52 protein-coding genes, 1 rRNA gene and 1 riboswitch are annotated in these 56,199 nt (G+C 44.2%); of the genes, 46 read left to right on the forward strand and 7 right to left on the reverse strand.

What is annotated here, in order from left to right:
* The 16 genes from rrf to purD form a co-directional block, all read left to right on the forward strand.
* A 5S ribosomal RNA gene (gene rrf, locus J2S25_RS20125) occupies positions 1-74 on the forward strand; the annotation flags it as partial.
* Between the two features lie 573 nt (positions 75-647).
* On the forward strand, positions 648-2,354 hold the full coding sequence (locus tag J2S25_RS15370; RefSeq protein WP_044391421.1) for a methyl-accepting chemotaxis protein: 1,707 nt from the start codon (positions 648-650) through the stop codon (positions 2,352-2,354).
* 196 nt (positions 2,355-2,550) lie between these two features.
* Entirely contained in the window at positions 2,551-3,093 is a 543-nt protein-coding gene (locus J2S25_RS15375) for a DUF2179 domain-containing protein (protein WP_044391422.1), read from the forward strand.
* On the forward strand, positions 3,090-3,296 hold the full coding sequence (locus J2S25_RS15380) for an NETI motif-containing protein (RefSeq protein WP_044391423.1): 207 nt from the start codon (positions 3,090-3,092) through the stop codon (positions 3,294-3,296). The genes J2S25_RS15375 and J2S25_RS15380 overlap by 4 nt, the downstream gene beginning before the upstream one ends.
* Before the next feature lie 94 nt (positions 3,297-3,390).
* Positions 3,391-3,492, forward strand: a riboswitch (purine riboswitch).
* Positions 3,493-3,630: 138 nt separating this feature from the next.
* Entirely contained in the window at positions 3,631-4,113 is a 483-nt protein-coding gene (gene purE / locus J2S25_RS15385) for a 5-(carboxyamino)imidazole ribonucleotide mutase (RefSeq protein ID WP_044391424.1), read from the forward strand.
* Entirely contained in the window at positions 4,100-5,260 is a 1,161-nt protein-coding gene (gene purK, locus J2S25_RS15390; protein ID WP_307192303.1) for a 5-(carboxyamino)imidazole ribonucleotide synthase, read from the forward strand. Before purE ends, purK begins: the two co-directional genes overlap by 14 nt.
* Positions 5,257-6,549: an adenylosuccinate lyase gene (purB, locus tag J2S25_RS15395; protein WP_307192304.1), complete on the forward strand. Its 1,293-nt coding sequence runs from the start codon at positions 5,257-5,259 to the stop codon at positions 6,547-6,549. Before purK ends, purB begins: the two co-directional genes overlap by 4 nt.
* Before the next feature lie 59 nt (positions 6,550-6,608).
* Positions 6,609-7,328: a phosphoribosylaminoimidazolesuccinocarboxamide synthase gene (gene purC, locus J2S25_RS15400; protein ID WP_044391427.1), complete on the forward strand. Its 720-nt coding sequence runs from the start codon at positions 6,609-6,611 to the stop codon at positions 7,326-7,328.
* Positions 7,321-7,575 carry a phosphoribosylformylglycinamidine synthase subunit PurS gene (gene purS, locus J2S25_RS15405; RefSeq protein WP_307192305.1) on the forward strand — a complete coding sequence of 85 codons (255 nt, stop codon included), beginning with the start codon at positions 7,321-7,323 and terminating at the stop codon, positions 7,573-7,575. The genes purC and purS overlap by 8 nt, the downstream gene beginning before the upstream one ends.
* Entirely contained in the window at positions 7,572-8,258 is a 687-nt protein-coding gene (gene purQ, locus J2S25_RS15410) for a phosphoribosylformylglycinamidine synthase subunit PurQ (protein ID WP_044391429.1), read from the forward strand. The genes purS and purQ overlap by 4 nt, the downstream gene beginning before the upstream one ends.
* Entirely contained in the window at positions 8,242-10,458 is a 2,217-nt protein-coding gene (gene purL / locus J2S25_RS15415; protein WP_307192306.1) for a phosphoribosylformylglycinamidine synthase subunit PurL, read from the forward strand. The genes purQ and purL overlap by 17 nt, the downstream gene beginning before the upstream one ends.
* Positions 10,443-11,855: an amidophosphoribosyltransferase gene (gene purF / locus J2S25_RS15420; protein WP_307192307.1), complete on the forward strand. Its 1,413-nt coding sequence runs from the start codon at positions 10,443-10,445 to the stop codon at positions 11,853-11,855. Before purL ends, purF begins: the two co-directional genes overlap by 16 nt.
* Positions 11,856-11,985: 130 nt before the next feature.
* On the forward strand, positions 11,986-13,029 hold the full coding sequence (gene purM, locus J2S25_RS15425; protein ID WP_307192308.1) for a phosphoribosylformylglycinamidine cyclo-ligase: 1,044 nt from the start codon (positions 11,986-11,988) through the stop codon (positions 13,027-13,029).
* Positions 13,026-13,610 (forward strand): phosphoribosylglycinamide formyltransferase, encoded by a 585-nt coding sequence (purN, locus tag J2S25_RS15430; protein WP_307192309.1) that lies wholly within the window; start codon positions 13,026-13,028, stop codon positions 13,608-13,610. Before purM ends, purN begins: the two co-directional genes overlap by 4 nt.
* The gene (gene purH / locus J2S25_RS15435) at positions 13,607-15,145 is read left to right on the forward strand and encodes a bifunctional phosphoribosylaminoimidazolecarboxamide formyltransferase/IMP cyclohydrolase (protein WP_307192310.1); all 1,539 of its coding nucleotides are present in this window, start codon (positions 13,607-13,609) and stop codon (positions 15,143-15,145) included. Before purN ends, purH begins: the two co-directional genes overlap by 4 nt.
* 58 nt (positions 15,146-15,203) lie before the next feature.
* The gene (purD, locus tag J2S25_RS15440; RefSeq protein WP_307192311.1) at positions 15,204-16,466 is read left to right on the forward strand and encodes a phosphoribosylamine--glycine ligase; all 1,263 of its coding nucleotides are present in this window, start codon (positions 15,204-15,206) and stop codon (positions 16,464-16,466) included.
* On the opposite strand, the gene J2S25_RS20025 is transcribed toward purD, so the two are convergent.
* Both J2S25_RS20025 and J2S25_RS15445 read right to left on the reverse strand, forming a co-directional pair.
* Positions 16,444-16,557, reverse strand: coding sequence for an EYxxD motif small membrane protein (locus J2S25_RS20025; RefSeq protein ID WP_336623594.1), 114 nt, complete (start codon positions 16,555-16,557; stop codon positions 16,444-16,446). The genes purD and J2S25_RS20025 overlap by 23 nt on opposite strands.
* A 49-nt stretch (positions 16,558-16,606) precedes the next feature.
* Complete coding sequence (locus J2S25_RS15445) at positions 16,607-16,879, reverse strand: YgaP family membrane protein (RefSeq protein WP_307192312.1); 273 nt, start codon at positions 16,877-16,879, stop codon at positions 16,607-16,609.
* A gap of 121 nt (positions 16,880-17,000) precedes the next feature.
* Between J2S25_RS15445 and J2S25_RS15450 the strand changes: the two genes are divergently transcribed.
* The 9 genes from J2S25_RS15450 to aceA all read left to right on the forward strand — a co-directional run bounded on the left by J2S25_RS15450 (position 17,001) and on the right by aceA (position 30,490).
* A complete protein-coding gene (locus J2S25_RS15450) occupies positions 17,001-18,740 on the forward strand; it encodes an adenine deaminase C-terminal domain-containing protein (RefSeq protein WP_307192313.1) in 1,740 nt (579 codons plus the stop codon).
* 62 nt (positions 18,741-18,802) lie between these two features.
* A complete protein-coding gene (locus J2S25_RS15455; protein ID WP_307192314.1) occupies positions 18,803-19,834 on the forward strand; it encodes a DUF3048 domain-containing protein in 1,032 nt (343 codons plus the stop codon).
* Positions 19,835-19,862: 28 nt separating this feature from the next.
* Positions 19,863-20,177 (forward strand): YerC/YecD family TrpR-related protein, encoded by a 315-nt coding sequence (locus J2S25_RS15460; RefSeq protein ID WP_307192315.1) that lies wholly within the window; start codon positions 19,863-19,865, stop codon positions 20,175-20,177.
* A gap of 101 nt (positions 20,178-20,278) precedes the next feature.
* Positions 20,279-20,965, forward strand: coding sequence for a heptaprenylglyceryl phosphate synthase (pcrB, locus tag J2S25_RS15465; protein ID WP_307192316.1), 687 nt, complete (start codon positions 20,279-20,281; stop codon positions 20,963-20,965).
* A 66-nt stretch (positions 20,966-21,031) separates the two neighbouring features.
* Positions 21,032-23,299, forward strand: coding sequence for a DNA helicase PcrA (gene pcrA / locus J2S25_RS15470; RefSeq protein WP_307192317.1), 2,268 nt, complete (start codon positions 21,032-21,034; stop codon positions 23,297-23,299).
* A 51-nt stretch (positions 23,300-23,350) separates the two neighbouring features.
* The gene (gene ligA, locus J2S25_RS15475) at positions 23,351-25,357 is read left to right on the forward strand and encodes an NAD-dependent DNA ligase LigA (RefSeq protein ID WP_307192318.1); all 2,007 of its coding nucleotides are present in this window, start codon (positions 23,351-23,353) and stop codon (positions 25,355-25,357) included.
* A gap of 14 nt (positions 25,358-25,371) precedes the next feature.
* Positions 25,372-26,583 carry a CamS family sex pheromone protein gene (locus tag J2S25_RS15480; protein WP_307192319.1) on the forward strand — a complete coding sequence of 404 codons (1,212 nt, stop codon included), beginning with the start codon at positions 25,372-25,374 and terminating at the stop codon, positions 26,581-26,583.
* Positions 26,584-26,742: 159 nt separating this feature from the next.
* A complete protein-coding gene (pruA, locus tag J2S25_RS15485) occupies positions 26,743-28,290 on the forward strand; it encodes an L-glutamate gamma-semialdehyde dehydrogenase (protein WP_307192320.1) in 1,548 nt (515 codons plus the stop codon).
* Between the two features lie 916 nt (positions 28,291-29,206).
* Complete coding sequence (gene aceA, locus J2S25_RS15490) at positions 29,207-30,490, forward strand: isocitrate lyase (RefSeq protein WP_307192321.1); 1,284 nt, start codon at positions 29,207-29,209, stop codon at positions 30,488-30,490.
* 65 nt (positions 30,491-30,555) lie between these two features.
* On the opposite strand, the gene J2S25_RS15495 is transcribed toward aceA, so the two are convergent.
* Positions 30,556-30,741: a hypothetical protein gene (locus J2S25_RS15495; protein ID WP_307192322.1), complete on the reverse strand. Its 186-nt coding sequence runs from the start codon at positions 30,739-30,741 to the stop codon at positions 30,556-30,558.
* A gap of 872 nt (positions 30,742-31,613) precedes the next feature.
* Here J2S25_RS15495 and J2S25_RS15500 point away from each other — a divergent pair.
* The 4 genes from J2S25_RS15500 (at position 31,614) to gatB (ending at position 35,433) form a co-directional block, all read left to right on the forward strand.
* Positions 31,614-32,057 (forward strand): YueI family protein, encoded by a 444-nt coding sequence (locus tag J2S25_RS15500; RefSeq protein WP_431305961.1) that lies wholly within the window; start codon positions 31,614-31,616, stop codon positions 32,055-32,057.
* A gap of 175 nt (positions 32,058-32,232) precedes the next feature.
* On the forward strand, positions 32,233-32,523 hold the full coding sequence (gene gatC / locus J2S25_RS15505; protein ID WP_307192323.1) for an Asp-tRNA(Asn)/Glu-tRNA(Gln) amidotransferase subunit GatC: 291 nt from the start codon (positions 32,233-32,235) through the stop codon (positions 32,521-32,523).
* A gap of 11 nt (positions 32,524-32,534) precedes the next feature.
* Positions 32,535-33,992 (forward strand): Asp-tRNA(Asn)/Glu-tRNA(Gln) amidotransferase subunit GatA, encoded by a 1,458-nt coding sequence (gene gatA, locus J2S25_RS15510; RefSeq protein ID WP_307192324.1) that lies wholly within the window; start codon positions 32,535-32,537, stop codon positions 33,990-33,992.
* 13 nt (positions 33,993-34,005) lie between these two features.
* Complete coding sequence (gene gatB / locus J2S25_RS15515; RefSeq protein WP_307192325.1) at positions 34,006-35,433, forward strand: Asp-tRNA(Asn)/Glu-tRNA(Gln) amidotransferase subunit GatB; 1,428 nt, start codon at positions 34,006-34,008, stop codon at positions 35,431-35,433.
* Between the two features lie 327 nt (positions 35,434-35,760).
* On the opposite strand, the gene putP is transcribed toward gatB, so the two are convergent.
* Entirely contained in the window at positions 35,761-37,239 is a 1,479-nt protein-coding gene (putP, locus tag J2S25_RS15520) for a sodium/proline symporter PutP (RefSeq protein WP_307192344.1), read from the reverse strand.
* Between the two features lie 155 nt (positions 37,240-37,394).
* A complete protein-coding gene (gene plsY, locus J2S25_RS15525) occupies positions 37,395-38,006 on the reverse strand; it encodes a glycerol-3-phosphate 1-O-acyltransferase PlsY (RefSeq protein ID WP_307192326.1) in 612 nt (203 codons plus the stop codon).
* A 249-nt stretch (positions 38,007-38,255) separates the two neighbouring features.
* On the opposite strand from plsY, the gene J2S25_RS15530 reads away from it, so the two are divergent.
* The 6 genes from J2S25_RS15530 to J2S25_RS15555 all read left to right on the forward strand — a co-directional run bounded on the left by J2S25_RS15530 (position 38,256) and on the right by J2S25_RS15555 (position 46,397).
* Positions 38,256-39,197, forward strand: coding sequence for a diacylglycerol kinase (locus tag J2S25_RS15530; protein WP_044391466.1), 942 nt, complete (start codon positions 38,256-38,258; stop codon positions 39,195-39,197).
* 160 nt (positions 39,198-39,357) lie between these two features.
* Positions 39,358-40,803 carry a nicotinate phosphoribosyltransferase gene (locus tag J2S25_RS15535; RefSeq protein WP_439117504.1) on the forward strand — a complete coding sequence of 482 codons (1,446 nt, stop codon included), beginning with the start codon at positions 39,358-39,360 and terminating at the stop codon, positions 40,801-40,803.
* Positions 40,804-40,935: 132 nt separating this feature from the next.
* Positions 40,936-43,068: a DNA helicase RecQ gene (gene recQ, locus J2S25_RS15540; protein ID WP_307192328.1), complete on the forward strand. Its 2,133-nt coding sequence runs from the start codon at positions 40,936-40,938 to the stop codon at positions 43,066-43,068.
* Positions 43,069-43,213: 145 nt separating this feature from the next.
* Positions 43,214-44,587, forward strand: coding sequence for a 23S rRNA (uracil(1939)-C(5))-methyltransferase RlmD (gene rlmD / locus J2S25_RS15545; RefSeq protein ID WP_307192345.1), 1,374 nt, complete (start codon positions 43,214-43,216; stop codon positions 44,585-44,587).
* A gap of 592 nt (positions 44,588-45,179) precedes the next feature.
* Positions 45,180-45,824 carry a hypothetical protein gene (locus J2S25_RS15550; protein WP_307192329.1) on the forward strand — a complete coding sequence of 215 codons (645 nt, stop codon included), beginning with the start codon at positions 45,180-45,182 and terminating at the stop codon, positions 45,822-45,824.
* A 396-nt stretch (positions 45,825-46,220) separates the two neighbouring features.
* Positions 46,221-46,397, forward strand: a complete 177-nt coding sequence (locus J2S25_RS15555) for a hypothetical protein (protein ID WP_307192330.1) — start codon at positions 46,221-46,223, stop codon at positions 46,395-46,397.
* Between the two features lie 150 nt (positions 46,398-46,547).
* On the opposite strand, the gene J2S25_RS15560 is transcribed toward J2S25_RS15555, so the two are convergent.
* Complete coding sequence (locus tag J2S25_RS15560; RefSeq protein ID WP_307192331.1) at positions 46,548-47,156, reverse strand: helix-turn-helix domain-containing protein; 609 nt, start codon at positions 47,154-47,156, stop codon at positions 46,548-46,550.
* Positions 47,157-47,412: 256 nt separating this feature from the next.
* Between J2S25_RS15560 and J2S25_RS15565 the strand changes: the two genes are divergently transcribed.
* The 8 genes from J2S25_RS15565 (at position 47,413) to J2S25_RS15600 (ending at position 53,388) form a co-directional block, all read left to right on the forward strand.
* The gene (locus J2S25_RS15565; protein ID WP_307192332.1) at positions 47,413-48,360 is read left to right on the forward strand and encodes a sensor domain-containing diguanylate cyclase; all 948 of its coding nucleotides are present in this window, start codon (positions 47,413-47,415) and stop codon (positions 48,358-48,360) included.
* Positions 48,361-48,409: 49 nt separating this feature from the next.
* Positions 48,410-49,321 (forward strand): hypothetical protein, encoded by a 912-nt coding sequence (locus J2S25_RS15570; protein WP_307192333.1) that lies wholly within the window; start codon positions 48,410-48,412, stop codon positions 49,319-49,321.
* A 129-nt stretch (positions 49,322-49,450) separates the two neighbouring features.
* The gene (locus J2S25_RS15575; protein ID WP_307192334.1) at positions 49,451-49,630 is read left to right on the forward strand and encodes a DUF4083 domain-containing protein; all 180 of its coding nucleotides are present in this window, start codon (positions 49,451-49,453) and stop codon (positions 49,628-49,630) included.
* A gap of 81 nt (positions 49,631-49,711) precedes the next feature.
* Complete coding sequence (locus J2S25_RS15580) at positions 49,712-50,134, forward strand: hypothetical protein (protein WP_307192335.1); 423 nt, start codon at positions 49,712-49,714, stop codon at positions 50,132-50,134.
* A gap of 524 nt (positions 50,135-50,658) precedes the next feature.
* On the forward strand, positions 50,659-51,219 hold the full coding sequence (locus J2S25_RS15585) for a hypothetical protein (protein ID WP_307192336.1): 561 nt from the start codon (positions 50,659-50,661) through the stop codon (positions 51,217-51,219).
* A gap of 45 nt (positions 51,220-51,264) precedes the next feature.
* Complete coding sequence (locus J2S25_RS15590) at positions 51,265-51,804, forward strand: hypothetical protein (RefSeq protein ID WP_307192337.1); 540 nt, start codon at positions 51,265-51,267, stop codon at positions 51,802-51,804.
* Positions 51,805-52,053: 249 nt separating this feature from the next.
* Positions 52,054-52,503 (forward strand): hypothetical protein, encoded by a 450-nt coding sequence (locus J2S25_RS15595; RefSeq protein ID WP_307192338.1) that lies wholly within the window; start codon positions 52,054-52,056, stop codon positions 52,501-52,503.
* A gap of 138 nt (positions 52,504-52,641) precedes the next feature.
* On the forward strand, positions 52,642-53,388 hold the full coding sequence (locus tag J2S25_RS15600; protein WP_307192339.1) for a Cthe_2314 family HEPN domain-containing protein: 747 nt from the start codon (positions 52,642-52,644) through the stop codon (positions 53,386-53,388).
* Positions 53,389-53,548: 160 nt separating this feature from the next.
* Here J2S25_RS15600 and J2S25_RS15605 read toward each other — a convergent pair whose 3' ends face one another.
* The gene (locus J2S25_RS15605) at positions 53,549-53,791 is read right to left on the reverse strand and encodes a hypothetical protein (protein ID WP_307192340.1); all 243 of its coding nucleotides are present in this window, start codon (positions 53,789-53,791) and stop codon (positions 53,549-53,551) included.
* Between the two features lie 163 nt (positions 53,792-53,954).
* Here J2S25_RS15605 and J2S25_RS15610 point away from each other — a divergent pair, with 163 nt between their 5' ends.
* The 3 genes from J2S25_RS15610 (at position 53,955) to J2S25_RS15620 (ending at position 56,114) form a co-directional block, all read left to right on the forward strand.
* The gene (locus J2S25_RS15610; RefSeq protein WP_307192341.1) at positions 53,955-54,419 is read left to right on the forward strand and encodes a hypothetical protein; all 465 of its coding nucleotides are present in this window, start codon (positions 53,955-53,957) and stop codon (positions 54,417-54,419) included.
* A 421-nt stretch (positions 54,420-54,840) separates the two neighbouring features.
* Complete coding sequence (locus J2S25_RS15615; protein WP_307192342.1) at positions 54,841-55,380, forward strand: hypothetical protein; 540 nt, start codon at positions 54,841-54,843, stop codon at positions 55,378-55,380.
* 2 nt (positions 55,381-55,382) lie between these two features.
* Positions 55,383-56,114 carry a hypothetical protein gene (locus tag J2S25_RS15620; RefSeq protein WP_307192343.1) on the forward strand — a complete coding sequence of 244 codons (732 nt, stop codon included), beginning with the start codon at positions 55,383-55,385 and terminating at the stop codon, positions 56,112-56,114.
* Positions 56,115-56,199: the final 85 nt, after the last annotated feature.

Consider the following 56,199-nt stretch of genomic DNA (forward strand, 5'->3'; position numbering starts at 1 on the left):
AACACGGAAGTTAAGCTTCTCAGCGCCGATGGTAGTTGGGGGTTTCCCCCTGTGAGAGTAGGACGCCGCCGGGCAAACGAAAGAACAGCTAATATAGCTGTTCTTTTTTTGTTACTGGAAAAAAACAATAAAGCCAAAGAACAACCAAAATTATATAAATAAGGGAGGTTACTACTGGAATCAAGGCATCTTTCCGCTTGATAGATACCCTTACGGAGATGGAACTGCTTGCATAAGGGTATCATTCCGCTCGAAAGATGCCCTTATAGAGATGGAACTGCTCGCAAAAGGGTATCATTCCGCTTGAAAGATGCCCTTATAGAGGTGGAAGTGCTCGCAAAAAGGTATCATTCTGCTCGATAGATGCCCTTATAGAGGTGAAACTGCTCAAATAAGGGTATCATTCCGCTCGAAAGATGCCCTTATGGAGGTGGAAAAATTACGGGGAGTTTAGATAACGACCAAGGAGCTTGCCCTTTTCATATATAAAGCTCTAATTTTTCCTTGCGGTTCGCAAATTTGTCCATTTTAAGAAATTTCATGTCGAATAATTCATATATACAGGAAACCTCCGATATATCCTAGGTACAAATTGTTTCTATCATCACAATAATATAGAGACAGTTTCATCAAGGGGGGAAAGTATTTTGCGAAAAAACGGGACGGGTCTAAAATTGAAATTAGGGACGAAAATCAATTTAATTGTACTTGGCACGGTTCTATTGATTTCTGCGATCATTGGTGTCATCGTGACCAGAGAAGTGACGGCAGGGATTAAAACTTTTGCAGTGGAAAAAGCAAAAGGGGACTTGGCTTTAAGCAAGCGATATATTGCTAATGAATATCCAGGTGAGTGGGAAATCAAAGACGGTAGGCTATATAAGGGGGATCAGGTTTTTAATGACCATTTTGAGCTAGTAGACAAAATTGGTGAGGATACAGGGGATACAGTCACTATTTTTCAGGAAAACACTCGGATTGCCACAAATGTAATGCTAGAGGGTAAGCGTGCTGTTGGGACAACAGTTTCCGCAGAGGTTGCTGACGTAGTGCTAAAACAAGGAAAGCCATATTATGGAGAGGCAAATGTGGCAGGTCACACGTACCAAACAGCTTATGAGCCTATAATTGATCAGAACGGCAAGGCAATCGGAATTCTGTACGTTGGTGCTCCAGACGGCATCATCGGACAAATTTTGTCTTCTTTTATGACCAAATTTTTGATTCAGGTCGTTATCGTTTTACTCCTCGCATTTATAGGAATCTACTGGTTTACACGTAGTTTAAAAAGAAGATTGGATGCTATTGCAGCAGCGATGATCAAGTCAGGAGCCGGAGATTTTACAGCTGTGGTTGAAGATAACAGCGGAGATGAGCTTGGTGATCTTGCGAAAAGCTATCATAGCATGAAAAAAAGCTTGAGTACAATGCTGCAGGATGTACTTGAAACTTCAGAGCAGGTTGCAGCTTCATCTGAACAGCTAACAGCAGGCGCTGAACAGACAAGCAGAGCGACAGAGCAAATAACGGAGGCTATCCAACAAGTCGCTAGCGGTTCGGATGCTCAAGCACAAGGGATAGAGGAAAGTGCAGGAGCCCTGGCGGAACTGGCAAGAGGAGTGGCGGAAATTGCAGAGACTTCTTCCTTAATTGCTGAGTCAAGTTCACAAGCAAGTGTTCATGCAAAGCAGGGGGAAACATTTGTCGAAGAGACAGCAAGTCAAATGAATCGGATCCACACTTCCGTTGAACAAACAGGAGAAGTTTTTCGTTTGTTGAATAAAAGGTCCAGGGAAATTGATACTATCTCGCAGGCGATTAGCGAGATTGCAGACCAAACCAATTTACTAGCATTAAATGCGGCCATTGAGGCAGCAAGGGCAGGTGAACATGGCAAAGGTTTTGCCGTGGTTGCCTCAGAGGTCAGGAAGCTCGCGGAACAATCGCAAAAATCTTCTTCTCAGATTTCAGATTTGATTAATCAGATACAAATTGATATGGAGCAATCCAATGATTCGATTGAAACAGTAAAACATGAAGTGCTAAGTGGTCTGGAGATTGTGGAAGGGACTCAAGGGAGCTTCCGGGAAATCCTTAACTCCATGAAAGATATGAGTGCGAGAATGGATGAGATGGCCGCTACAGCAGAACAAATGTCGGCTAGCACAGAGGAAATCTCAGCAACCGTCCATGAAATTTCAACTGTTTCGAAGGCATCAACTATCCATACTCAAAATGTTGCGGCTTCAGCTGAGGAGCAATTAGCTTCCATGGAGGAAATCACAGCAGCTGCAAATAACTTGTCTACAATGGCAGAAACTTTAAAAGATACAGTCAGCCGATTTCAAATGTAATAGAAAACCATCAGTGCCATTCTTTGGCTTGATGGTTTTTTTTCGATCAAATCGCAAAATAGCGCCTTTTCAGTGTGGACATCTTAATAAATTTCTATAAATTTCCTTTTTTGTTCTTTTGCAAGATGCTTTACATGGGACTTGATTAATGGGAACATTAAGGCTTGTAGGATAACATGTCTGGAGGGGTTAGGAAATGCTGGAGAATAGTTTTGTCATGGTATCCATCATCTTAATCATCAATATTGTTTACGTGTCTTTTTTTACCATAAGGATGATTCTGACGTTGAAGGGGCAGCGTTATACGGCTGCGGGTTTAAGCATGATCGAAGTGGTGGTTTATGTTGTCGGCCTTGGCTTAGTACTGGATAATTTGAACCAGATCCAGAACTTAGCTGCCTACGCAATTGGCTATGGGATCGGTGTCATTGTCGGAATGAAAATTGAAGAGAAGCTGGCGCTTGGATATATTACGGTTAATGTCATTACAAAGGAATATGATCGGGATCTTCCTAAAGCATTGCGGGATCAGGGGTTTGGTGTGACAGACTGGGCTGCGCACGGGCTGGAGGGGAACCGGATGGCGATGCAGATTCTTACGCCGAGGAAATATGAGCTGAAGCTATATCACACTATTAAGGAACTGGATCCAAAAGCGTTTATCATCGCGTTTGAACCGAAAGCCATTCATGGCGGGTTTTGGGTGAAATCTGTACGGAAAGGAAAACTATTTTCATGAGCAAAGCAAAAAAGAAACAGATGTATGAAGTCGGTGAACATGAATCGATTGATGATTGCCTTAATAGAATGAAGATGGATGGGTTTGCTCCTGTACGCAGATTGGAAAAACCAATTTTTAAGGAAATAGAAAAAAACGGAACAATGGCGTACGAGCCTGCTGGCCGGAAAATTATTTTTGAGGCCAGATCGATAGAAGAATAATCATTTAAACACGAACGAAAAAAATAAAAGACATATTAATGTTCGATTATTGGTTGACAACAAGGCGAAATGGTTGGTAATATGTAGATGTCGAAAGTGAAATTTAGTTTTCCCTCGTATAATAATGGGGATATGGCCCATGAGTCTCTACCCGGCTGCCGTAAATGGCCGGACTATGAGGGAAAGTAGTTTATAGCGAAGGGAACAGAAATCGCGTTCACTTATGGATTTCTTGCGCACAAACGCACCCGGACAGACTACTTTCTCTTCTTTATGGAGGAAGCAGTCTATCCGGTTTTTTGTTTTTATAACTCCAAAAGGGAGGCGAGAAAAAATGTCGGTTGCGGTCATAATGGGGAGCAAGTCGGATTGGGAAACAATGAAGCATGCATGTGACATACTGGACCAATTGGAAATTTCTTATATAAAAAAAGTTGTATCCGCCCACCGGACGCCGGACTTGATGTTTGAGTTTGCTGAAAATGCGCGAGCGGAAGGAATCAAAGTTATCATCGCAGGTGCGGGTGGGGCAGCTCATTTGCCAGGGATGGTAGCAGCGAAAACCACCCTTCCGGTCATCGGGGTGCCTGTGCAGTCGCGGGCGCTGAATGGATTGGACTCGCTTTTATCAATCGTCCAGATGCCTGGAGGAGTGCCAGTTGCAACGGTAGCAATTGGCAAGGCTGGGGCAACGAACGCAGGCTTGCTGGCAGCACAAATTATCGGAGCATTTGACCAGGAGCTTGCAAAGAGGCTGGAGCGATTGCGGGAAGAGACAAAGATTTCGGTGATGGAAAGCAGTGATGAGCTTGTCTAAATTGATTTTACCAGGAGAGACGATCGGGATAATTGGCGGCGGACAGCTTGGCAAAATGATGGCGCAATCGGCAAAGACAATGGGTTTTAGGGTCATCGTACTTGACCCGGTAGCGGATTGCCCATGCGGCCAAGTAGCAGATGAGCAGATTGTTGGTGGCTATGAGGACCTTGAAAAAATAAAGCAGCTGTCTGAACAGAGTGACGTGATTACGTATGAGTTTGAGAATATTGATGCGGATGCGCTGGAGTGGCTGAATAAATACGCCTATGTGCCGCAGGGGACAGAATTGCTGCGCGTTACACAGGACAGGATAGAAGAGAAGCGCCATTTGGAAGCGGCAGGTGTGAAGGTGGCACCCTACACGGTTGTTGAAAAAATCGAAGATGTCAGGACTGGAATCGAGAAGTTGGGAGTGCCAACTGTTCTGAAAACTGCACGCGGCGGTTATGACGGCAAAGGGCAACTGGTGATCAAGTCCATTGATGATATCGTTTTGGCGGAAACACTTGTCAGCCATGGGACTTGCGTACTGGAAAAATGGATTTCTTTCGAGAAAGAGATTTCAGTGATCGTCACTCGCGGTACGAATGGTGAAACGAGTATTTTCCCTGTTGCTGAAAATATTCACGAGGAAAATATTCTGCATCAGACGATTGTGCCGGCAAGAATGAGCGCAGAGGCTGGAGCTAAGGCTATAAAAGCAGCCAAACAAATTGCGGAGGCGTTGGAGTTAATTGGGACGCTTGCGGTGGAGATGTTTTTGGCTGCTGACGATGAGCTTTTCATAAATGAACTGGCACCGAGACCACACAACTCGGGTCATTATACGATCGAAGCATGTGAGACTTCGCAGTTCGAGCAGCATATCAGGGCAGTATGCGGCTGGCCGCTTGGAAGCACAAATTTGCTGAAGCCGGCTGTGATGGTGAATATTCTCGGGCAGCACCAGCAGCCATTGCTTGAAAAGATCGCCGAGCTATCGGATTGGAAAATTCATATATATGGCAAAAAAGAAGCAAAGCATCAACGGAAGATGGGGCATGTGACCCTTTTACGAGAGACAGTAGAGGTTGCGCTGGATGAAGCTGAGAGAAGTTGTATTTGGAAAGGCGCAGCACAATGGATCGGAGGACAAAACAAATGATAGATCGTTATACAAGACCGGAAATGGGAGCAATCTGGACGGAGGAAAACCGCTTTAAGGCATGGCTTGAGGTGGAAATTTTGGCATGTGAAGCTTGGGCTGAACTTGGCGAAATTCCTAAGGAAGATGTAAAGAAGCTAAGGGAGAATGCCTCTTTTGATGTGGACCGGATCAAGGAGATTGAGGAAGAGACTCGTCATGATGTGGTTGCTTTTACAAGGGCGGTGTCCGAGACGCTTGGGGAAGAGCGCAAATGGGTGCATTATGGCTTGACGTCTACAGACGTTGTCGATACGGCTTTATCTTATGTTCTTAAACAGGCAAATGCGATCCTTCTGAAGGACCTTGAGAACTTCGTTGAAATTTTGGCGAATAAGGCGAAAGAACATAAGTACACCGTGATGATGGGCCGCACGCATGGCGTGCATGCAGAGCCGACGACATTTGGCCTGAAGCTTGCTCTTTGGCTGGAGGAAATGAAACGAAATCTCGAGCGTTTCAAAATGGCTGCCCGTGATGTCGAATTCGGCAAGATTTCCGGTGCGGTTGGAACGTATGCGAATATTGATCCATTTGTTGAATCTTATGTTTGTGAAAAATTAGGGCTGCAGCCGGCACCGATTTCTACACAGACTTTGCAGCGTGACCGCCATGCGTTTTATATGTCGACGCTCGCGTTGATTGCGACTTCGATGGAAAAATTCGCTGTGGAAATCCGCGGCCTGCAAAAGAGCGAGACTCGTGAGGTGGAGGAGTTTTTTGCAAAAGGCCAAAAAGGGTCTTCCGCTATGCCGCATAAGCGGAATCCGATTGGTTCTGAGAACATGACCGGAATGGCGCGGGTCATCCGTGGCTATATGACAACAGCCTACGAGAATGTGCCGTTATGGCATGAACGGGATATCTCGCATTCTTCAGCAGAGAGAATTATTTTGCCAGACGCAACGATCGCGTTGAACTACATGCTGAACCGTTTTGGCAATATCGTAAAGAACTTGACGGTTTATCCGGAGAATATGAAGCGCAATATGGACCGGACGCTTGGCTTGATTTACTCCCAACGCGTGCTGCTAGCCTTGATTGATAAAGGCATGTCCCGTGAGGAAGCGTACGATACAGTGCAGCCACGCGCGATGGAAGCCTGGGAGAAGCAGGTGCAGTTTCGCAGCCTAATCGAGAGCGATGGGACAATCTCCGGGCTATTAAGTGAAGCGGAACTCGATGACTGCTTTGATTACCACTATCACATCAAGCATGTAGAGATGATTTTTGAGCGTTTAGGTCTGTGATGGAAGATTTACCTGCAGGTGACTGAGATTGCCAATTATCTTAATCGGAGGGCGTTAAAATGGAAGAGCAGACATTGCTGTACGAAGGGAAAGCGAAGCGGGTTTATGCAACAGATCAAGAAGGGATTGTCAGGATTCAATATAAGGATTCGGCGACTGCTTACAACGGCGAGAAAAAGGCGGAAATTGCCGGCAAGGGCCGACTGAATAATGAGATTACCAGTCTTTTATTTTTGAAGCTTAGCGAAGCGGGAATCCAGTCCCATTTTATCAAAAAGATCTCCGAAACAGAGCAGCTTGTGAAGCAAGTGAAAATCATACCACTTGAGGTTGTCGTGAGGAATTACGCAGCTGGGAGTTTTTCCAAGCGGCTCGGAGTTGAGGAAGGCGAGAAGCTCCGGCGCTCGATCGTTGAGTTTTACCTGAAGGATGATTTGCTTGGCGACCCGCTCATTACCGATGATCATGTCGATGTACTGAATCTTGCGACTGAGGAAGAAGTGGCGGAGTTGAAGGCAGCGGCTTTAAAAATCAATCAAGTCCTTGGTGGATTTTTCGCGGAAATTGGCGTCAGGTTAATAGACTTCAAGCTTGAATTTGGCAAGGACGGAGACGGCAGCATCCTGCTGGCTGACGAGATTTCACCTGACACATGCCGCCTGTGGGACATGAAAACGCAGCAGAAGCTTGATAAAGACGTGTTCCGCCGTGATCTGGGGAATTTGACCGATGCATACGAAACCATTTTAACGAGATTGGGAGGACAATTGCATGTATAAAGTGAAGGTGTATGTCACCTTAAGGGAAAGTGTGTTGGATCCGCAGGGAACGGCAGTCAAAAATGCGCTTGCGACACATGGGTATGAGGGAATCCAGGATGTACGGATCGGCAAGTATATGGAACTGACTTTAGATGAAAGTGTGCAGGATGTCGATGGTACTGTGAAGGAAATGTGCGAGCGCCTGTTGGCAAATACGGTAATCGAGGATTACAGGTACGAGGTTGAGGAGGTAGTTGCACAGTGAAATTTGCGGTGATTGTCTTTCCGGGTTCGAACTGTGATATCGACATGTACCATGCCGCAAAGGATGAGCTTGGTGAACAAGCCGAGTATGTATGGCATGACACTGAAAGTCTAGAAGACTATGACGCGGTGCTTTTGCCAGGCGGTTTTTCCTACGGAGATTATTTAAGATCCGGTGCAATCGCGCAGTTCAGCAATGTCATGAAGGAAGTTGTGAAGGCTGCGGAAGCAGGGAAGCCTGTACTAGGCGTCTGCAACGGGTTCCAGATTTTGCTAGAGGCAGGACTTCTTCCAGGGGCAATGCGTCGCAATGAAAGCCTTAAGTTCATCTGCAGGCAGGTAGAGCTGAAAGTCGAGAACAACGAGACAATGTTCTCAGCAGGCTATGAAAAAGGCGAGGTCATTACGATTCCGGTTGCACATGGAGAGGGCAACTATTATTGCGATGATGCAACGCTTGCCCGATTGAAGGAAAATAATCAAATCGTGTTCACCTATAGTGGAGAGAATCCAAACGGAAGTCTTGAGGATATCGCTGGTATCATGAATGAGCGCGGCAATGTTCTTGGGATGATGCCGCATCCGGAACGAGCTGTTGATGAGTTACTTGGCGGCGCAGACGGCCTGAAGCTTTTTAAATCAATCGTCAAACAATGGAGGGAAGCAAATGCGGTTAATGCTTGAACCAAGTCCAGCGCAAATTAAACAGGAAAAGATTTATCGTCAAATGGGCCTGTCAGACAGCGAGTTTGCTTCTGCTAAAAAAATACTTGGACGCACACCTAATTATACAGAGACGGGCTTGTTCTCGGTTATGTGGTCGGAGCACTGCAGCTATAAGAATTCCAAGCCCGTGCTGAAAAAGTTTCCTGTCACCGGGGAGCGCGTGCTGCAAGGGCCGGGGGAAGGTGCGGGAATCGTTGATATCGGCGATGGCCAGGCGGTTGTTTTCAAAATCGAGAGCCATAACCACCCTTCAGCCATCGAGCCTTACCAAGGTGCAGCTACTGGTGTTGGCGGCATCATCCGCGATGTTTTTTCGATGGGAGCAAGGCCAATTGCATTATTGAATTCCCTCCGTTTTGGCGAGCTGGAGTCGCCTCGGGTGAAATACTTGTTTGAACAGGTTGTTGCCGGGATTGCTGGCTACGGAAACTGTATCGGTATTCCGACTGTCGGCGGTGAGGTTCAGTTTGACTCTTCTTACGAAGGCAATCCGCTTGTGAATGCGATGTGTGTCGGACTGATCAACCACGAGGATATCAAGAAGGGCCAGGCACATGGAGTAGGCAATCCGGTTATGTATGTTGGTGCGAAGACTGGACGAGATGGTATCCACGGTGCCACTTTTGCTTCCGAGGAATTGAATGAAGCATCGGAAGAGAAGCGTCCTGCTGTCCAGGTCGGAGATCCCTTTATGGAAAAATTGCTTCTGGAAGCTTGCCTGGAGCTTGTGAAAAATGACGCGTTAGTCGGCATCCAGGACATGGGTGCTGCCGGTTTGACAAGTTCGGCTGCTGAAATGGCAAGCAAGGCAGGTTCCGGAATCGAGATGAATCTTGACCTTGTTCCTCAGCGCGAAACAGGCATGACACCTTATGAAATGATGCTCTCCGAGTCACAGGAACGTATGCTGATTGTGGTGGAAAAGGGTCGCGAGCAGGAAATCATCGATCTTTTTTCCAAGTACGAGCTGGAAGCGGTGGCGATTGGCACAGTAACGGACGACAAGATGCTTCGTCTTTTGCATAACGGGGAGGTAGTAGCGGAAGTGCCGGCAGATGCGCTGGCAGAAGAGGCTCCTGTCTATTACAAGCCTTCTAGTGAACCAGCTTACTTCCGTGAATTCCAGGCAATGGATAATCAAATTCCTAAAGTAGAAAACTATGAAACGACTCTTTTGCAGCTGCTCAAGCAGCCGACGATTGCGAGCAAAGAGTGGGTCTATGATCAATATGACTATATGGTGCGCACGAGCACAGTCGTTTCGCCAGGTTCGGATGCTGCTGTAGTCAGAATTCGTGGCACGGAAAAGGGTCTGGCGATGACGACGGATTGCAATTCCCGCTATCTCTATCTTGACCCGGAAACAGGCGGAAAGATTGCTGTTGCCGAAGCTGCACGCAATATCGTCTGTTCTGGCGGCGAGCCGCTGGCGATTACAGATTGCCTGAACTTCGGGAATCCGGAGAAGCCGGAGATATTCTGGCAGTTTGAAAAAGCAGTCGACGGGATGAGTGAAGCGTGCCGGACATTGAGCACACCCGTCATCGGCGGGAATGTAAGTTTGTACAATGAAACGAATGGAACAGCTGTCTATCCAACCCCGGTTGTCGGAATGGTCGGATTAGTTGAAAACCTGAAGCACGTTACGACGCAGCATTTTAAAAACGCCGGCGATTTGATTTATTTATTGGGTGATACGAAGGATGAATTTGGCGGCAGCGAGCTGCAAAAGCTAGTTCATGGCCGGATTTTTGGCAAGGCGCCTGAACTAGATTTACAAGTAGAAGCAAGCTATCAGGCTCAAATTTTAATAGCAATCAGAAAGGGTGTTGTTGCTTCGGCACATGATGTCGCAGAGGGCGGCGTCGCGGTTGCACTTGCTGAATCCGTGATCGGCAGCAAAGGGCTCGGAGCAGAAGTGAAATTAGAAGGAAATGTTGTATCGGCGCTGTTCAGCGAAACGCAAACCCGCTTCCTTTTATCGATAGCACCTGATGACCAAATAGAGTTTGAAAAGATCACAAATGCGGTCTTGATCGGAAAAGTAACGGAAACTTCAGTCTTAAAAATAGATGTCAACGGTGAGAACGTGATCCATCATGATGTAAAGGGGCTGAAAAAAGCCTGGAAAGGAGCTATCCCATGCTTGCTGAATTAAAAGGCTTGAATGAGGAATGCGGCGTTTTTGGAATCTGGGGACATCCTGAGGCAGCACAAATCAGCTATTACGGTCTACACAGCCTGCAACATCGCGGCCAGGAAGGGACGGGAATCGTTGTTAGCGATGGGCAGCAGCTAAAGGGCAAGAAAGGCGAGGGCCTTGTTACGGAAATTTTTACCGCAGAGGCAATGGAAGATTTGCAAGGGGTCGGTGCCATCGGCCATGTTCGCTATGCGACTGCAGGGGGAGGCGGCTACGAGAATGTTCAGCCGCTCCTGTTTCAATCGCAAAACGGCGGTCTTGCGTTGGCGCATAATGGCAATCTGGTAAATGCTGATTCATTGCGGAATCAGCTTGAAGCTCAAGGCAGCATCTTCCAGACAAGTTCTGATACGGAAGTACTCGCCCATTTAATTAAGCGTGGCGGCTTCAGTCAGCTGAAGGATCGTGTAAAAAATGCCTTGCCGATGCTGAAGGGTGCCTATGCCTTTTTGATTATGACCGAGACGGAGTTAATGGTGGCACTAGATCCGCATGGCCTTCGCCCGCTTTCGCTTGGCATACTTGGCGATGCCTATGTGGTCGCATCGGAGACATGTGCCTTCGATATTGTCGGAGCGGAATTTATCCGGGATATCCTTCCGGGAGAACTGCTCGTGATCGATAAGGATGGTCTTCATTCTGAGATGTATTCGGTGAATACAACGACAGCCATCTGTACAATGGAATATATTTATTTTTCGCGGCCAGATAGCAATATCCACGGGATCAACGTCCATGCCGCCCGGAAAAATCTTGGCAAGCAGCTGGCAAAAGAAGTGCCAATCGAAGCGGATGTGGTCACGGGTGTTCCGGATTCCAGTATTTCTGCAGCCATCGGTTATGCGGAGGAATCGGGAATTCCGTACGAAATGGGGTTAATCAAAAATCGCTATGTTGGCCGGACCTTCATCCAGCCATCGCAGTCCCTGCGGGAGCAGGGTGTGAAAATGAAGCTTTCACCGGTACGCGGGATTGTTGAAGGCAAGCGTGTCATTATGGTTGACGATTCCATTGTGCGCGGTACGACAAGCCGCCGGATCGTAAAGATGCTGAAGGAAGCGGGAGCAACCGAGGTGCATGTGGTGATTAGTTCGCCGCCGATTCAGAATCCATGCTTTTACGGGATCGATACCTCAAATAAGGAAGAGTTGATCGCATCTGAAAAATCGGTGGAAGAGATTCGCGAACTGATTGGCGCCGATTCGTTGACGTTTTTAAGTGTTGAAGGGATGCTAGACGCAATCGGACACAATGAACCAGGCGAAACACGCGGCCAGTGCTTGGCATGCTTTACAGGGAAGTACCCGACGGAAATCTATCCGCAGGCGATTCCTGCAGGACAGAAGTGCTGATCAAAGAGTTTATTCCAAATATAGGCAATATTTTGATGTTTCCATTCGGCCAGTTTTACGAAATCCATACTAAACTGGCTCTTTTTTGGACAATAAGTAGAAAAAATCAGCCAAATCGGAGGTAGTGAACATGGCTAATGCGTATAAGCAGGCCGGTGTAGATATAGAGGCCGGATATGAAGCGGTTAAACGGATCAAAAAGCATGTGAATCGGACAGTCCGACCGGGTGTGTTCGGAGCGCTGGGCGGATTCGGCGGGATGTTCGATCTTTCTAGCCTTGAGCTGAAGGAACCGGTGCTCGTTTCGGGTACGGATGGTGTCGGCACGAAGCTCATGCTCGCCTTTATGATGGACCGCCACGATACAATTGGCATAGATGCAGTTGCAATGTGCGTGAACGACATTGTTGTCCAAGGGGCAGAACCACTCTACTTCCTGGACTATATTGCCTGCGGAAAGGCACATCCTGAAAAAATCGAGGCAATTGTCAAAGGAATTGCCGATGGCTGCGAGCTGGCTGGCTGCGCCCTTATCGGCGGTGAAACAGCGGAAATGCCAGGAATGTACTCTCCGGATGAATATGATTTGGCTGGTTTTTCAGTCGGTGCATGTGAAAAAGCTGCTATCATAACAGGGCAGCAAATTAAGGAAGGCGATGTGCTGATTGGGCTGGCGTCAAGCGGGATTCACAGCAATGGCTATTCGCTTGTGCGCAAGGTGTTTCTCGAGCAGGCCGACTGGAAGCTTGACCGATATATCGAGGAATTCGGCTGCACACTTGGCGAAGAGCTGCTGAAGCCGACCCGCATTTATGTAAAATCATTGCTGGCTGCGATGAAGCAATTCGAGCTAAAAGGACTTGCCCACATCACAGGCGGCGGTTTCATGGAAAACATTCCGCGGATGCTGCCGAAAGGACTTGGTGCAGAGATCGAAGAAGGCAGCTGGGAAATATCCCAAGTCTTTAAGACGCTAGAGTCATTAGCCGAACTCGATCGCCAAGATATGTATCAAACTTTTAATATGGGCATTGGCATGGTCGTGGCGGTTGATTCAAAACTTGCATCGGAACTTGTTGCATTTTTTACCGAAAAAGGGGAGCGGGCTTCAGTAATTGGGACAGTTACTGGTACGGAGGGAATCTTGATCAAACCGGCTGGTGAAGCAATATGAAAAAAATTGCAGTGTTCGCGTCAGGAAGCGGCGGCAATTTTCAGGCGATTGCAGTTGCAGCCCAGTCTGGTAGCCTAAACGCTGAAATCAGCCTGCTCGTATGCGACAAGCCGGATGCGTTTGCGGTGGATCGTGCCGAAATGCTGGGGATTCCTGCTCTGGTCATCAGCCCGAAAAACTATGCTTCTAAGGAAGCATACGAGGAAGAAATTTTGCAAAGGCTGACCAGTTTGCAAGTGGACATGATTGTACTTGCTGGCTATATGCGGCTGATTGGCCCAATATTATTGAATGCGTACGTGGGAAAAATCATCAATATCCATCCATCTCTACTCCCGGCTTTTCCAGGAAAGGATGCCATTGGCCAGGCGCTGGCAGCGGGAGTCAAGACGACGGGAGTGACGATTCACTATGTCGATGAGGGAATGGACACCGGACCGGCGATTGCGAGTGCGGCAGTGGATATCATTGCTGGGGAGACACACGAGTCACTTCAGCGAAAAATACAGCGAATCGAGCACAGCTTATATCCTGAGGTTCTGGAGAAGCTGCTAAATGGAAAAGAGGAGGCAGTACAATGAAAAAAAAGCGGGCACTGATCAGTGTTTCCAATAAAGATGGTATTGTGGGATTTGCCAAGGAACTTGTTGAGCTTGGGTTTGAAATCATTTCGACTGGCGGAACGAAGAATGCGCTGAAAGAAGGAGGGATTCCAGTCATCGGCATCAGCGATGTAACAGGATTTCCGGAAATCCTTGAAGGCCGTGTCAAGACGCTGCACCCAAAAATTCATGGTGGATTGCTTGCAAAGTACGACGATCCTTCTCATCAGGCTCAGATGTCTGACAATCACATTGAAAAAATCGATCTCGTTTGCGTCAATTTGTATCCTTTCAAAGAAACCATTTCCAAGCCCGGCGTCACACCGGAACAAGCGATCGAGAATATCGATATTGGCGGTCCGGCAATGCTGCGCGCCTCTGCGAAAAACCATCTATACATAACCGTGCTCGTTGACCCTGCAGACTACAAGCAGGTGATCGATGAATACAAAAAGAACCAGGGAACATCGCTGGAAACACGCCGCACGCTGGCTGCGAAGGTGTTCCGCCACACGGCAGCTTACGATGCGCTAATTGCGGAATATATGACAAATCTTGCAGGCGAACAACAGCCAGAGAAAATGACGGTTACTTACGAGTTAAAGCAAAGCCTTCGTTATGGTGAAAATCCGCATCAGAAGGCAGCTTTTTACCAGAAGCCGCTTGGTTCTTCATTTTCGGTTGCAGCAGCAGAACAGCTTCATGGGAAAGAGCTTTCCTATAACAATATCAATGATGCAAATGCTGCCTTGCAAATTGTCAAAGAATTCTCCGAGCCTGCAGCCGTTGCCGTGAAGCATATGAATCCATGTGGTGTCGGCACGGGAAAAAATTTATTTGAGGCGTTTGAGAAGGCATTTGAAGCGGATCCTGTTTCTATTTTCGGCGGCATTGTTGCGCTGAATCGCGAGGTGGATCGAGAGACGGCACGCAAATTGTATGAAATCTTCCTGGAAATCATTATTGCGCCTTCTTTTAGCGACGAAGCGTTTGAGATTTTATCGGCGAAAAAAAACCTGCGCTTATTGAAGGTTTCCTTCGATGGCAAGGGAAACAAGGAAAACACTCTTTCTTCGATTGAAGGAGGTTTGCTTGTCCAGGAGCAGGATGCGTTTGGATTCGATGACGCAGAAATCTCTGTGCCAACGAAGCGAGAACCAACGGATGTCGAGTGGGAGGCGTTGAAACTAGCTTGGAAGGTTGTCAAGCATGTTAAGTCCAACGCAATCGTCGTATCCGATAAAGATAGGACTCTTGGCATTGGAGCAGGACAGATGAACCGTGTTGGAGCAGCAAAAATTGCCTTGGAACAGGCTGGTTCGAAAGCGAAGGGTGCAGCGCTTGCATCCGATGCGTTCTTCCCGATGGAAGACACAGTCGAAGCGGCGGCAAAAGCCGGGGTCACAGCCATCATCCAGCCAGGAGGCTCGGTCCGTGATGCGGATTCCATTAAGAAAGCAGATGAATACGGGATCGCGATGGTGTTTACTGGAGTAAGGCATTTCAGGCATTAAGTTAGTTGGAATAGTGGCAGGGAAATTCGTTAGGAAGCAGGACACGGAGGTGCAGGAAATGAAGGTTCTGGTGGTTGGCAAGGGCGGCAGAGAGCATGCGATTTGTAAAAAAGTGAGGGAGAGTCCGCTAGTTACAGAAGTGTTTGTGGCGCCGGGAAACCCGGGCATGGAGGACTGTGCGAAGCTTGTGGCCGTTAACGAAATGGATGCAGAAGCGCTTGTTTCCTTTGCAAAGGAGCAACAAATTGGGCTGACGATCATCGGTCCGGAAATTCCACTGCTCGCGGGGCTGGCAGACAGATTCATCGAAGAGGGGCTCAAGGTTTTTGGTCCGCGAAAAGCAGCAGCGATGATCGAGGGCAGCAAATCGTTTGCGAAGGACTTGATGAAAAAATATGGCATTCCTACTGCTCAATCCGAAACATTCACCGACTACGGCCAGGCAAGGGATTATTTGGCCACAGTTGGTGCTCCAATTGTCATTAAGGCGGATGGATTGGCAGCAGGAAAAGGTGTCGTCGTAGCAATGACAATGCAGCAAGCGGAACAGGCACTGCAGGAAATGATGCTTGACGGCAAATTTGGGGAAGCTTCCGCAATCGTGGTCATTGAGCAATTTTTAACAGGAGAAGAGTTTTCGCTGATGGCGTTCGTGAACGGAGAAACGGTGATTCCGCTTGAAATTGCCCAGGACCATAAGCGGGCGTTTGATGGGGATAGAGGGCCGAACACCGGCGGGATGGGTGCGTATTCGCCCGTTCCGCAAATCAAAAACGATTCCATCGAAGAGGCGGTCGAGAAAATCCTTATTCCAGCTGCAATTGCGATGGAAATGGAAAGAAGAAGCTTTACTGGGATACTATATGCCGGGTTAATCGAGACAGAGGAAGGACCTAAGGTGATCGAATTCAATGCCAGGTTTGGCGATCCGGAAACGCAGGTCCTTCTGCCGAGAATGAAGTCGGATTTGGTTAAGGTGATCATCGAATTGCTTGAAGGCGGCAAACCGGAAATGAATTGGCATAAGGAAGCGATGATCGGCGTGGTGGTCGCAGCTAATGGCTATCCAGATGAGTATGAAAAAGGTGCTGAACTCAAAGGCGTGGAAAATATGTCCAATGTTTTTCATGCAGGTACAGCGAAAAACAGCCACGGCAAGTTCGTGACAAACGGCGGCAGGGTGTTGCTAGTTGGTGCTAAAGCAGACACGCTTAAAGAAGCGCAGCAACTAGTATATGCTGAGCTGGAAAAGCTTGACTGTCCGGAGACTTTTTACCGAAAGGATATCGGCAGCAAAGCTATCGCGCACGTCTCTTACTAGAACTCTTTATATAAACGAATAAAATGGCAATGATGCTGCCAATCAATGCGATCCAGACAAAGCTGACGTCAATGATATATTCCCAAAACATTAGAATCATCTCCTTTTTTGAAGCCCCCAGGTAATGGGGGCTTTCTATTTTAACTAGGATTGTACTGGATCCATCCTTCAGAGTCTTGATCCCCCGAATTTTTCTGTTCCATTCTATCTTGGCATTTTTCATAGGCGGCGGTCATTGGACAATAGCGAACGATTCCTTCGCCGACCTTCATGGCGCCAAGCATGGCAATAAAAAGATAGGAATCCTTCCACGGCCGCTTCACCATTTTGGCGGTCGACCATGCCAGAATTGTCAGCCCCGCGGTAATTCGCACAAGGGCATTGAGGATGCCTATATTCGGACGCACGTTCATTTTTCATCGCTCCCTTGATCGCTATTTTAAAATTCTTTAGTGCGTTAAACAGTAAAATATGATACGATAGTACAATAATGTAAAGGCTTTCTTTTTAAAACTTAGAAAAGGGGAACATGGTATGGAACAACGTTACCGATGGAAAAACAAACAATTGCGCAACCATGCTGCTGTGCTGGACGGCACCCTTCCACCGACGATTTTATTGAAAAATGCAACGTATTTAAACCAGACATTCCGCAAATGGATGACTGCGAACATATGGATTTACAATGACAGGATTGTGTACGTTGGTGAAAACCTGCCGGAAAATACGGAGCAGTGTGAAATCATGGATTGCACCGGAATGAGACTCGTGCCGGGGTATATTGAACCACACGCCCACCCATTTCAACTTTATAATCCCCATTCTTTCGCTGCTTATGCAGCGCAAACGGGGACGACCACATTGATCAATGACAATATGGTGCTTGCTTTGCAATTAGGAAAAAAGAAAGCGTTTTCTTTTATCAATGAGCTAAATGATATTCCCGTTACCATGTACTGGTGGAGCCGGTTTGACGCACAGACAGAGATTGATCACGAGGAAGAGGTATTTTCCAACAGCAATGTCAGGGCATGGCTGGAGCATGAGAATGTCGTCCAGGGCGGGGAACTGACATGCTGGCCAAAGCTGTTGAGCGGCGATGACATGATTCTTCACTGGATGCAGGAAACGAAGCGTTTGCACAAGAAAATAGAAGGGCATTTTCCGGGAGCATCAGAGAAAACCTTGGCAAAAATGATGCTGTTCGGCGCGGACTGCGACCATGAGGCGATGACAGGCGAGGAAGTCAGAAGAAGACTGATGCAGGGGTATATGGTGTCGCTGCGGCATTCCTCCATCCGCCCAGATTTGCCGAAGCTGCTGGATGAAATTCATGAGCTTGATATCGCGGTGTACGACCGGTTTATGATGACGACTGATGGTTCATCAACAGCATTTTATGAAAATGGCGTCATGGATGAATTGATCCGGATTGCCATAGATCATGGCGTTCCGGTTATCGATGCCTATAATATGGCGACCATCAATGTGGCGCGTTATTATAATTTCGAGCATCTGCATGGGAATATCGCTACTGGACGGATTGCGCACATCAATATCCTGAGCGATGAAAGAAATCCAACTCCTGTATCGGTGCTCGCGAAGGGCCGTTGGGTGAAACGAGATGGCGTGGCAATGGATGAAGGCAAAGAGTTGCCTTGGTCGGAGATGGGCTTTGCTCCGCTAGAATTGGATTGGAATTTGACAATGGACGATCTGCAGTTTTCGATGCCATTTGGAATTAAGATGGAGAATTCAGTGATTACGAAGCCTTATTCCATTTCGATCGATGTTTCCGCAGAGCAATTACCATCAAACCATGATGAATGTTTTTTCACCCTGTTCGACCGCAAAGGGAAATGGCGTATCAATACAGTGTTAAAAGGCTTTGCAACCGATTTGCAGGGGCTTGCAAGTTCATTTTCCAATACCGGAGATATTATTTTAATTGGGAAAAACAAGCAGGATATGATTGCTGCTTTTGACAGACTGAAGGAGCTTGGAGGAGGCATTGTTGCCAGTGAAAATCGAGTCCCTGTCCGTGAAATCCCACTGACTCTTCAAGGAGTCATGTCGAGCCATCCAGTAATGGAGCTGATGGCAGAAGAAAAGCAGTTGCTGGAATATTTGAAGGACAAGGGCTATAAATTTGCGGATCCAATCTATTCCCTGTTATTCTTCTCATCAACGCATTTACCTTATATCCGAATCACCCAGATGGGCATCTATGACGTGATGAAAAAAACGGTACTCTTTCCAACGATAATGCGTTAAAATATAAAAGTACATCTAAGAAATAGACAGCCATGCATGAACCGTGTTCTAGGGGTGGCCAAATGAGAAAAATATGGATCGCTGTGCTGGCTGTAGCAATCGTGCTTGCAGGAGGATGCAGCAGCAAAGAGACAAAAAAACAAGAAATAGAGAAAGAAAAACAAGCGGAAACGGATAAAAAGGAAACAGAAGGATTGCAAGCTCAATTTCCGCTTACCGGAGTGGGCACAACAGAGATATCGTCAGACCGGGCAGTAGCAGTGGTTGTCAATAATCACCCGCAAGCAAGGCCGCAATCCGGGCTGAATAAAGCAGACGTTGTTTATGAAGTTTTGGCTGAAGGCGGCGTAACAAGGTTTGTGGCGATTTTTCAGAGTGAGAAGCCTGAAAACATCGGCCCTGTTCGCAGTGCGAGGGAATACTTCATCGATTTGGCATCGGGGTTTGACAGCTTTTTCATCGCCCATGGTTACAGTCCTGAAGCGAAGGAAATGCTGGAACGCGGCGAAATTGATAACATCAATGGCATGCAATATGACGGATCATTGTTCAAACGTGCTGATTTCCGCAAGGCGCCTCATAATTCGTATATAACGTATGAGAATATCGTAAAGGGTGCGGAGATGAGAGGCTATGGAATGGACAAAGCGCCTGAACCTGCAGTATTCTTGAGCGGCAAGGAAGCAGAACTGCTCGAGGGAACTCCGGCGGAAGACTTCATGGTATCCTATGGTTCGCCGTCTTTCGATGTTATTTACAAGTATAATCCGGTGGAGGCTAAGTACCACCGTTTTAATGGAAGCGAAGAAACCGTTGACTTTGAATCAAAGGGACCTATTCTACTCGATAATATCCTTATCGTCCAAATGGACCATAAAGTTGTCGACAATGCCGGACGCAGGGAAATCGACATGAACTCCGGAGGCAAGGGCTATCTATTTCAAAAAGGCAAAGTGAATGAGATACAATGGAAAAAGGAAGCTAGCAGAATCATCCCTTATAAAGATGGGTCAAAAGCTGGTTTCGTTCCCGGGAAAACTTGGATCAATATTGTCCCATCAATCAGTGATGTCTCATTCGACTCTCCACAATAAATTCCGAGTGAATTAAGGGGTAGAATATATGCAAATTGATAAATTAAGAGGCAAGGAACTCGACCAATTGTTCAAGGCGATTTTATCGCTGAAGGACCTGGAAGAAGCGTACCGTTTCTTTGATGACCTGGCAACAGTGAATGAAATCCAGTCACTTGCACAGCGTCTGGAAGTAGCCCGCATGCTTCGAGAAGGGAAGACCTACCACAAAATCGAAACAGAAACAGGCGCAAGCACTGCCACAATTTCCCGCGTCAAGCGCTGCCTGAACTATGGGAACGATGCATACGAAATGGCACTCGAACGATTGAAAGAGCAGGAAAATACTGAAAAAGCAAATTAGTTTTTCTTGAGGACGGAATCAAATAGGATTCCGTCTTTTTTAAATTATAGCACCAATGCTATAATGGGGAAATGGATAGTTAGAATGGGGGCAATTTTGCGATGTACGATGTTCGCGAGTGGAGACATGTGTTTAAACTCGACCCAAATAAGCAGATCACTGATGAAGAGTTAGAAAGAATTTGCGAGTCTGGAACTGACGCCATACTAGTTGGTGGGACGGATGGAGTCACGCTGGAAGGCGTCCTCGATTTGATGGCTCGCGTCCGCCGGTATACGGTACCATGCATTCTCGAGGTCTCGACGATCGACTCAATCACGCCGGGATTTGATTTTTATTTTATCCCGACGGTGCTAAACAGCAGCAACGCGGAGTGGATTACCGGGATGCATGTTAAAGCGGTCAAGGAATATGGCCATCTAATGGATTGGGCTGAGGTGAAAATGGAAGGCTATTGCATCCTCAATCCGGATTGCAAGGCGGCCAAATTGACCGAGGCGAAGACAGAGCTTTCAGTCGATGATGTACGAGCATACGCGATGATGGCGGAAAAAATGTTCCACTTGCCGATTTTCTATTTGGAATACAGCGGTACCTACGGAAATCCGGAATATGCCAAAGCGGCAAAGGATGTGCTCGACCAAACGGTCCTCTTTTACGGTGGCGGGATTGAGTCCGCACAGCAGGCAGTAGAAATGGCTGCCCATGCCGATGTGATTGTTGTAGGGAATATCATCTACCAAAACATCGATGAAGCAGTGAAAACAGTTGCTTCAATTAAGTCCTAATCTAGTTGAATTGTATGGTATTATCGGGTAAAATAAGAACAAGTGTTTGTATAGGTGGTGGAGAGTGTGCAGTTTTTAACGGATAAATTATTGAGTGGCCTGAATCCGGAGCAGCAGAAGGCTGTCAAGAAAGTCGACGGACCGCTGCTTCTGATGGCCGGAGCAGGCTCAGGGAAAACAAGAGTTTTGACCCACAGGATTGCCTATTTAATGGTCGAAAAAGGGGTAAATCCTTATAACATCCTGGCGATTACATTTACGAATAAAGCGGCGCGCGAGATGCGCGACAGGATTCAAAAGATGATGGGCGGAGCGGCAGACCAAATTTGGATTTCGACGTTCCATTCCATGTGTGTGCGAATTTTGCGCCGGGACATCGATCGTCTAGGCTATAATCGGAATTTTACGATCCTTGATTCAACAGACCAGCAATCGGTCATTAAGTCCATTTTGAAAGATAAGAACATGGATCCGAAGAAATTCGATCCAAGAGCGATCCTAGGGACGATCAGCTCGGCGAAGAATGAATTGATCACACCTGAAGAATATGCGAAAACAGCTGCGGATTATTTTTCACAGAAGGTCAGCGATGTGTACGAAGAATACCAGCGCAGGCTCCGCAAAAATAACGCGCTCGATTTCGATGATCTAATCATGACCACGATCACCTTATTCATCCGCATACCGGAAGTACTTGAATATTATCAGCGCAAATTTCAATATATACACGTAGATGAATACCAGGATACAAACAAGGCACAATACATGCTGGTAAAACTGCTTGCCCAGCGCTTCCAGAACCTTTGTGTCGTCGGAGACTCCGACCAATCGATTTATCGCTGGCGAGGTGCGGATATCACGAATATCCTTTCTTTTGAAAAAGACTACCCGAGAGCCAGCGTGATTCTGCTCGAGCAGAACTATCGCTCGACGAAAAAGATTTTGCTGGCGGCGAATATGGTGATCCAAAACAATATGAACCGCAAGCCGAAAAATTTGTGGACGGAAAATGCCGAGGGCAATAAAATCATGTATTACCGTGCAGATAGCGAGCATGGCGAAGCACAGTTCGTCATTGGAAAAATCCAGGAGCTGCTGCGGCAGGGCCACAAGCTGTCTGACATCGCGATCTTGTACCGGACAAACGCTCAGTCGCGCGTGATCGAGGAATCATTCCTGAAGTCCAACATTGATTACTTGATTGTCGGCGGCACTAAGTTCTATGACAGGAAAGAAATTAAGGACATCCTTGCTTACTTGCGCCTGATTTCCAACCCGGATGATGACATCAGCTTGCAGAGAATCATCAACGTTCCAAAGCGCGCAATTGGAACAACCTCGATTGAAAAAATTGCCAACTTCGCAACGATGCATGACCTGTCAATGTTCCAGGCGCTCGAGACGATTGAAATGATCGGACTCAGCCCGAAGGCGGAAAAAGCAGCGGCTGAATTCCGCACCCTGATCAGCCATTACACGCAGCAGCAGGAATACCTATCGGTTACTGAGCTGGTGGAGGAAATCCTTGATAAGACAGGCTATCGCGATATGCTTAAGGCAGAGAAATCGTTGGAATCGGAGAGCAGACTGGAAAATATAGAGGAATTTTTATCGGTAACAAAGAGTTTTGAAGCAAGCAGTGAAGATAAGAGCCTAGTCGCGTTTCTGACGGATTTGGCGCTTGTTGCCGATATCGACCGTCTTGATGATGACGGCAAACAAAAAACCGATGTTGTCACATTAATGACCCTGCATTCAGCCAAGGGACTAGAGTTCCCGGTGGTGTTCCTGATCGGAATGGAAGAGGGAGTTTTCCCGCATAGCCGTTCCTTGATGGAAGAGAATGAAATGGAGGAAGAGCGACGTCTTGCTTACGTGGGAATCACCCGCGCCGAGGAAGAACTCTTCATCACGAATGCACAGATGCGTACTCTTTTCGGCCGCACGAATATGAACCAGGAATCACGTTTTATCAAAGAAATTCCTGATGAGTTAATCGAAGATGCCGTGCCAAGAGGAAGAACATCGGCACCTGCTAGTGGGGCAAGACCAACACCAGCTAACGGAGCAAGACCAACTCCAATCCGCGGAGGGAGAAATGGCGCGGCATCTATACCTGCGCGCGGGGCTGTGACTCGACCGGCTGCCGTAGCCAGCGGCGGCGAGGGTCTCGATTGGAAGGTTGGCGACAAAGCCCAGCATGGCAAATGGGGAACTGGCACGGTTGTCAGTGTGAAGGGGTCCGGAGAAGGAACGGAGCTAGATATTGCTTTTCCGAGTCCTACGGGAATCAAACGATTGCTGGCCAAGTTTGCACCGATTACGAAGGCGTAAGTTTCTGCACCCAGTTAATATGCTCATCTTAATTATGAAAGGGCTGGATTTATGGATTTTCAAAGCGCTGAGAAAAAAGCGAAGGATTTGCAAAATCTGTTGAATCAATATAGTTATGATTACCATGTTCTTGACCAGCCGACAATTCCGGATGCGGAATACGACAGACTGTTGCGGGAACTGCTTGAAATCGAAGAACAATTCCCGGAACTGCAGACGGCTGATTCCCCGACACAGCGTGTCGGCGGCGAGACATTATCGATGTTCCATAAGGTGCAGCATACGATTCCAATGCTAAGTCTTGGGAATGCATTTGACGACCAGGAACTTCGCGATTTTGACCGCCGTGTTCGCCAGGGTGTTGGCGACAATGTATCCTATGTTTGCGAGCTGAAGATCGATGGACTTGCCGTTTCGCTTATTTATGAAGATGGCATGTTCGTCCGCGGGGCAACCCGCGGTGATGGAACAACAGGAGAGGATATTACGTCTAATTTAAGAACCATCCGTTCCTTGCCGATCCGTCTGAAAAAGCCGGTTTCGCTTGAAGTTCGCGGAGAGGCGTTCATGCCTAAGAAGTCTTTTATAGCCTTGAACAAGTCCAGGAAAGAACGCGAAGAAGAGCCATTTGCCAATCCGCGCAATGCAGCAGCAGGCTCTTTGCGTCAGCTTGATCCGAAGATTGCCGCTTCTAGGAATCTTGATGTTTTCCTTTATGGCATCGCCGATGTCGGCGATACAGGAATCCGTTCTCATAGCGAAGGACTGGATTATCTGGAGCAGCTTGGATTCAAAACAAATAAAGAACGCCGCAAGGTTGACAGTATCGAAGCGGTCATCGAGTATGTGAATGGCTGGGTCGAAAAACGCCCGGATCTTCCGTATGATATTGATGGCATCGTCATCAAGGTGGATTCACTTGACCAACAAGCTGAATTGGGAACAACGGCGAAAAGTCCGCGCTGGGCAATCGCTTATAAATTTCCTGCCGAAGAAGTTGTCACGACTTTGATGGACATTGAATTGAACGTAGGCCGCACTGGGGTTGTGACCCCAACAGCCATCCTTGAGCCTGTACAGGTTGCAGGTACAACCGTAGGCCGTGCTTCCTTGCATAATGAAGATTTAATCCGTGAAAAAGATATCAAAATCGGCGACAAGGTCGTCATCAAAAAAGCGGGTGACATCATTCCTGAGGTGGTGAATGTTCTCGTTGAGCAGCGGACAGGCAAAGAAGTAGAGTTCCATATGCCAACTCACTGCCCTGAATGCGGAAGCGAGCTTGTCCGGATGGAGGGGGAGGTCGCGCTTCGCTGCATCAATCCGAAATGTCCTGCCCAAATCAGAGAAGGGTTGATCCATTTCGTTTCCCGTGATGCGATGAATATCGACGGGCTTGGTGAACGGGTAGTAAGCCAGCTGTTTGCTCAGGAGCTGATCAAGGATGTAGCCGATATTTACAAGCTGACACGCGAGCAGCTTCTCGCCCTTGAGCGAATGGGAGAGAAGTCCGTCAACAATTTGCTGATTGCGATTGAAGCAACAAAGGCTAATTCGTTGGAAAAGCTGCTGTTCGGACTGGGGATCCGCCTTGTTGGTGCAAAAGCCGCAAAGACTTTGGCTCAGGAATTTGAAACAATCGATCAGCTTATGCAAGCATCAAAGGATGAACTGATTGCGATCAACGAGATTGGCGACAAAATGGCCGACTCCATCGTCACGTATTTTGGCAATGAAAAAGTGAAGGAACTGATCTCCGAATTAAAAGCAATTGGCGTCAATATGGAATACAAAGGACCTAAAAAAGTAACCGCGGAGGAATCAGATTCATTTTTTGCCGGTAAAACGATCGTGCTAACCGGCAAGCTGGAGCAATTGAGCCGAAACGAAGCGAAAGTAAGGATCGAGACGCTTGGCGGCAATGTAGCCGGCAGCGTCAGCAAAAAAACCGACTTGGTCATTGCCGGAGAAGAAGCCGGCTCAAAGCTTGCCAAAGCAGAGAGCCTAGGGATTGAAGTGTGGAATGAGGAGAAAATGCTGGAAGAATTAAATAAATAAGAGGTGTACATGCCATGAGAAAGCTTTCCATAGTCGCTCTATCTCTTGTCCTTTTGCTGACGGCCTGTGCCCCTAATTTTCAAAAGCAACAAGAGGTCGTCCAGAAAAAGGATGATGCTACGAAAGAAAAAGCGATTATCCCGAAATACAAAATTTCGGACAAATATTACCGTACCATCATGCCGTTCGAGCCGGGGGAAGCTCGCGGCATGGTCGTCAATAATTTGAATACTAGGTATGACATCACCGAGTTTGAAACGGGATTGATGCGGATTGCCCAAAACTCTTTTTCGACCGATCAGTATGTTTTTAAAGAAGGCCAGTACCTTGACGGTGACACTGTCTCTGCCTGGCTGGCGAGAGAAATGACGCCTGCTCAGGTAAAAGCGAAGGAAGAAGAACTGCGGGCTAAGCAGGAGAATAAAAATAAGGATGTCACAGTGGAGAATCTTGGATTGAATCCGATCGATACTGGCACAGGAGACATCAAAACTCGAAATGAAAAAAATCCTATTTATCTGGCCCATATCCTCGAGCATGATTACCTCGTCCAGTCCGGGAAAGAGGGAACATACCAGCTTGGCGGCATTGCGATCGGGCTGGCGTTGAATTCCATTCATTATTATCGTACCGAAGAATTTGGAGCTGTATACGAAAAAAACATAACCCGGTCTGAACTGGAAGCAGAAGGGAAAAAGATTGCCAAGCAAATACTGAGCAGACTCCGGAATATCGAAGAGTTAAAGAATATCCCGATTACTATTGGGTTATTTGAACAGGAAAGCCGCTCTTCCGTCGTGCCGGGGAATTTCTTTGCTTTTACAGAAGTTTCCCAAGGAAGCAATGATATCGGCAACTGGAAAGAAGTAAAAGAAGAATATATCCTGTTTCCATCTGACAAAGCGGAGAAGGAACACAGGGATGATCTGACATTTTTCGAGAATTTCAAACAGGATGTCGAAGCATACTTCCCTAACTACAATGGCGTCATTGGCAAAGGATTTTATTTAGATGGCCAGCTGCAGGAGCTGAACATCGAAATTCCTATCCAATTTTACGGAAAGGCAGAAGCAATCGGCTTCACCCAGTATGTAACCGGTCTTGTCATGGAGCATTTCCCTAACTATGTTTCCGTGCAGGTCAGCGTCTCCTCCGTCCTCGGGCAAGAGGCGCTAATTGTTAAGAAGCCGGAACAGGATGAACCTTTTGTCCATATTTATGAGTAAAAGCAAAGCAAAGAGCAGAATGGCTCTTTGCTTTTTCTGTATCGTCTAAAATCGTCGAAATAAGCAGGACTTGCTAATACGTTGGCATTGAACACTAAGAGACTCTCATGATAGAATGGAAAGGGAATGAAAACGATTTACTACATAGGAGGGGATCGAATGGTTCAGCCATACAAACACGAGCCTTTCACGAATTTTAAAGTTGATGAAAACCGTGAAGGATACTTAACAGGACTTAAGACAGTGGAAGGTTATCTAGGCAAGGATTACGATTTGGTTATTGGCGGAGAGAGAATCTCGACAGAAGCTAAAATTGTATCTTACAACCCATCCAATAAAGAAGAAGTTGTTGGACGTGTTTCCAAGGCCAACCGCGAGCTTGCTGAAAAAGCAATGCAGGCGGCTGTCGAAGCGTTCAAGAGCTGGAGAAAAGTGAAGCCTGAAACACGTGCAGATGTTTTGTTCAAGGCTGCTGCCATCATTCGCCGCCGCAAGCACGAATTTTCGGCGCTTTTAACAAAAGAAGCTGGTAAGCCATGGAATGAGGCAGATGCTGATACAGCAGAAGCAATCGACTTCCTTGAGTTTTATGCTCGCCAAATGCTGCGAATCAAAGACGGCGTCCATGTAGAAAGCCGTCCAAATGAAGACAATCGATATGACTATATTCCTCTTGGAGTTGGAATCATCATTTCGCCATGGAATTTCCCGTTGGCGATCATGGCTGGAACAACTGTAGCAGCAATCGTCACTGGAAACACAGTTCTATTAAAGCCTGCTTCGACCACACCGGTTGTTGCCGCTAAGTTTGTTGAAGTTATGGAAGAAGCAGGACTTCCTGCAGGAGTTCTTAACTTTGTACCAGGAAGCGGCGCAGAAGTTGGCGATTACCTTGTTGACCATAAAGACACTCGCTTTGTAAGCTTCACCGGTTCACGCGATGTAGGTCTTCGCATTTACGAGCGCGCTTCAAAATTGAATGAGGGTCAAATCTGGCTGAAGCGTGTCATCGCTGAAATGGGCGGCAAAGACACAATCGTTGTCGACAAAGACGCTGACCTAGAATTGGCTGCACAAGCGATCACTGCATCTTCATTTGGCTTTTCCGGCCAAAAGTGCTCCGCATGCTCACGTGCCGTCATCGTTGAGGACGTATATGACCAGGTCCTTAACCGTGTTGTTGAACTGACAAATGAGCTTAAGCTGGATGATCCTACCGACCAAAGCACATTCATGGGTCCTGTTAACGACCAAAGTGCATTCGATAAGATCATGAGCTATATTGAAATTGGCAAAGAAGAAGGACGTTTGATGACTGGCGGCGAGGGCGATAGCTCAAAGGGCTATTTTATTAAGCCAACCATCTTTGCAGACGCTGATCCAAAAGCTCGCATCATGCAGGAAGAAATCTTCGGCCCAGTTGTTGCATTCGCAAAAGCGAAGGACTTTGACGAAGCGCTTGAAATTGCGAACAACACAGAATACGGCCTGACTGGAGCAGTAATCACGCGTAACCGTGAACACATCCAGAAGGCACGTGAAGATTTCCATGTCGGAAACCTTTACTTCAACCGCGGCTGCACAGGCGCAATTGTCGGATATCAGCCATTTGGCGGTTTCAACATGTCAGGAACAGATTCAAAAGCTGGCGGACCTGACTACCTACTGCTCCACATGCAAGCTAAGACTACTTCCGAAATGTATTAACAAATAGAGCTGTGACATCCCCCTTCTCATATGAGGAGGGGGATTTTTTTAATAACAGAATTTATATGTTGACCCTTTTTTGTGAAGCCGCAGCACAAACCATTTTTAGCTTTAGAAGGAGCTAGCCCATCATTCTAAAGAGGATAGCCTAGGTCCTATTTATCCCAGTGGCAACCCTTTTAACGAACCTTATAACAAACTGAACAAGAAACCGATCACGACAATTGCCCCGATGATCATTAGAATAGTTCCTACCACAAAACATCACCTAATACTATGACTACATTGCCCCAAAAAAACCGGAAATCGGGAAAAGAGGTCACCAATGAGCTGTATTGATGCCTAAAAAATCCAAAAATCGGGAAAAGAGGTCACCGATAAGCCGCATTGGTGCCTAAAAAAACCAGAAACCGGGAAAAGAGGTCACCAATAAGCCGCATTGGTGCTCGAAAAAACCAGAAATAGGAAAAAGAGGTCACCAATAAGCCGTATTGGTGCTCGAAAAAACCAGAAATAGGGAAAAGAGGTCACCAATGAGCTGTATTGGTGCTCAAAAAAACCAAAAATCGGAAAAAGAGGTCATCAATGAGCCGCATTGGTGCCCAAAAAAACCAGAAATAGGGAAAAGAGGTCACCAATGGGTTGTTTACTAAAAATGCCTCTGAACTGGCATACACCAATGAGCACTATACTAAGTCTATTTTTCATCAAATAGGGTCTAAAGTCTCAATTTTAGAATCTTTTCAGAAAAATTCACAAAATGGTTGCATTCAAAAAATTCTGTTATATAATACTTATTAGATATATCCAATCTGTACTATAACAAAGGGGTGAAACGCAGAAAAGAAATTAATAGGAAGTATCTATCAGTCTCTCGTTTAGTAGCTGGAAAAATCGTAAATCAGGAGGAATGAAAATGACTCAAGATCGTGTAAAGCAATTGCAGGAAAGCTGGGAATTGGATAACAGATGGGCTGCGGTAGAAAGAACCTATACTGCGGAAGATGTTATCAAGCTTCGCGGTTCAATTGATATGGAATATACACTTGCACGTCGCGGTGCGGAAAAACTTTGGAAACTACTAAATGAAGAAGACTTTGTCAATGCACTCGGAGCATTAACTGGCAACCAGGCAGTGCAGCAGGTAAAAGCGGGCCTTAAGGCGATTTACTTGAGCGGCTGGCAGGTAGCTGCAGACGCAAACCTATCCGGAAATATGTATCCAGACCAAAGCTTGTACCCTGCAAATAGTGTCCCTGCGGTAGTTAAGCGGATCAACCAAGCTTTGCAGCGGGCCGACCAGATCACTTATGGCGAAGGAGACGATTCTATTGACTGGTTCGCGCCAATCATAGCGGATGCAGAAGCGGGCTTCGGCGGCCAGCTAAACGTGTTCGAATTGATGAAGGGAATGATTGAAGCGGGTGCTGCAGGCGTGCATTTTGAGGACCAGCTTTCTTCTGAAAAAAAATGCGGACACCTTGGCGGCAAAGTGCTGCTTCCAACACAGACAGCAGTACGCAATCTAATTGCTGCACGACTTGCGGCAGATGTAATGGGAACGCCAACCTTGATTGTTGCGCGAACGGATGCGAATGCAGCAGATTTGATCACAAGCGATGTCGATCAGACTGATGCCCCATTCATCACAGGCGAAAGAACTCCTGAAGGATTCTTCCGCACGAAGGCTGGTCTAGATCAGGCAATTGCCCGCGGTTTGGCGTATGCCCCATATGCTGACCTGGTCTGGTGTGAAACATCTGAACCAGACTTGGAAGAAGCTCGCCGGTTTGCAGAAGCCATCCAGGAAAAGTTCCCTGGAAAGCTGCTTGCTTACAACTGTTCGCCGTCATTCAATTGGAAAAAGAAGCTGGACGAGGAAACGATCGCAAAGTTCCAAATCGAGCTTGGGAAAATGGGCTATAAATTCCAGTTCGTTACATTGGCAGGCTTCCATGCGCTAAATCATAGCATGTTCGAACTGGCTCGCGGCTACAAAGAGCGCGGCATGGCTGCATACTCCGAGCTGCAGCAAGCCGAATTCGCAAGTGAGCAGTACGGCTACACAGCAACAAGACATCAGCGCGAAGTCGGAACTGGCTATTTCGATGATGTATCAATGGTCATCTCTGGAGGAACTTCCTCAACGACTGCGCTAAAAGGGTCCACTGAGGAAGCGCAATTTACTGCTTCTAGATGAATTTGTCCGTTTAACGGGTTTTCTTCAAAAGATAAGAAAAGTATAAAATTCACTACGAGAATTGTCTAGCTCCAGCGGCTAGCCCCTCGAGTCGCTAAGCTAGTGTCGCCTCCTAGAAACTCCGAAACTTCCACTCCACCGGCAGAAGCAAAAAGCGCTTCTTCCGGTGGAGTCTCCAGTTTCTGTGTTTCTGGGCAGTCGGCTATACTTATTGGTTTCGATCCGCCCAATGAAGTCAAAGACGACTTCACCGGTTGGCCCTCCGAGGCACAGGACGTGCTAGACCCGCCCGCCACGGGACTTGCGTTTTAGGCGGGCAGCGCTTGTCGGAGCTGACCAAGGCGCTTGCGCTTTTCTCATAATATCAGAATTTATATGTTGCCCCTTTTTTGCAATTGCGGGAAAATCGAGGCGTGGAGCCAAATATTCTTAAACGAATCTATTTTGTTGATAGACCAGAAGGTGAAAAACGTCTCGAGGAGTTAGCGGCAAACGGGTTGCCTAAGCGTTGAGCAATGTGCTAGTGCTGGACAAGACAAGAAACCGACGTTATTTTGACAGGTTTGGGTGCTTGGAGTGAAAAGTTGTCAAGAAAGCCCCGTTATTTTGACAGGTTCTATGTTCTTATCAAAAAAACCGATCCTGTGAGGGTTTGGGGTGAAATTATTTATTCGGATGGTGATAGGCTCGGTTACGATCGGAATAGGTTTGAGCGAAGCGAGGAGGAGGCTCGCCTGACGCCCAACGGAAAGTGAGTGTCTGGAGTAGAAATCGATTATCCGCCAAACCCAAAAAAGGACCGGGCGCAGTTTGCCCGGTTTTTCTCATCCCTGGGTCATTTAACTCAGGGATGGATTTACCATTTGATTTTTTACCTTGCATTCTCCTATTTGTGTCCTTCTCTTCGATGCGAAGAGAAGGTTTTTTTTGCCCTGAAATAGGTTAACCTTAAACTAGCACAGACAAATGGGCGCGAACATACATAATATTAGCCAAGGTTTTATTTACGATTCAATCAATGACGAAACGCAAAAACCGAAAAACTGTCGAGAATCGATGTGTGGGAAAGCAGGGGTTTCGCTCAATAGCACACAAAGAGGTAAGATGATACAATAAGTTGGAGGTGGACCAATTGAGCAATAGCAAGATGGATGATTATTTGCAACAAGGGATCCATGGTGCAAAGCAGACAAAACCTGATGAGCGAAGAAGGTTTCTGACAACTCTTCGGGAAAGGGTGGTCATCGCGCTTACACAAAGAGAAGTGATCCGAAATGGCGTTGAACCAGAGGTGGAACAGCTGATGGATCAAAATCAAGATGCCCATCTGTTTTTAAATGGCAATCTCTCCTATCCATATTTATCAGAATATATTAAGGCGGCAGAGAAGCGCGGGATCGAGTTTACGATCGTGACCAACAAGGAGTATGACTCCGAGTTGGGGCTAGTTTTAGCGCATGATTATGCGATCGATAAGGAAGATATTTATCTCAGTAAAAAGAAACCAATGCCCAAAACTGCTCCAGTCAAGAAAAAAGGATTCTTTTCTCGATTATTCAGCAAATGAGCAAGCCAGTTAATCTAGGCCTGCTCCTTTTTTTGTCTAGGAAAGAAATAAAGAGTTCCAGTACTAGGTGCTTCGTGTAAAAATAGTACAAACGGCAAGGCTTATATTGCTTTAAGGACGAAAACTTTGCTATGATGATTATTATTGACTGACGATTGAACATGGAGGTGCTTTTATGTCAAGGATTTCAGAAGGTCAGGTGAAACATGTCGCACACCTGGCAAGATTGGCGATTACGGAAGAAGAGGCGCAATTGCTGACAGACCAGTTGGATAAAATCATTACATACGCAGAACAGTTAAATGAGCTAAATACGGACAATGTTGATCCGACTGCTCATGTGCTGGAAATAAAGAATGTGATGCGAGAGGATCGTGCCCAAAAAGGACTGCCACGGGAAGAGGTTTTAAAGAATGCACCGGAACACCAGGATGGGCAGGTAAAAGTACCTGGAATTATTGAGTAGGAGGATCGACGATGAGTTTATTTGAACATAAGATTTCGGAACTTCATAAGCTTTTACATAAAAGAGACATAAGTGTTTCCGACCTGGTTGACGAATCATACAAGCGAATTGGCGAGGTCGAAGGCAAGGTGCAGGCGTTTTTAACCTTGGATGAAGAAAATGCCAGAACAACCGCAAAAGCATTGGATGAAAAGGCCGTGCAAAACGCTCCAACGAGTAAATTATATGGCCTGCCAATTGGAATAAAGGACAATCTTGTAACAAATGGTCTGCGTACGACGGCAGCAAGCAAGATTCTCGAAAACTTCCATCCTATTTATGATGCAACGGTAATCCAGAAGCTTAAACAAGCCGAAACCGTGACAATCGGCAAGCTGAACATGGACGAGTTCGCGATGGGATCATCGAATGAAAACTCAGGCTTTCAAAAAACACTCAACCCATGGGATTTGGACCGCGTACCTGGTGGGTCTTCAGGCGGTTCAGCTGCATCAGTAGCAGCAGGGGAAGTACTGTTCTCTTTGGGTTCTGATACAGGTGGATCCATCCGCCAGCCGGCATCGTTTTGTGGAGTGGTAGGCATGAAGCCAACATACGGACTTGTTTCCCGTTTCGGATTGATCGCGTTTGCGTCTTCTTTGGACCAGATCGGCCCGATTACACGAAATGTAGAAGACAATGCCTATTTGTTAACAGCAATCGCTGGCTACGATGAGATGGATTCAACTTCTGCAAAAGTCGACGTACCAAACTATATTGCTTCCCTAAATGGCGATATAAAAGGGTTGAAGATCGCAGTACCAAAGGAATATCTTGGTGAGGGTGTGAACGAAGAGATTCGCAAGTCTGTGATGGATGCTCTTGCAGTCCTGGAAAAACTAGGAGCAACATGGGAAGAGGTTTCCCTGCCGCACTCCAAGTATGCTCTGGCTACTTATTATCTATTGTCCTCTTCCGAAGCGTCCGCGAACCTGGCGCGCTTTGATGGCGTTCGCTACGGTTATCGGACACCAAACGCAGAGAATCTGATCGAAATGTATAAAAAGACTCGAGCAGAAGGCTTCGGCGAGGAAGTGAAACGCCGGATTATGCTTGGGACTTTTGCGCTTAGTTCTGGATATTATGATGCTTATTATAAAAAAGCGCAGAAAGTCCGAACACTGATCAAGCAGGACTTTGAAAAAGTATTTGAACAATATGATGTCATTGTAGGACCGACAACGCCTACGCCTGCATTTAAATTCGGCGAGAATACGAGCGATCCGCTGACAATGTACGCAAACGATATTTTAACGATTCCGGTAAACCTAGCTGGCGTTCCAGCCATTTCGGTTCCATGCGGATTCGACCAGGGGCTGCCGCTTGGTTTGCAAATTATTGGCCGTCATTTTGATGAAAGCACCGTGTATAAGGTAGCCTATGCTTTCGAGCAGGCGACATCATTCCATAAACAACAACCTGAGCTATAAAGGGGTGAAACAGATGAAGTTTGAAACGGTAATTGGCCTTGAGGTCCATGTGGAATTAAAAACAGAGTCTAAAATCTTTTCGGCAAGTCCGAACCAATTTGGTGCCGAGCCGAATACAAATACAAGCGTGATCGATCTCGGGTATCCGGGGGTACTGCCGGTCTTAAATAAGAAAGCAGTCGATTACGCTATGAAAGCGGCTATGGCTTTGAACTGTGAAATTGCAGAGCATACGAAATTTGATCGCAAGAACTATTTTTACCCGGACAATCCGAAAGCCTATCAGATTTCCCAGTTTGATAAGCCGATCGGGGAAAATGGCTGGATTGAAATAGAAGTCAATGGCTATAAAAAGAAGATTGGCATCACGCGCATCCATATGGAAGAGGATGCCGGAAAACTAACTCATGGAGACGGCTATTCATTAGTGGACTACAATCGTCAAGGAACGCCGCTCGTGGAGATCGTATCGGAACCCGATATACGCACGCCGGACGAGGCATATGCCTATCTTGAAAAGCTGAAGTCCATCATCCAATATACAGGCGTATCGGATTGTAAAATGGAAGAAGGCTCCCTCCGATGTGATGCGAATATCTCCATCCGTCCTGTTAGCCAGAAGGAATTTGGCACAAAGACAGAGCTGAAAAATTTGAATTCCTTTAACTTTGTGCGCAAAGGGCTTGAGTATGAGGAAAAGCGCCAGGAACAGGAAATCCTTGCTGGCCGCAAAATTCAGCAAGAGACAAGGCGATATGATGAAGCCACGAACACGACACTGCTTATGCGCGTGAAAGAGGGATCAGATGATTATCGCTATTTCCCTGAACCTGACTTACCTGATCTTTACATCGATGAAGAATGGAAAACAAGAGTCCGTGCAGAAATTCCAGAACTCCCTGACGTGCGGAAGAAGCGATATGTCGAGGAAATGGGGCTGCCGCCTTATGATGCTGAAGTGTTGACTGTTTCGAAGGAAATGGCTGATTTCTTTGAATCATCAGTGCGAGCAGGTGCAAACCCTAAGCAGGCATCCAATTGGCTGATGGGAGAGGTTTCAGCTTATCTGAAATCCGAATCGAAGGAGCTTCATGAAACAGCACTGACATCTAAAACACTTGCCGACTTAATCGGCCTGATCGAGAAAGGCACGATCTCTTCCAAGATCGCCAAGCAGGTTTTCAAGGAATTAATCGAAAATGGCGGTGAGCCGGAGCAAATTGTCAAGGAGAAGGGTCTTGTGCAAATCTCTGACGAAGGAGAGCTGCTAAAAATCATTACTGAAATCATCGATGCCAATCCACAATCTGTTGAAGACTTTAAAGGTGGAAAGGACAAGGCAAAAGGTTTCCTTGTCGGTCAAATTATGAAAGCGACAAAAGGGCAGGCGAACCCGCCATTAGTTAATAAACTGCTGGTGGAAGAACTGAATAAAAGATAATAGCGAAAGCTGGCGAATCAATCGCCAGCTTTCTTGTCGTTATTTCCCGAGAAATGATGTCGAAATTACCCAACAAACTTTCTAACTTGATTCTATTTTTTTATAGAATAAGAAAGTAGAAAAGTTGTTTGAGAACTGTCCAGCTCCAGCACTAGTCGGTACACGTACACACCAAGGCACTTGCGCTGTTCTTTATTGACAGGTTCAATGTTCTTATCGAAAAAAACCCAATCCTATGAGAAGGTTCGGGTTGAAATTCTTTATTTGGATGGTGAAATGACGAAATGTCGGTGTACCTCGGTGCCATCGGAATACGTTTTGATTATTTTATTCCGATTTTAAGTTCTCTACACTCTGATTAAATTCCTTTTCTATCTCCGGGTTTGTCTTATAAGTAACCAGGCTGACGACGATGGATACAATCAGATTGATCAGGAAGCCAGGGACGATTTCATACATGGTGTCGCTCAGACCGGTATAGCTCCAGATGACGACGGTGGCTGCGCCGGCAACCATCCCGAATATCGCTCCCCAGTTGGTCATCTTACGCCAGTACAGGCTTAGCAGGATGATCGGTCCGAACGCTGCACCGAAGCCTGCCCATGCGTATGCCACCAGTCCAAGAATGGTATCGTTCTGAGCCCATGCAAGCGCAGCGGCTACGATTGCTACTAAGAGCACAGCCAAGCGTCCGAAAAATACATATTGCATATCGGATTTCTCTTTTTTGAATAAAATTTTGTATAAATCTTCCGTAAGGGCGCTGGATGTAACAATCAACTGAGAAGAAATCGTGCTCATGATCGCAGCCAGCACCGCAGCCAGCATGAATCCAGCAAACAATGGATGGAAGAAGATTTGCCCGAGCACAATGAAAACTGCCTCAGGGTTATCCAGTTTCACATCTGGGTTCTGATTGAAATAAGCAAGACCGACAAGAGATGTTAGAACAGCCCCAATTAAGGAGAAAATCATCCAGCCCATTCCGATTCTTCTGGCACTTTTTATTTCTTTTATCGATGTAATCGCCATAAAGCGGGTGATGATATGCGGCTGGCCAAAGTAACCAAGCCCCCATGCGGAAGTGGAAATGATCCCGAGTACGGTAGTCCCTTTAAATAAATCAAGCAAGGAAGGATCAATTGACCGGATTGTGTTGAACGTCTCGGCAGTTCCGCCTGTTTTTGAGAAGCCGATGATCGGTACAAGCAGCAGAGCGAGGACCATCATCATTCCTTGAATGAAGTCGGTGTAGCTTACCGCGAGGAAGCCACCAAATAAGGTATAGGCTACGACAACAACGGAAACAAGCAGCAAGCCGGTATGATAATTAAGGCCGAAGGAACTCTGGAAGAACACGGCACCGGCGACCATACCAGAGGAGACATAGAAAGTGAAAAATAGTAGAATAACAATGCCGGAGATAATTCTTAAAAGCTTTGTATCATCTTTAAAACGGTTTTCAAGGAAGCTTGGGATGGTGATCGAGTCATTCGCTACAAGTGTGTAGGAACGAAGTCGAGGCGCAACATACAACCAGTTCAGGTATGCACCTACCGTAAGGCCAATCGCTATCCATGCATTCGCCAAACCACTAACATAAATTCCTCCTGGAAGACCCATCAAAAGCCAACCGCTCATATCGGCTGCTCCGGCACTAAGTGCGGTGACTGCTGGACCGAGCGATCTCCCGCCCAGCATGTAGTCTGTCAGATTGGCTGTCTTTTTGTAAGCATACCAGCCGATATAGAGCATCACGGCCATGTAAATTCCAATCGCGATAATTTGATACATTTCATTGGACATCATCTTTCCTCCTTTATTTTTGCTAATAAAAATAAAAAAATATTGCAAATACATGTAATATTCTATCATTTTTTCCGAAAAATTAACACTCTATTTTTCTGCAAAAAAACTATTTGGTTCATAGTGATTTTCTCTATTACTATACTAAATTGATGTTAGCGTTTTTTAGGAGGAATGCGATCTCGGCCTTTCTTATCAGTGATCTTCGGTTCACTGCCATTAAAGAAATTCTGGATGTTTGACCGGTGCAAGAAAAGTAACAAAATAATAAATGCAGTAAAAATAAGTGGTTCTTCGATGTTCGGTGAGAAGAATGAATAAATAAGCATCGCAATTCCAACTGAAATAGAGCCGATAAATACATATTTGGTCAAAAGAATAACGGTGAAAAAGGTAAGATAGACGGCCAGGAACATGCCGACATCAGCAATCAGTAGCACACCTGCTGTTGTTGCGATTGCTTTGCCGCCGCGAAATCCGGCAAAAATTGGGAAGCAGTGACCGATGACCGCAATTAATCCCGCATACAAAGATTCGACTGGGACATTGAAAATCAACGGAAGGGAAGCTGCCAGCATTCCTTTTCCCCCATCAATCAGCAGGACAATGATCGCAGCCTTTTTGCCCATCACTCGCAGTGTATTCGTGGCACCAGGATTTTTGCTGCCGTGGTTCCTAATATCGACTTGGAAAAAATATTTTCCCATCCATAAGGCTGTTGGAATCGAGCCAATCAAATAGGCAGCTAGGACCATCATCCAAATCATGAAACATCCCCCTTTTTCCCGTATAGATATTTAAAAGATATTGCCAATAAATGTAATCGCTCTCTTTGTATTGTACGGAAAAAAGAATAAAATGGAAAGAACATTTCTGGAGTGCTTTTTTGGCAAATAGTTTTGAAGTAGCTTATGATAGATCTGGTAGTGCCTCAGTGATTGCTTGGACGAGAAATATGAGCTATGATGTAAAATGATGGAACAAAATTAAAAACCAAGGTAAATAGGATGATGGGTATGAAAAGAGCAAGAATCATTTATAATCCGACTTCCGGACGGGAAGCTTTTAAAAAGCATCTTGCTGATGTTTTAGTGAAACTAGAAAATGCCGGCTATGAAACCTCTTGCCATGCAACAACAGGGGAAGGGGATGCGACGCATGCAGCGAGGATTGCAATCGAGCGGCGCTATGACCTGGTGATTGCAGCTGGCGGTGACGGGACGATCAATGAAGTGGTCAATGGCATTGCTGACCAGGAATACCGCCCGAAAATTGGTGTCATTCCAGTAGGTACAACGAATGACTTCGCCCGTGCACTGCATATTCCTCGTGATATCGATGCGGCAGTCGACATCATTGTAAATGGCGAAACGATCCCGGTGGACGTGGGCCGGATTAACGATAGATATTTTATTAATATTGCAGGCGGCGGCAGGATGACTGAGCTGACATACGAAGTTCCAAGCAAACTCAAGACGATGCTTGGCCAGCTCGCGTACTATTTAAAAGGAATAGAGATGCTGCCATCCATCCGTGCGTCCCATGTGACGATAGAGTACGATGGCAAGTTGTTTGAAGGCGAAGTGATGATGTTTCTCGTCGGACTTACAAACTCAGTCGGCGGCTTTGAGCGCCTTGCCCCTGATTCATCGATCAATGATGGCTTGTTTTCGCTGTTAATATTAAAAAAGACAAGCCTGGCTGATTTTATCAGGATAGCTTCGCTGGCAGTGAGGGGCGAACACATCTATGACCCTGGGGTGATCTACACACAAGCAAATCGGATCAAGGTGCAGGCGAAAGAAACGGTGCAGTTGAATCTGGACGGCGAATATGGAGGCAATCTTCCAGCTGAATTCGAAAATTTGTACAGGCATATCGAAGTTTACGTCCCGCTTGATGAAATCCGTCCTGAAGATCGTCCGGAGAACCTCGAAAGGAAGTTTATAGCAGAATGAAGAAACGGGGGAAAGGTGCTTCCCTCTGTCCCTTCGAGGGCTCGATTGGTTAGATGTGAATGCGGCATCATTGAAATAGATCAGTGCATCAGCAAAGACAAATCAGATGCAGTAATTTGGGGGTTTTTTTTTGAGTACGAAATTTATAGATGACAGCTTAATGCTCCATACGGACTTATATCAATTAAACATGATGGAAACTTACTGGCGTGATGGCGTTCACAATCGCCGGGCGGTTTTTGATTTGTTTTTCCGCAAGCTTCCTTTCGGCAATGGTTATGCGGTTTTTGCCGGGCTGGAAAAAGTCATTCATTATATCGAGAACTTTGGCTTCACAGAAAGCGATATCCAGTATTTAAGAGAGGAAGGGGAATTTGGAGAGGATTTCCTAGCCTTTTTACAAGATATGAAATTCACTGGTTCGATCCGTTCGATGCAGGAAGGGGAAATTGTTTTTGCCAATGAACCGCTGTTACGGGTGGACGCTCCGCTTGCCCAAGCGCAGTTAATCGAGACGGCGCTGCTGAATATCGTCAACTATCAGACACTGATTGCAACAAAAGCCTCGCGTATCAAGCAGGTCGTGAAGGCTGAGGTGGCGATGGAGTTCGGTACGCGCCGCGCACATGAACTGGATGCGGCGCTCTGGGGCACTCGTGCTGCCTATATTGGAGGATTTGACTCGACAAGCAACGTACGTGCAGGCAAGCTTTTCGGTATTCCAACTGCTGGAACCCACGCGCATTCCATGGTTCAGGCGTATAAGGATGATTATACCTCCTTTAAAAAATACGCGGAAACCCATAACGATTGCGTATTCCTCGTCGATACTTACGATACGCTCAGATCGGGTGTGCCGAATGCAATCAAGGTCGCTAGGGAATTTGGCGACAAAATCAATTTTATCGGAATTCGTCTAGACAGCGGCGACCTTGCTTATCTTTCAAAGGAAGCGCGCAAGATGCTGGATGAAGCTGGTTTTAAGCAAGCGAAAATTGTCGCTTCCAGCGATCTGGATGAATACACGATAATGAACCTGAAAGCCCAGGGGGCTAAGATCGATATTTGGGGAGTCGGCACCAAATTGATCACCGCTTATGAACAAGCAGCGCTCGGAGCTGTTTATAAAATTGTTGCAGTGGAGCAGTCTGATGGAAGAATGGAGGACACCATCAAAATTTCCTCCAATCCTGAAAAAGTCACCACACCGGGAATTAAAAATGTATACAGGATCATCAATAATATCAATAATCGTTCTGAAGGGGATTATATTACCCTGGAGGATGAAAATCCGCAGCAGGAAAATCGCCTGAAGATGTTTCACCCTGTCCACACTTTTGTCAGCAAATTTGTCACTAATTTTTCAGCACGTGATTTGCATCATGATATATTTACGGATGGCCAGCTTGTGTACAATCAGCCAAGCCTGGAGGAAGTCCGCAAGCATTCGACATACTGCCTCGGTGTGCTTTGGGAAGAATACACACGTATGCTCAATCCAGAAGAATATCCGGTTGACCTCAGCCAAAAATGCTGGGACAACAAAATGCGCAATATAGAAGAAGTGAAAGAAAAGATCGCGAAAATGACTGGTGAGAGTATGTAAGGGTATATGCTGCTTCCTGAGGGAGGCAGCTTTTTCCTTTTAAGGCAGGGGCATTTTTGCTTGTTTTCTGGTACAATGAAAGAGTATTTCCTCAGCCAATCCACATTTTTTCTCACTGAAAGGAGCCCACAAATGCTGCAAAAAGCCATTGAATTATTGCAAAAATATTTTGGTTATACGACATTCCGCCGAGGTCAGGACGAGGCGATCGCCTCCGTGTTGGATGGGAAAAGCACGGTCTGCGTTATGCCAACCGGCGGCGGAAAGTCAATTGTTTACCAAATTCCTGCTCTTGTGATGCCGGGAACGACTCTCGTTATTTCCCCGCTGATCTCGTTGATGAAGGATCAGGTAGATACGCTCAGCCAACTCGGTATTCCAGCTGCCTATATCAATAGTTCGCTGACTACCCGCGAAGCTGCATCAAGGATGAATGATGCTAGGAATGGAAAGTACAAGCTGCTGTATATTGCACCCGAACGCCTTAGTTCCTGGGAATTCATTCAAGATTTGCAGGAAATGGACATTCCGTTGATCGCGGTCGATGAAGCGCACTGTATTTCCCAGTGGGGCCATGATTTTCGCCCAAGCTATCTGCAGATTTCCGGGCTTGTTGACCGTCTGCCGCGAAAACCGATTGTACTGGCCTTGACGGCTACCGCAACCCCAAAGGTCAGGGAAGATATTTGCTCCTCGCTAAAAATAGACCCTAATCGTACCGTGATTACCGGGTTCGAGCGCAGCAACCTGAGTTTTTCTGTTGTTAAAGGACAAGATCGCCAAGTCTTTTTAAAAGATTTCATCAAAAAGAATGAAAAAGAAGCAGGGATCATTTATGCGGCGACACGCAAAACGGTTGACCAGCTTTATGAGTGGCTGCACAAGGAAGGCTTTCATGCTGCCCGCTACCATGCTGGCATGAATGATGAAGACCGGACTCGTGAACAGGACCGCTTTTTACAGGACGAGGCCACAGTAATGGTCGCGACATCGGCGTTCGGAATGGGAATTGATAAGAGCAATATTCGATACGTCCTCCATTTTCAGCTGCCTAAGAATATGGAAAGCTATTATCAGGAAGCTGGCCGTGCCGGTCGGGACGGCCTGAACAGCGAATGTGTCTTGCTGTATTCCTCTCAGGATGTCCAGGTACAGCGCTTTTTGATTGACCAATCAGCGGATCGCGAACGAATAGCACCTGAACTGGAAAAACTGCAGCAAATGGTCGGGTACTGCCACACCGAGGAATGCTTGCAATCCTATATCCTCCATTATTTTGGCGAAAGGGAAACGGAACCATGCGGCCGCTGCGGAAATTGTACGGACTCACGTGAAACGGAAGACGTCACAAAGGATGCCCAAATGGTGCTGTCCTGCATCATCAGGATGGGGCAGAAGTACGGGAAAGCGATGACGGCGAATGTTTTGACTGGATCGCGAAATAAAAAGGTGACCGAGCTGCGCCTCGATAAACTGCCGACGTACGGATTGATGAAAAACCGCAGTTCCAAACAGGTGAACGACTTGATCGAGTTCCTGATTTCGCAGGAATTAATTGGCGTCGAGCACGGAACCTACCCAACCATCTATGTCCCTGAAAAGGGGAAGGGTGTATTGCTCGGCAAGACAAAGGTGTTTAGGAAGGAAGCAGTTCGAGTCAAGCAGGTTTCAAACGATGACCCGTTATTTGAAGAACTGCGAGAGCTACGGAGAGAAATTGCTTCAGCCGAAAAAGTTCCGCCATTTGTCATTTTCTCCGATTCTTCTTTGAAGGATATGTGCCTGAAGCTGCCGCTGACGAATGCGGATTTTCTTAATGTAGCTGGCGTCGGAGAGCACAAGCTGCAGAAGTACGGGGAACCATTCATTCAACGGATCATCGAATTCTGCAAGGAATATCCAGAGCGTCAGCCTGTGATGAATGCCGTTGTCGAGGGCGGAAAGAAACCGGCGAAAAAAGCCGTTGGCGATTCTCATCTTGAAACCTACAAGCTGCATCAGTCGAAACTGTCAGTTGCTGAAATTGCCGCGAATCGCGAACTTGCGGAAAGTACCATCGAAAATCACTTGATTCAATGTATCCAGCAGGATATGGAAGTTGACTATAACGTGCTGATTCCAGCTAAGTTAATGAACGACCTCGAGCAGGCCGTATCTGAAGCCGGCCGCGACAAACTCAAGCCAATCAAGGAACTCCTTCCCGATCATATCAGTTATTTTATGATCAAAGTCTTTTTATACATGTCTAAAAAGAAGGTACATTAAGAGAGACGCAGCTTAGTTGTCCAGTTCCAGCGTTAGCCCATTCGAGACGCACAGTACAATGATAGTTGCAGACTGTGCCTTTCGCAATCATACAAGCAATGTGATAAACTCTGACTTAGCTAATTCACAGCAAAGGACGGAAATGATGAGCAAAACAATCCCGGTTAAAAAGAATGATTATCTAGAGGTTGAGTTTGAAGATTTGACGCATGACGGGGCTGGTGTCGCAAAGATCGATGGCTACCCGATTTTCGTGCAGGGCGGTCTCCCCGAAGAACATGCGAAAATAAAAGTGACCAAGGTGAACAAAGGATACGGCTTCGGCCGGCTGATAGAGATTCTTGAACAAAGTCCATTCCGTGTTGAATGTCCGGCTGAGGATGCCCATAAGTACGGAGGCTGCCAGCTTCAGCATATTAGCTATAAAGGTCAGCTTAAGTATAAGGAAAATATGGTGAAGCAAGTGCTGACACGGATTGGAAAGCTTGAGGATGTTGTGGTGCACCCGATTATCGGGATGGACAACCCGTGGCATTACCGAAACAAAGCCCAAGTGCCAGTTGGGGAGAAAGACGGCAAGCTGATCGCCGGCTTTTTCAAGCCGCGCAGCCACGAGATCGTCGATACTAACGAGAGCCTGCTTCACCTTCATGAAATAAATGAGGCGATCAAGGTGGTAAAAGAAATCGCCAGTGAGCTTGGAATCCAGCCTTATCAGGAAGAATCGCACAAAGGTGTACTACGCCACATCATGGCCAGGTATGGCAGACAAACCGGTGAGTTGATGGTTGTTATGGTAACGAGGACAAATGAGCTTCCTCAGCGCGCGAAACTGGTTGAAGAGATCATCGAGCGGCTTCCTAAGGTAAAATCAATCGTTCACAACAGTAACTCAAAAAAAACAAATGTCATCATGGGCGATCAAACAGAGGTCCTCTGGGGCAGCGAAGTCATCTATGACTACATCGGAGACATTAAGTTCGCCATCTCTGCGCGTTCGTTCTATCAGGTCAACCCTGAACAAACAAAAGTACTCTACGACAAAGCGCTTGAGTACGCCGAGCTGACAGGCGAAGAATCCGTCATAGACGCCTATTGCGGCATCGGCACCATCTCGTTATTTTTAGCACAAAAAGCCAAAAAGGTATTCGGAGTCGAAATCATTCCCGAAGCCATCGAAGACGCAAAGCGAAATGCCCAACTAAACGGCATCACAAATACCGAATTTGCAGTCGGCGAAGCAGAAACAGTCATACCTGCCTGGTACAAAGAAGGCAACAGCGCAGACGTCTTAGTAGTAGACCCACCGCGCAAAGGCTGTGACGAAGCACTCCTGCAAACCATCATCGACATGAAACCGAAGAAGATAGTGTACGTCTCATGCAATCCAGCCACCCTCGCAAGAGACCTGCGAATCCTGGAAGAAGGCGGGTTCAAAACCCTGGAAGTACAACCGGTTGATATGTTCCCGCAGACGACGCATGTTGAAACAGTTGCACTGTTGGAGCGAAAATTGTAACTAAAAATTAAACTCCCTAACCCGTCACAATAAACTCTTCCGATTTCTCCATCCAGTGAGAAAAAAGATTACGGAAAAAAGCGTGAGAAAACCAGGGCTATCCCATACGGGATAAGCCTTTCTTCTTTTTGCGGTCTCGGAAAACTTTTTTCGAGTTGGAGAAAAAGCGTGAAAAAAAGTGGGGGAAAAGCGTGTGAAAAAGTGTGGAAAAAGGGGAAAATAAGGGGGAAGAGCGGGATTTCGGAAAACTTTTTTCGAACTTGGAAACGGTGGAATGCGGGTTGGGGTGGGGTGAAAGTTGATAGACTTTTTTGCGTGAGGCCATAGTAGACAGGAAAAGAAGAAAAAAATAAAGTTTTTCCTTTTTTTCTAAGGAGTAAGGGTTTAAGGGGATTAGATGTTGATATATTCCAAGTAATCCTAAAGGGGGTTTGACAAGGGTACGACCTCAAAGCTATTGTATCAATCTTAATTCCATCATATTATGATTACACAAGCGATAGATGACTTCCTCAAAGGTGGTGCTTAACCTTCTTCTTCAAGCACTCCCATCTGACGCTTACCAAAAACTCACCCCTAAGGAGACTTCGATATGAAGAAGCAACAAATTATTTCAATGATAACCCAAATGAAAAAACCTGAAAATAGTAACACGGAATTTGTAGATCAATATCACAATCATTTCTACGAAGAGTGTAAGAATTCAAAAGTATCAAAAACAAAAATGGATGACCATGACAGAACTGTGCAATACCAACCATTTGTCCTAAGACCATATATGTTTGTAGGATACAAATTTGATAATAGATTATATGGATGCAAGAATGCATTAAGTCCAGAGGCTGAAAAATTGCTCCCTCCCCTCATGAAAGAGTATTTTCTAAATACTGATATTGTAAAGATTAAGGAACTTTTTGAGCTAATTTTTTGGGAGAAATACGACGGTATTGGAAATTTAAACAATGCTTTCTTGTTACTTGCCTTTTTAAAGGAAGGTTCAATAAAAGAATACGCTAAATATCATAACGAATTAAATGAAAAATTAAATGGAAAATCCACATATTCAGGTATTTATCATCCAAGTCATTTTAAAGATATGAATGGTCAAATTTACACTAAATTCATAGACTTCGGTGAATCATTAGAAGTAATTAACTTTGAAAAAATGATTATTTTTGACTTAGACAAAGATGTGTTAATTTTGGAAGATAAAAAAATGGGACAAAAGCAGAACTAATTAAAAGATTCTAAGATAGGTAAATAGTCTCTTCGAATTCAAGTTCGTACCTGCTGAAATTAAGTTGGTGTCTGAACGGGGGAGAAAGCGTGAGGCAACTATGTAAGGGAAATACTCCAAAGAATCGGGAGACGTACTGTTGGTACGTTTTCTCGGTTCTTTTTATTTGCCTATGAAGATCTTCGGTCTTCCCAATTCAATCAAACGTTTGATTAAAAAACCTGATTTATCAACGATTTAAAGCTGGAGGATAAGGCAGGAGAAGAAGAAGCGGGTAAGAGGGAAGCAAGAAAAAAAGCGGGAAGGAAAGCCTGAGAAAAAGCCTGGAGAGATGCAATTTGTCCTTGATCCTCACTCCGACTATGGAAGAACTTAATTACATATTGGAGGCAAGGTTTGAGGATAAAAGAACAGGAAATGGGGTCAAAAATGGGCAAATGCGGGGAAGAACTTAATTACAGAGTAAAGGTAAGAGTTAAAGGGGAAAAATGGCGTAAGAGCAGGCAGGGCAAGGGATTGAGGGGGATAGGGGCGAGGGAAGAGAGATACCAACTCTATTTCAGAAGGACATAGTAGATGATTAGGGGTAAGGGTTACAAGGAACGGTAATTTTATCTTTTAGCCACGAAATACTAATCATTTCAATAATTAATCCGATATTAAATATCCCATATCCATACCTTTACACTCCTTGTCTTCACATGTTAAATTACCAACAAACTGCTATTTTTTTTGAACCAGGTCTTTGTCCAACTTTATCTTTTGTATCAGAGGATTATCCTTTGAATAAATTTCAATGATTGCAGTCACCCAATTGTTACGTGAATCAACTTGCCGATCTCCAAAAACCCACAATCCAAGAGCTTCTAATTCTTTTATTTGCGTAGTTAGGCTGTTTTCCAAATCAAATCTTTGTCCTATTTCAATCATATCCCAAATATCTAACACATCTGCAACCACCGTTAAAAAGCCTTGTACAGTCTCTACTTGTTCTTCTGTCTTGCAGTCATGATAGTCATAGCCATACTGGTGAGCAGAAGCGATTATTCTAACAAGTTCTCTCCCGCTTTCTATCCTATGAAGAAATTTCAACTCGGAAAGTTTCTCCTTGCTTTCGTCTTTTAAAGTGTCATCATCATTGTACATTTTGTTCAGTTCTTCCATAGTAGTCCCTAAAGCATTCAAGATTGATAGCAAGGTGGCACTTTCTGCCGTACCAGATGATTCAACCCTCCGAACTGTTCTTTCGCTAACACCAGCGATTTCTGCTAATTGAGCTTGTGTCCAGAGTTTCAAATCCCTTAATTGCTTTAACTTTAATCCAATGTGCATCGTACTTCATCTCCTTCTGTTTATCTTATTTCCATTATATATCCAGTTTTAATCTTCTTGAAGGTCTTGAACAGGACAATATCAGGGCAATTATAGGACAGATTTAATAATTGGATTTGTCCTGCTGTTTACCGTTGCCTTTGGAAAATTAGTTGAAATATTTAACGTAAGATGCTGGGGGAAATTGTATAATAGAAATCAATAAGTCATCTAAGTGATACACGAAGGGAAGAGAACTTAATAGATGTGGTGGTTTTTGTTAGGTTTAATTGTAGGCGTTTGTGGACTTGGAATTTATCACTTTTCCGAAATGAAGAGAATTCGTCAGGAACAAGTTGAAGATGATAAACGATTCAGTGGTTTAGTGGCGAGTACAAAAGATATTATTTATTATTTTGAAAAGAAGCCTGGATTTCAGTTCAGATATGTCCTCCCGCCATTAGAACACTTTGTTGGAGAAGAAATGGGAAAAGAAGCATTTGTTGATCCACAAAAGTTCTTTTATCTGGTTCATCCAGATGATCTTGAAATGCTGTGGAAAAAAATCAAGGGAGAAGTGGATTACAATAAGCCAATTGTAAATAGAATCAGTGACCGTAAAGGTGGGTACACCTGCTACGAGGAATACACAACACCCGTATATAAGGATGGAGAAATAGTAGCATTGCAAGGTATCCTTCGAAATATCAATGAAAAGATAAAACTACAGGCTGAGCTTGAATATAGAATTAACCACGATGACCTAACAGGTTTATATAACAGAGGATATTTTGAGAAGAAACTCTTTAAATATAATCACGAAGTAAACGCTCCCGTTGCAATCATTATGTGCGACTTAGACGAATTAAAATATGTAAATGATCATTATGGTCATAATGCTGGCGACTTACTTATCAAAACCACCGCTAACATCTTGAATGACTTTTCCTGTGAGCAAACAGTCATTGCAAGAATGGGTGGGGATGAATTCGCATTAATAGTCACAGATGCCTCGGAGGAAATTGTCATAAAGATGGTGGTATCTGAAATAAATAGTAAGATGAACGACAATGTGATTGAATCTTTAAATCTGCCAATTAAACTTTCGATTGGATATGCATATAGAGCAGAATCGATTCATCAAATGGAAGAGATATTTTCAGAGGCAGATAAGGATATGTACCGCAATAAAAACCGCAGAAAGCGAGTGCCAGTTTTGAAATAAGGCAACTCCTATATCAGACATTCCTTTCCAACCCAAGGGGGATTAGATAATGAAATCAAAAATCGTTCCTAAAGAAGCCATTCCCCAATTAGAATCTGATGAAGTCATTTCTCATGAAACAAATCTCCCTTATCCCATAGTTCATTACCCTTCGAGATTTGGTTCTTTTTTTGGTTTTCAGGAAACACAGGATAGTCCTGTTTATTATTGCTCCTGCCAGAAGACTGGTCTGGAAGTTTACCTCATGAATGACGAGTTTAACCGTTTTAGCGATATTCCGAAAGTGTTGCGAGAACAAATCGGAGAGTCATTTTTAAAATCCATTCAATACGAGGAGAATCTTTGCCATGTGTGCAACAAGGTTGCTCCTGCATTTGGGTTTGGAAAGACAATCAACGGTACGAAATTCCACGCCATATATGGACTTTACATAAATGGAGTAGCCTACAGTTATGGTATTAGTCCTTTTGGAAGAATTCGTGATGCATCACTTATTCCATCAGACATTGTTCCATATCTTATTACGACACAATATGATGACAAGAGATTGGATGAACAGTCAGTATTTGATTTTATGCGTTATTGTGAAGACAGCGTTCGTATGAGAATGGGGTATTTTACAATCGGCAAAAAATGGACAACGGAAATCAAATTGCTTGATATAGTAAAGAAACTCTATCCCGAATATACGGTTATTCATCAATACCCTTTGGATCACTTGCGAGCTGATATCTTTATTGAAGATTTAGATTTAGTGATTGAAAACCAAGGAGAACAGCATTTTAAGCCAATAAAGGTCTTTGGTGGAGAAGAAGCGTTGAAAAAAACGAAAGCCAGGGATGAAGAAAAGGCAATGCTATGTGAATTTTATAAACTTGGGATTATCTATTTTACATATCAAGATGATTTAACTGAGAAGAGTGTGAGGGAAAGAATTTCATCATACATGAATGGAAAGTAACCAAATAGTAGTTTTGCATATACAAACGGGTAGTTTAGTTGAACAAGCGATTGTTTAAGAAAAAACAAAAAGTAGATAGGGTAAAATTAAACAAAACAGCTTTCTTAATATACATTTGAGGTGAAGTAAATGAATATCGGAGATGTAGTTTATCAATTGATTATGTTTATTATTTTATTGGGAATGATTTTTGGAATATACTATCTTGTTCGTTCAATAGTAAAGGGTTCCAAAAATTCCAATTTTAAAAATATTGAACAAAAACTGGACAAGATAATTGACCTTCTTGAAAAAGAAAAGAAAGAATAAATAACAATGGGTTCTTATTCACCTAACATGTGCATTTCTACAGAAGAAAAAAATCTTCACAATTGCAAGGGAGAATGTACATTGGAAACCCCTCTTGAAAGAATAAAAGCCACAATCGACGGATATAAACGGCTACTTGCTATTATTGAACAGCATGCGGATAGCGAAGGAGTCTGCAAATTGTCCAAAATGAAAATCTCTCTTCAATATGGGATTTCCTATACAGGGACATTAAAAAAGTTGGGTTGTCTTGAAAAACACAACTTAATTATAAAGACAGAGGGCGGATTTAAAAGGACAGGAAAGGATGTCCTGGAGGATACACCGTTTTCCCTATTGCTTAAATTATTGCTGTTGGTTATTGAAAAGCCAGAGATCTACAGTAGCTTTAAACAACAAGCTGAGATACTTAATGTCTCGTTTGACGATGTTCGTTCAGCATGGGGCTTTTATGGGTATTTCTTTGGAACAAAGTATCCATCTGTTCAAGAAGCAAATGAATGATACCAGAAGAGTGGCAAGGAATTGACGGTTAATTTTACATAGTTATGATTGGGAAAAGCAATAACAATAAACGGATATCAGGTGATTGATATGTTTGCCCATAAAACTCTATCACTAAATAAATATGCGAAATTCACGTGCCAATCATTATGATTGGCATTTTTTAATGCCGTTTTTTAGGCAACTGTATTAAAAATTGATCTGAAATGAGGAGGAAGAGTATGAGGCATTCGTTTGGGAAATTTGATCAACCTGAATTTATGCGGAAGGCTATCTTGGAACATATAACTAACATTTTCGTGCTGATGATTGGAATCCTGTTTGGTGCGTTTCTATAGACATTGTAGTGCAAGCAAGGGTCATAGGTTTCGAGGATAAGACGATGAAAAGAGAGAGAAATATCTTATTAGGGGGGGAGATTGAAAAGTAAGTCGATCTTTTTTTCAGAAGGATGTAACCAGATTTCAGCAACACTCTGGAGAATTTGTTTTGCAAATTATATGTTTTTCATTAGGGGGATTGGTGTGAAATCAAAAGGAAATTCAAAACGAGTGGAGGATCTGAATTTTTGGACTGGCTTTGAAGATAACGTGCCACAAGAGATAAGGGATTTGATTTTCGAACAATATCTCGGAGAAGATCTGTATGTCTACTGTGATGCTTCCATAAAAAATAGATTGCAGTCAGTCGCATGTATCTTTGTTCATAATGCGTCAACAGTTTTGATAAAGAAAATGGTCTATCCACCTCCTGATTGTTTAGATAAAAGTTTTTTCGGCGAAATGGGAGCCGTTGTCTACGCTTTGAAGAACTTTTCAAAACATATGATGCCATCTTGTAAGAGCGTGACGATATGTTCTGATGTATCCAGCATGGAACAGTGGGTTGATGGTCGAGCATCATTCAAGAACCATAATTTGCAGAAGATGCAAAATGAAATGATCTTACTTTATGAAAAAGTGAAGTTGCAGAATCCCGACATTTCTATTGAGGTTAAGTATTTGCTCGAAGAACACAAGAATTACCACCCCTTTTATAAAGCGGTACACAATGCGGCCCGTTCAGTGCTGAGACGAAATAGGTAATGTCATCGGAAAATAAAAGAAATAGTGGTTAGGGAGGAAGAACCATTGGGGCAATATTTGCAACTGGGCATATGCAGTCGCATAGTTATTCAAAAAGAAAGAACCGCTAAATTGAATGTATCCATAGAGAAAGTGACGGAAGCTCTCGATAAAGTAATGGATATGTCTTTATTCGAACGTGGAGATACGGAGGAGCAGTACATCTTTACAATAAAAGAGTTTATCGTACTTGATCAATTGAATCAGTTCCTCGAATTCCAGTTTTCGCTTTATCCTCAACAACATTATAAGGAATCTTTTGAGACCGCACTAAAAGCTGTTTCTGAGCAGTCTTCTCTCCAGAATATATTGGAGCTGGCAAAGGCAAAGAAGTTTTCATGTTTTCAGAGAAACATCATTACTGATGAAATATTGGTTAATGATTGGCATGGGCTAAAGGTTGAATATGATATGTGGATCATGTTTGTAGAGGGGAAACTGGTTATGGAAACATATAATAACTTCCTAAGATACTTCGAAAAACAAGTCAGGACTTCGAGTAAGAATTGGTCAATATCAGGGGCTTTCCGTTGCTTTATTGATTAACAAATAACAATGGTAAGCGGGTACGAAGTTCAGCAATAAAAATACATGTGGCAATCGATACAAGACACTCATTCCTTGACTGGATTAGAGTGTCTTTTACTTCATATACGCCTAATAAAACGTTATCAAAAGATTAGATAATGTTTATCGGTAAATTGGTTGAAGGATAGCAATTAATAGTGATAATATGATTAATTTTCCGCAGTTAAATAGATACAAAACAGTTAGAGATAATGGAGTGGAGTGACAGTGAATCATAAGCCTGAGCATGGAGCGGTACTAAAAGAAGCAAAAGTAGAAATTCTGAAATTGGTCATAGAGTTAATTAGCAAAAATGTAGATGTAGATGCGATCATCAGTATCTTTTCTTTAGAAAAAATAGAATTAGAGCAAATTGAGGGTTTGGTTCGAAAGAATATTAAGCAAGGGAGTGAGTGGGATTTGAATAAGTGTGGTATGGCTGACAAAGCTATGAAGACACTGGATTCGGTCAGAAAAGAGCAGATGGGAGAAAATCAGACAGATGTTCCCGAGGGCGTAAATGAGGGGAGGCTCGACAAGGAACTTATGAAAGTGGTGAAGAAAAATGTCAGAAACCCAAATCGAAGAAAGATCACCGCTGTTCCTGTTACTATGAAAACAAGATTAACAAGGGAGAACGAACGGCTCATAAGAGAGATAAGCAGTTGGCTGGAATAGGAAGTGAGAAAGAGGAGATAAAAGAAACAGAACCAGCATATCTTCTTCGGTTTCGGAAAAAGAGACAATCAAAAGACGAATTCGTTGAAAAGGACTATAATGGAGTTAATAGTGATTTCCTACAGGAGAGATGATTTTATGAGAATTAATATTGTTCCTTTTGAAGACATCTCTAATGTTGATCTTAGAGAAACTACAAAGGAAAGTCCCTTGAAAGATTTTGAAGTTCCAAAAGGAATGTTTCAAAAAGAAGACGACCGACTTTTTAACTTAGACAATTGGGACAGGCAACATTGGGAAGGAGTCTTAGCAAATAGATTGCTTTCAGTAGACCGCAATTTTGGTTATGCAATGCACTACTATTATAGGGGTATTCCTGATGATGAATGGCATATTTCACCAGGTAAACAAGGGCAATCAGTTGAATATTACCCTCATTTTGAGGAAAAGCATTACAGTAACTTTTTCAACTTCATATATTTTGTTGATGTTTTCTTTTTGCAATCTTCTACCGTATATGAAACTATTGGTCATTTGTTATTTAAACTGTATGACTTTGAAATCAATGAAGATGATCCAAGAGACCAAATAAGTTTCAACAATGCAATTTTTAAACTGAAAGAGGTAAACCGCCCTTTATATAGAGATTTAATCAAAGTAAAACACTCTGATGACTATAAACTTGGAATACGTATGAGGAACGATATTGCCCATAATCATCCTCCTTATCAGATTGATTCGGGCATCTCAAAATCAAGAGGGTTAGTCGCTTTTGGAATTGGCAAATATACAACTACAACTGAAATTAAAGCGATAATGATTGGTCTTTTGAGAAGTATCAAGGCAACTATTGAGGTGCTTGAAAAGAACCTGCCAGTAAAATAGAAAAGTTATTAAACTGCATTTTTTGTAAGTGAATTATAGCTTAAACGTAAGGGTGCTGAGGAATGTGAAAAATGGACAGAATATAAACAGGGGCAAGCCACTACTTTCACATCAGACAATATACTTCTTGCTCCTTTTTAGTATATGTCTTTCTCTTGAATCATAAGGATATTTCGCTACAATCAAGCTCAACGGTTAGTGTTTCAAATACTCTGCCTGCACTAATTTCAATCATATATTGATAATCATGAAACCTTCCAAAAATCCTCCTATCGCCATTTGAATCAAAAAAGAAGCTGAATTCTCCTTGCTTTTTAATCATTTCGAGCAGTGGTAAGACATCTGCGTATTCTTTTTGATACAGTATAAAAGGTTTGTCCATTTCTCTGAACTTTACTAACAAGGATAAGACCCCCCAGTTAATTTATTTGTACATAAGCGATTAAAGTACACCATTATTTAAACCAATTCTACGTGAAAATATAACTAAAATATTAATTTGCCTCAAAGTTTTTGTGAAAGATGGATATAAATAAATATATAACTGTTAGCAAAGGAAGGATTGTGTGGATATAATCGAGGCGTTTATTGAAAGAGTGAAAAAGCCGACAGAGCAGAAGTTAAAGGAAGCACTCGAAAAGTTGAAAAACGATGAAATGCTCAGAAGGAAAATTAGAGAGTTGTCTAATACAACAAGAGATATAAATAGATTGGAATACGGTCTTCAATCGTTCGATCCGAACTCCGAAATAAGAGGAAAATGGACAAAGAAGAAGGGGGAGCTCAGAAAAAAGCAAGACAAAATGTATTCAGACATACAATTAGAGGGATTTGAAGAAAGTTGGATACAAACGCTTATTGATAATGAAATAGACAAGTTAGAAAAACTGTTTGATGAAGCAAGGAATGCAGGATATATGGAGGTTTTTGGAAAATTGGATATATCGGATATTGATATAGAGGATGGCAGATGGGAGCTAATAGGAAAAATAATGGAGGAAACAAAAGGAAATTATGTTGAGGGGAAATAGGGTATTAAGTACCTTCTATAATTCCGAAAATAATATATTTCACCAATAATATTCCATTGTTTGACAAAGGAGAGGTTGTAAAGTATTATAAGAACAAACGTTTCTATATGTGAGGTATTTGGAATGAATAAACAAAGAACAATTCCTGTTGTAAATTCAAATATAATTTTAAGAGTCGTGTCCTAAGTAGCTGACACGGCTCTTTTTATTTGTTGTAAATTATTTTTTACCTTTTTGAAAAAAGAGTGTATAGCAATTGAAGGAGGAATAGCTTTGGTTATTCAAGAATATCCTGAGTTCTCTTGGTCGTTTTCTCGTCATAAAAGTGCATTGGAATGTCCCACGAAATATTATCGATTATATTACGAATCACACTAATCCTGATATTTATAAAAACGCATATCCAAACTGGCAAAAGTCAATGAGAAAATATGATGAACAATTTGCTTTATTTTCTGCTCAATTTAAGAATTCTGCCGACAAACTAATTGATGACGTTGGTGAAAACAGAGGACATATTGTAGATGGTTTTATTAATCCAGCTTTATTTCTTTATAGACATTCAATAGAGCTTTGTTTAAAAGCAATTCTTTACAAGGTATATTTAGAAAATGGAGTTGAGTATGAAAAAATAAAGGAAAAACTTGAAGGTCATAGATTGGATAGCTTATGGTCTAAAGTTGATAACGAAGTAAGGAGTAAATATAATTTTGTAAATAATCAACAAGCTATAGCTGAATTTAGGAGAATTGGAAAATTGATAAAAGAGCTTCATGATACTGATGATACCTCTATGACGTTTAGGTATCCGTTTGATAAGGATTTAGAGGAGTTTCAATATGGTAATGGTAAGGAAAGTTTTGGGATTGATTTTGGGCATATGAAGAATGAAATAGATTTTGTCCATTCCAGATTGTATTACTGGATTTATGAAAGGGTTTCAACAAGAGAGGAGTGGTAAAAGTGAATCGGACTCAACTCTATTTTTGGAAGCCGTTAATGGAAAGACATAAAAAAGAGCTGTCTATGGTCGAACAATATTATATTCGAACAAAGCCAACCTTTAATGATATTGAAGCGGAAGCTACCGATTATGCGAATCACATTTATAACAACTATCCAGCTGATGAAAGCACTGATCTCTCTGCAGTTGCAGACTATGCAAATGATGAAGCAATACAGCTTTACGATCTCTTAGAAACGTTAAAGAAAAACCATTTACTAATGACAATATCAATGCTTTGTCAAATTTGGGAACAACAATTAATTAAGTTTACTCTTACTGAGATTGGTCACTTTATAAAATTTCATAATAATTCCTTATCATTCAGCGAATCAAAAAACATATTCGAATTACATGAGGTAAAGGTTGAAGAATGTGCATCTTGGAAAATGATTAAGGAAATGAGACTGTTGGTTAATACCATCAAACATGGTGATGGTGAGTCAGCAAGGAAGCTAAGAAGGATAAGACCAGATTATTTTGAACTCGATCTAATAAAGGGAACTGATACACTGGAACTGGCAAGAGCAGTATTATTAGATTCATACTCTCTTATGGTTGATGAACAAGATTTTATAAATTATGTTGAAGCAACAAAAACTTTCTGGAATGAGATGCCTGAATATGCTTATTCTGATGTGAATTTAATCATTACGATCTTAAATAAAAGGAAAGAAAGAAGCAGTAGATAGGGTATCCTTAACCAGCTGAGATAACCTTAATCCTTATCCCTTCTATGTAACTAAATTTTAAAACACCTAACCCGTCAGAAAAAAC

Origin of the sequence: Mesobacillus stamsii (assembly GCF_030814065.1) — a bacterium.
Classification (GTDB): Bacteria; Bacillota; Bacilli; order Bacillales; family Cytobacillaceae; genus Mesobacillus; species Mesobacillus stamsii.

Coding starts and splice junctions, on each gene's coding strand:
- purF (WP_307192307.1), top strand. CDS start 10,443: ATGCTTGCTGAATTAAAAGGCTTGAATGAGGAATGCGGCGTTTTTGGA.
- gatB (WP_307192325.1), top strand. CDS start 34,006: ATGAAGTTTGAAACGGTAATTGGCCTTGAGGTCCATGTGGAATTAAAA.
- plsY (WP_307192326.1), bottom strand. CDS start 38,006: ATGATTTGGATGATGGTCCTAGCTGCCTATTTGATTGGCTCGATTCCA.
- J2S25_RS15560 (WP_307192331.1), bottom strand. CDS start 47,156: ATGCACATTGGATTAAAGTTAAAGCAATTAAGGGATTTGAAACTCTGG.
- purN (WP_307192309.1), top strand. CDS start 13,026: ATGAAAAAAATTGCAGTGTTCGCGTCAGGAAGCGGCGGCAATTTTCAG.
- purH (WP_307192310.1), top strand. CDS start 13,607: ATGAAAAAAAAGCGGGCACTGATCAGTGTTTCCAATAAAGATGGTATT.
- ligA (WP_307192318.1), top strand. CDS start 23,351: ATGGATTTTCAAAGCGCTGAGAAAAAAGCGAAGGATTTGCAAAATCTG.
- purM (WP_307192308.1), top strand. CDS start 11,986: ATGGCTAATGCGTATAAGCAGGCCGGTGTAGATATAGAGGCCGGATAT.
- gatA (WP_307192324.1), top strand. CDS start 32,535: ATGAGTTTATTTGAACATAAGATTTCGGAACTTCATAAGCTTTTACAT.
- rlmD (WP_307192345.1), top strand. CDS start 43,214: ATGAGCAAAACAATCCCGGTTAAAAAGAATGATTATCTAGAGGTTGAG.
- J2S25_RS15450 (WP_307192313.1), top strand. CDS start 17,001: ATGGAACAACGTTACCGATGGAAAAACAAACAATTGCGCAACCATGCT.
- purL (WP_307192306.1), top strand. CDS start 8,242: ATGCGGTTAATGCTTGAACCAAGTCCAGCGCAAATTAAACAGGAAAAG.
- gatC (WP_307192323.1), top strand. CDS start 32,233: ATGTCAAGGATTTCAGAAGGTCAGGTGAAACATGTCGCACACCTGGCA.
- J2S25_RS15380 (WP_044391423.1), top strand. CDS start 3,090: ATGAGCAAAGCAAAAAAGAAACAGATGTATGAAGTCGGTGAACATGAA.
- J2S25_RS15575 (WP_307192334.1), top strand. CDS start 49,451: ATGAATATCGGAGATGTAGTTTATCAATTGATTATGTTTATTATTTTA.
- J2S25_RS15455 (WP_307192314.1), top strand. CDS start 18,803: ATGAGAAAAATATGGATCGCTGTGCTGGCTGTAGCAATCGTGCTTGCA.
- purC (WP_044391427.1), top strand. CDS start 6,609: ATGGAAGAGCAGACATTGCTGTACGAAGGGAAAGCGAAGCGGGTTTAT.
- purB (WP_307192304.1), top strand. CDS start 5,257: ATGATAGATCGTTATACAAGACCGGAAATGGGAGCAATCTGGACGGAG.
- J2S25_RS15550 (WP_307192329.1), top strand. CDS start 45,180: ATGAAGAAGCAACAAATTATTTCAATGATAACCCAAATGAAAAAACCT.
- pruA (WP_307192320.1), top strand. CDS start 26,743: ATGGTTCAGCCATACAAACACGAGCCTTTCACGAATTTTAAAGTTGAT.
- aceA (WP_307192321.1), top strand. CDS start 29,207: ATGACTCAAGATCGTGTAAAGCAATTGCAGGAAAGCTGGGAATTGGAT.
- J2S25_RS15460 (WP_307192315.1), top strand. CDS start 19,863: ATGCAAATTGATAAATTAAGAGGCAAGGAACTCGACCAATTGTTCAAG.
- putP (WP_307192344.1), bottom strand. CDS start 37,239: ATGTCCAATGAAATGTATCAAATTATCGCGATTGGAATTTACATGGCC.
- pcrB (WP_307192316.1), top strand. CDS start 20,279: ATGTACGATGTTCGCGAGTGGAGACATGTGTTTAAACTCGACCCAAAT.
- J2S25_RS20025 (WP_336623594.1), bottom strand. CDS start 16,557: ATGTTTTGGGAATATATCATTGACGTCAGCTTTGTCTGGATCGCATTG.
- J2S25_RS15375 (WP_044391422.1), top strand. CDS start 2,551: ATGCTGGAGAATAGTTTTGTCATGGTATCCATCATCTTAATCATCAAT.
- J2S25_RS15615 (WP_307192342.1), top strand. CDS start 54,841: ATGAGAAAATATGATGAACAATTTGCTTTATTTTCTGCTCAATTTAAG.
- purD (WP_307192311.1), top strand. CDS start 15,204: ATGAAGGTTCTGGTGGTTGGCAAGGGCGGCAGAGAGCATGCGATTTGT.
- purK (WP_307192303.1), top strand. CDS start 4,100: ATGAGCTTGTCTAAATTGATTTTACCAGGAGAGACGATCGGGATAATT.
- J2S25_RS15480 (WP_307192319.1), top strand. CDS start 25,372: ATGAGAAAGCTTTCCATAGTCGCTCTATCTCTTGTCCTTTTGCTGACG.
- J2S25_RS15600 (WP_307192339.1), top strand. CDS start 52,642: ATGAGAATTAATATTGTTCCTTTTGAAGACATCTCTAATGTTGATCTT.
- J2S25_RS15445 (WP_307192312.1), bottom strand. CDS start 16,879: ATGAACGTGCGTCCGAATATAGGCATCCTCAATGCCCTTGTGCGAATT.
- purS (WP_307192305.1), top strand. CDS start 7,321: ATGTATAAAGTGAAGGTGTATGTCACCTTAAGGGAAAGTGTGTTGGAT.
- J2S25_RS15570 (WP_307192333.1), top strand. CDS start 48,410: ATGAAATCAAAAATCGTTCCTAAAGAAGCCATTCCCCAATTAGAATCT.
- purE (WP_044391424.1), top strand. CDS start 3,631: ATGTCGGTTGCGGTCATAATGGGGAGCAAGTCGGATTGGGAAACAATG.
- J2S25_RS15530 (WP_044391466.1), top strand. CDS start 38,256: ATGAAAAGAGCAAGAATCATTTATAATCCGACTTCCGGACGGGAAGCT.
- recQ (WP_307192328.1), top strand. CDS start 40,936: ATGCTGCAAAAAGCCATTGAATTATTGCAAAAATATTTTGGTTATACG.
- J2S25_RS15535 (WP_439117504.1), top strand. CDS start 39,358: ATGCTCCATACGGACTTATATCAATTAAACATGATGGAAACTTACTGG.